Source organism: Bradyrhizobium sp. S3.2.6 (genome assembly GCF_040546885.1).
Taxonomy (GTDB): Bacteria; Pseudomonadota; Alphaproteobacteria; order Rhizobiales; family Xanthobacteraceae; genus Bradyrhizobium; species Bradyrhizobium cytisi.
Map to the genome: position 1 here is coordinate 1 of NZ_JBEPOS010000007.1, position 52530 is coordinate 52530.

64 protein-coding genes (1 of these 64 only partly in view) are annotated in these 52530 nt (G+C 64.2%); 37 read left to right on the plus strand and 27 right to left on the minus strand.

Annotated features, from left to right (window positions below; all coding sequences use genetic code 11):
• Positions 1-796: flagellin (locus ABID58_RS15100; RefSeq protein ID WP_354033219.1), on the plus strand; the 796-nt coding region annotated here is incomplete at its 5' end.
• A gap of 261 nt (positions 797-1057) precedes the next feature.
• Here the strand turns inward: ABID58_RS15100 and ABID58_RS15105 are convergent.
• Positions 1058-2314, minus strand: a complete 1257-nt coding sequence (locus tag ABID58_RS15105) for a flagellin N-terminal helical domain-containing protein (RefSeq protein WP_354033220.1) — start codon at positions 2312-2314, stop codon at positions 1058-1060.
• Positions 2315-2706: 392 nt separating this feature from the next.
• Between ABID58_RS15105 and flaF the strand changes: the two genes are divergently transcribed.
• From flaF to flbT, 3 genes are all read left to right on the plus strand, one after another.
• Positions 2707-3075, plus strand: coding sequence for a flagellar biosynthesis regulator FlaF (flaF, locus tag ABID58_RS15110; RefSeq protein WP_354033221.1), 369 nt, complete (start codon positions 2707-2709; stop codon positions 3073-3075).
• A gap of 31 nt (positions 3076-3106) precedes the next feature.
• Positions 3107-3472 carry a hypothetical protein gene (locus ABID58_RS15115; protein ID WP_148751345.1) on the plus strand — a complete coding sequence of 122 codons (366 nt, stop codon included), beginning with the start codon at positions 3107-3109 and terminating at the stop codon, positions 3470-3472.
• Between the two features lie 278 nt (positions 3473-3750).
• Entirely contained in the window at positions 3751-4137 is a 387-nt protein-coding gene (gene flbT, locus ABID58_RS15120; RefSeq protein WP_148751346.1) for a flagellar biosynthesis repressor FlbT, read from the plus strand.
• A 24-nt stretch (positions 4138-4161) separates the two neighbouring features.
• Here the strand turns inward: flbT and ABID58_RS15125 are convergent, their stop codons facing one another.
• The 4 genes from ABID58_RS15125 to ABID58_RS15140 all read right to left on the minus strand — a co-directional run bounded on the left by ABID58_RS15125 (position 4162) and on the right by ABID58_RS15140 (position 6698).
• Complete coding sequence (locus tag ABID58_RS15125) at positions 4162-4521, minus strand: hypothetical protein (RefSeq protein ID WP_148751347.1); 360 nt, start codon at positions 4519-4521, stop codon at positions 4162-4164.
• Between the two features lie 160 nt (positions 4522-4681).
• Complete coding sequence (locus ABID58_RS15130; protein ID WP_354033222.1) at positions 4682-5179, minus strand: hypothetical protein; 498 nt, start codon at positions 5177-5179, stop codon at positions 4682-4684.
• An 11-nt stretch (positions 5180-5190) separates the two neighbouring features.
• On the minus strand, positions 5191-5574 hold the full coding sequence (flgJ, locus tag ABID58_RS15135) for a flagellar assembly peptidoglycan hydrolase FlgJ (protein ID WP_354033223.1): 384 nt from the start codon (positions 5572-5574) through the stop codon (positions 5191-5193).
• Positions 5574-6698, minus strand: a complete 1125-nt coding sequence (locus tag ABID58_RS15140) for a flagellar basal body P-ring protein FlgI (RefSeq protein WP_148751350.1) — start codon at positions 6696-6698, stop codon at positions 5574-5576. Before ABID58_RS15140 ends, flgJ begins: the two co-directional genes overlap by 1 nt.
• A gap of 269 nt (positions 6699-6967) precedes the next feature.
• On the opposite strand from ABID58_RS15140, the gene ABID58_RS15145 reads away from it, so the two are divergent.
• On the plus strand, positions 6968-7381 hold the full coding sequence (locus ABID58_RS15145; RefSeq protein ID WP_354033224.1) for a flagellar assembly protein FliX: 414 nt from the start codon (positions 6968-6970) through the stop codon (positions 7379-7381).
• 38 nt (positions 7382-7419) lie between these two features.
• On the opposite strand, the gene ABID58_RS15150 is transcribed toward ABID58_RS15145, so the two are convergent.
• Positions 7420-7791, minus strand: a complete 372-nt coding sequence (locus tag ABID58_RS15150) for a winged helix-turn-helix transcriptional regulator (RefSeq protein ID WP_148751352.1) — start codon at positions 7789-7791, stop codon at positions 7420-7422.
• Between the two features lie 156 nt (positions 7792-7947).
• On the opposite strand from ABID58_RS15150, the gene ABID58_RS15155 reads away from it, so the two are divergent.
• The 3 genes from ABID58_RS15155 (at position 7948) to ABID58_RS15165 (ending at position 10550) form a co-directional block, all read left to right on the plus strand.
• Positions 7948-8559, plus strand: a complete 612-nt coding sequence (locus ABID58_RS15155) for an NAD(P)-dependent oxidoreductase (RefSeq protein WP_354033225.1) — start codon at positions 7948-7950, stop codon at positions 8557-8559.
• 219 nt (positions 8560-8778) lie between these two features.
• On the plus strand, positions 8779-9144 hold the full coding sequence (gene dksA / locus ABID58_RS15160) for an RNA polymerase-binding protein DksA (protein WP_008142458.1): 366 nt from the start codon (positions 8779-8781) through the stop codon (positions 9142-9144).
• Positions 9145-9770: 626 nt separating this feature from the next.
• Entirely contained in the window at positions 9771-10550 is a 780-nt protein-coding gene (locus ABID58_RS15165) for a 2-keto-4-pentenoate hydratase (protein WP_354033226.1), read from the plus strand.
• Between the two features lie 234 nt (positions 10551-10784).
• Here the strand turns inward: ABID58_RS15165 and flgH are convergent, their stop codons facing one another.
• The 4 genes from flgH to flgF are packed head-to-tail and all read right to left on the minus strand — an operon-like array spanning position 10785 to position 14287.
• On the minus strand, positions 10785-11552 hold the full coding sequence (flgH, locus tag ABID58_RS15170; protein WP_148751392.1) for a flagellar basal body L-ring protein FlgH: 768 nt from the start codon (positions 11550-11552) through the stop codon (positions 10785-10787).
• A 3-nt stretch (positions 11553-11555) separates the two neighbouring features.
• Positions 11556-12710 carry a flagellar basal body P-ring formation chaperone FlgA gene (gene flgA / locus ABID58_RS15175; RefSeq protein ID WP_354033227.1) on the minus strand — a complete coding sequence of 385 codons (1155 nt, stop codon included), beginning with the start codon at positions 12708-12710 and terminating at the stop codon, positions 11556-11558.
• 10 nt (positions 12711-12720) lie between these two features.
• Positions 12721-13509: a flagellar basal-body rod protein FlgG gene (gene flgG / locus ABID58_RS15180; RefSeq protein ID WP_148751394.1), complete on the minus strand. Its 789-nt coding sequence runs from the start codon at positions 13507-13509 to the stop codon at positions 12721-12723.
• A 16-nt stretch (positions 13510-13525) separates the two neighbouring features.
• Positions 13526-14287, minus strand: a complete 762-nt coding sequence (gene flgF / locus ABID58_RS15185; protein WP_148751395.1) for a flagellar basal-body rod protein FlgF — start codon at positions 14285-14287, stop codon at positions 13526-13528.
• 385 nt (positions 14288-14672) lie between these two features.
• Between flgF and fliL the strand changes: the two genes are divergently transcribed.
• The 6 genes from fliL to ABID58_RS15215 all read left to right on the plus strand — a co-directional run bounded on the left by fliL (position 14673) and on the right by ABID58_RS15215 (position 22390).
• The gene (gene fliL, locus ABID58_RS15190) at positions 14673-15173 is read left to right on the plus strand and encodes a flagellar basal body-associated protein FliL (protein ID WP_354033228.1); all 501 of its coding nucleotides are present in this window, start codon (positions 14673-14675) and stop codon (positions 15171-15173) included.
• Positions 15174-15203: 30 nt separating this feature from the next.
• Positions 15204-16406: a flagellar motor switch protein FliM gene (fliM, locus tag ABID58_RS15195; RefSeq protein ID WP_148751397.1), complete on the plus strand. Its 1203-nt coding sequence runs from the start codon at positions 15204-15206 to the stop codon at positions 16404-16406.
• Entirely contained in the window at positions 16403-16864 is a 462-nt protein-coding gene (locus ABID58_RS15200; RefSeq protein ID WP_148751398.1) for a DUF6468 domain-containing protein, read from the plus strand. The genes fliM and ABID58_RS15200 overlap by 4 nt, the downstream gene beginning before the upstream one ends.
• A 9-nt stretch (positions 16865-16873) precedes the next feature.
• A complete protein-coding gene (locus ABID58_RS15205) occupies positions 16874-17632 on the plus strand; it encodes a MotE family protein (RefSeq protein WP_148751399.1) in 759 nt (252 codons plus the stop codon).
• Positions 17633-18189: 557 nt separating this feature from the next.
• A complete protein-coding gene (locus ABID58_RS15210; protein WP_354033229.1) occupies positions 18190-18390 on the plus strand; it encodes a hypothetical protein in 201 nt (66 codons plus the stop codon).
• A 220-nt stretch (positions 18391-18610) separates the two neighbouring features.
• Positions 18611-22390 carry a tetratricopeptide repeat protein gene (locus tag ABID58_RS15215; protein ID WP_354033230.1) on the plus strand — a complete coding sequence of 1260 codons (3780 nt, stop codon included), beginning with the start codon at positions 18611-18613 and terminating at the stop codon, positions 22388-22390.
• Positions 22391-22577: 187 nt separating this feature from the next.
• On the opposite strand, the gene fliP is transcribed toward ABID58_RS15215, so the two are convergent.
• Together fliP and ABID58_RS15225 are read right to left on the minus strand one after the other, a co-directional pair.
• On the minus strand, positions 22578-23333 hold the full coding sequence (fliP, locus tag ABID58_RS15220; RefSeq protein WP_354033231.1) for a flagellar type III secretion system pore protein FliP: 756 nt from the start codon (positions 23331-23333) through the stop codon (positions 22578-22580).
• A complete protein-coding gene (locus ABID58_RS15225; protein WP_354033232.1) occupies positions 23330-24304 on the minus strand; it encodes a flagellar biosynthetic protein FliO in 975 nt (324 codons plus the stop codon). The genes fliP and ABID58_RS15225 overlap by 4 nt, the downstream gene beginning before the upstream one ends.
• Positions 24305-24655: 351 nt before the next feature.
• Here ABID58_RS15225 and flgB point away from each other — a divergent pair, with 351 nt between their 5' ends.
• The 10 genes from flgB to ABID58_RS15275 all read left to right on the plus strand — a co-directional run bounded on the left by flgB (position 24656) and on the right by ABID58_RS15275 (position 33807).
• Positions 24656-25060 (plus strand): flagellar basal body rod protein FlgB, encoded by a 405-nt coding sequence (gene flgB, locus ABID58_RS15230; RefSeq protein ID WP_148751404.1) that lies wholly within the window; start codon positions 24656-24658, stop codon positions 25058-25060.
• Positions 25061-25078: 18 nt separating this feature from the next.
• A complete protein-coding gene (flgC, locus tag ABID58_RS15235; protein ID WP_148751405.1) occupies positions 25079-25504 on the plus strand; it encodes a flagellar basal body rod protein FlgC in 426 nt (141 codons plus the stop codon).
• Between the two features lie 17 nt (positions 25505-25521).
• Complete coding sequence (fliE, locus tag ABID58_RS15240; RefSeq protein WP_148751406.1) at positions 25522-25830, plus strand: flagellar hook-basal body complex protein FliE; 309 nt, start codon at positions 25522-25524, stop codon at positions 25828-25830.
• Positions 25831-25986: 156 nt separating this feature from the next.
• Positions 25987-26250, plus strand: coding sequence for a flagellar biosynthesis protein FliQ (gene fliQ, locus ABID58_RS15245; RefSeq protein ID WP_027534765.1), 264 nt, complete (start codon positions 25987-25989; stop codon positions 26248-26250).
• A gap of 17 nt (positions 26251-26267) precedes the next feature.
• Complete coding sequence (fliR, locus tag ABID58_RS15250; RefSeq protein WP_354033233.1) at positions 26268-27038, plus strand: flagellar biosynthetic protein FliR; 771 nt, start codon at positions 26268-26270, stop codon at positions 27036-27038.
• 17 nt (positions 27039-27055) lie between these two features.
• Complete coding sequence (gene flhB / locus ABID58_RS15255) at positions 27056-28135, plus strand: flagellar biosynthesis protein FlhB (RefSeq protein WP_354033234.1); 1080 nt, start codon at positions 27056-27058, stop codon at positions 28133-28135.
• A gap of 153 nt (positions 28136-28288) precedes the next feature.
• Positions 28289-30862, plus strand: a complete 2574-nt coding sequence (gene cckA / locus ABID58_RS15260; RefSeq protein WP_354033235.1) for a cell cycle histidine kinase CckA — start codon at positions 28289-28291, stop codon at positions 30860-30862.
• Positions 30863-31065: 203 nt separating this feature from the next.
• Positions 31066-32070, plus strand: coding sequence for a Tim44 domain-containing protein (locus ABID58_RS15265; protein WP_354033236.1), 1005 nt, complete (start codon positions 31066-31068; stop codon positions 32068-32070).
• Between the two features lie 146 nt (positions 32071-32216).
• The gene (locus tag ABID58_RS15270; protein WP_354033237.1) at positions 32217-32897 is read left to right on the plus strand and encodes a lectin; all 681 of its coding nucleotides are present in this window, start codon (positions 32217-32219) and stop codon (positions 32895-32897) included.
• Between the two features lie 202 nt (positions 32898-33099).
• Positions 33100-33807, plus strand: coding sequence for a glutathione S-transferase (locus tag ABID58_RS15275; protein WP_354033238.1), 708 nt, complete (start codon positions 33100-33102; stop codon positions 33805-33807).
• A gap of 1 nt (position 33808) precedes the next feature.
• Here ABID58_RS15275 and ABID58_RS15280 read toward each other — a convergent pair whose 3' ends face one another.
• The 3 genes from ABID58_RS15280 to ABID58_RS15290 form a co-directional block, all read right to left on the minus strand.
• Positions 33809-34483, minus strand: a complete 675-nt coding sequence (locus tag ABID58_RS15280) for a methyltransferase family protein (protein WP_148751413.1) — start codon at positions 34481-34483, stop codon at positions 33809-33811.
• A 210-nt stretch (positions 34484-34693) separates the two neighbouring features.
• On the minus strand, positions 34694-34867 hold the full coding sequence (locus ABID58_RS15285) for a hypothetical protein (RefSeq protein WP_354033239.1): 174 nt from the start codon (positions 34865-34867) through the stop codon (positions 34694-34696).
• 256 nt (positions 34868-35123) lie between these two features.
• Positions 35124-35603, minus strand: a complete 480-nt coding sequence (locus ABID58_RS15290) for a hypothetical protein (protein WP_148751414.1) — start codon at positions 35601-35603, stop codon at positions 35124-35126.
• 248 nt (positions 35604-35851) lie between these two features.
• On the opposite strand from ABID58_RS15290, the gene ABID58_RS15295 reads away from it, so the two are divergent.
• Complete coding sequence (locus ABID58_RS15295; RefSeq protein WP_148751415.1) at positions 35852-37507, plus strand: fumarate hydratase; 1656 nt, start codon at positions 35852-35854, stop codon at positions 37505-37507.
• Between the two features lie 132 nt (positions 37508-37639).
• Here ABID58_RS15295 and ABID58_RS15300 read toward each other — a convergent pair whose 3' ends face one another.
• From ABID58_RS15300 to ABID58_RS15320, 5 genes are all read right to left on the minus strand, one after another.
• A complete protein-coding gene (locus tag ABID58_RS15300; protein ID WP_354033240.1) occupies positions 37640-37936 on the minus strand; it encodes a hypothetical protein in 297 nt (98 codons plus the stop codon).
• 119 nt (positions 37937-38055) lie between these two features.
• On the minus strand, positions 38056-38610 hold the full coding sequence (locus ABID58_RS15305) for an inner membrane-spanning protein YciB (protein ID WP_148751417.1): 555 nt from the start codon (positions 38608-38610) through the stop codon (positions 38056-38058).
• 13 nt (positions 38611-38623) lie between these two features.
• Positions 38624-39199 (minus strand): hypothetical protein, encoded by a 576-nt coding sequence (locus tag ABID58_RS15310; RefSeq protein WP_354033241.1) that lies wholly within the window; start codon positions 39197-39199, stop codon positions 38624-38626.
• A gap of 75 nt (positions 39200-39274) precedes the next feature.
• Positions 39275-39757: an MAPEG family protein gene (locus ABID58_RS15315; RefSeq protein ID WP_354033242.1), complete on the minus strand. Its 483-nt coding sequence runs from the start codon at positions 39755-39757 to the stop codon at positions 39275-39277.
• 75 nt (positions 39758-39832) lie between these two features.
• The gene (locus ABID58_RS15320; protein WP_354033243.1) at positions 39833-41233 is read right to left on the minus strand and encodes a carotenoid oxygenase family protein; all 1401 of its coding nucleotides are present in this window, start codon (positions 41231-41233) and stop codon (positions 39833-39835) included.
• A 106-nt stretch (positions 41234-41339) separates the two neighbouring features.
• Between ABID58_RS15320 and ABID58_RS15325 the strand changes: the two genes are divergently transcribed.
• The 3 genes from ABID58_RS15325 (at position 41340) to ABID58_RS15335 (ending at position 43368) form a co-directional block, all read left to right on the plus strand.
• Positions 41340-42077 carry a TetR/AcrR family transcriptional regulator gene (locus tag ABID58_RS15325; protein WP_148751421.1) on the plus strand — a complete coding sequence of 246 codons (738 nt, stop codon included), beginning with the start codon at positions 41340-41342 and terminating at the stop codon, positions 42075-42077.
• 271 nt (positions 42078-42348) lie between these two features.
• A complete protein-coding gene (locus ABID58_RS15330) occupies positions 42349-42915 on the plus strand; it encodes an SET domain-containing protein (RefSeq protein ID WP_354033244.1) in 567 nt (188 codons plus the stop codon).
• Positions 42916-43167: 252 nt separating this feature from the next.
• Positions 43168-43368 carry a hypothetical protein gene (locus tag ABID58_RS15335; RefSeq protein ID WP_148751423.1) on the plus strand — a complete coding sequence of 67 codons (201 nt, stop codon included), beginning with the start codon at positions 43168-43170 and terminating at the stop codon, positions 43366-43368.
• Between the two features lie 120 nt (positions 43369-43488).
• Here ABID58_RS15335 and ABID58_RS15340 read toward each other — a convergent pair whose 3' ends face one another.
• Together ABID58_RS15340 and ABID58_RS15345 are read right to left on the minus strand one after the other, a co-directional pair.
• On the minus strand, positions 43489-43890 hold the full coding sequence (locus ABID58_RS15340) for a hypothetical protein (RefSeq protein WP_354033245.1): 402 nt from the start codon (positions 43888-43890) through the stop codon (positions 43489-43491).
• Between the two features lie 36 nt (positions 43891-43926).
• Positions 43927-44157: a hypothetical protein gene (locus ABID58_RS15345; protein ID WP_354033246.1), complete on the minus strand. Its 231-nt coding sequence runs from the start codon at positions 44155-44157 to the stop codon at positions 43927-43929.
• Between the two features lie 100 nt (positions 44158-44257).
• Between ABID58_RS15345 and ABID58_RS15350 the strand changes: the two genes are divergently transcribed.
• Together ABID58_RS15350 and ABID58_RS15355 are read left to right on the plus strand one after the other, a co-directional pair.
• Positions 44258-45079, plus strand: coding sequence for a helix-turn-helix domain-containing protein (locus tag ABID58_RS15350; RefSeq protein ID WP_354033247.1), 822 nt, complete (start codon positions 44258-44260; stop codon positions 45077-45079).
• A 66-nt stretch (positions 45080-45145) separates the two neighbouring features.
• Positions 45146-45811: a DsbA family oxidoreductase gene (locus ABID58_RS15355; protein WP_148751427.1), complete on the plus strand. Its 666-nt coding sequence runs from the start codon at positions 45146-45148 to the stop codon at positions 45809-45811.
• 7 nt (positions 45812-45818) lie between these two features.
• On the opposite strand, the gene ABID58_RS15360 is transcribed toward ABID58_RS15355, so the two are convergent.
• Positions 45819-46982 carry a GNAT family N-acetyltransferase gene (locus tag ABID58_RS15360; protein ID WP_354033248.1) on the minus strand — a complete coding sequence of 388 codons (1164 nt, stop codon included), beginning with the start codon at positions 46980-46982 and terminating at the stop codon, positions 45819-45821.
• A gap of 172 nt (positions 46983-47154) precedes the next feature.
• Here ABID58_RS15360 and ABID58_RS15365 point away from each other — a divergent pair, with 172 nt between their 5' ends.
• Together ABID58_RS15365 and ABID58_RS15370 are read left to right on the plus strand one after the other, a co-directional pair.
• Positions 47155-47583: a YeeE/YedE family protein gene (locus ABID58_RS15365; protein ID WP_354033249.1), complete on the plus strand. Its 429-nt coding sequence runs from the start codon at positions 47155-47157 to the stop codon at positions 47581-47583.
• A 5-nt stretch (positions 47584-47588) separates the two neighbouring features.
• Positions 47589-48056, plus strand: coding sequence for a DUF6691 family protein (locus tag ABID58_RS15370; RefSeq protein ID WP_354033250.1), 468 nt, complete (start codon positions 47589-47591; stop codon positions 48054-48056).
• A 36-nt stretch (positions 48057-48092) separates the two neighbouring features.
• Here the strand turns inward: ABID58_RS15370 and ABID58_RS15375 are convergent, their stop codons facing one another.
• Positions 48093-48497: a hypothetical protein gene (locus tag ABID58_RS15375; protein WP_354033251.1), complete on the minus strand. Its 405-nt coding sequence runs from the start codon at positions 48495-48497 to the stop codon at positions 48093-48095.
• Positions 48498-48649: 152 nt separating this feature from the next.
• Here ABID58_RS15375 and ABID58_RS15380 point away from each other — a divergent pair, with 152 nt between their 5' ends.
• The 3 genes from ABID58_RS15380 (at position 48650) to ABID58_RS15390 (ending at position 49722) form a co-directional block, all read left to right on the plus strand.
• On the plus strand, positions 48650-48883 hold the full coding sequence (locus tag ABID58_RS15380; RefSeq protein WP_354033252.1) for a hypothetical protein: 234 nt from the start codon (positions 48650-48652) through the stop codon (positions 48881-48883).
• A 13-nt stretch (positions 48884-48896) separates the two neighbouring features.
• A complete protein-coding gene (locus ABID58_RS15385; RefSeq protein WP_148751433.1) occupies positions 48897-49172 on the plus strand; it encodes a hypothetical protein in 276 nt (91 codons plus the stop codon).
• 256 nt (positions 49173-49428) lie between these two features.
• A complete protein-coding gene (locus ABID58_RS15390; RefSeq protein ID WP_187434860.1) occupies positions 49429-49722 on the plus strand; it encodes an HdeA/HdeB family chaperone in 294 nt (97 codons plus the stop codon).
• Positions 49723-49844: 122 nt separating this feature from the next.
• Here ABID58_RS15390 and ABID58_RS15395 read toward each other — a convergent pair whose 3' ends face one another.
• Positions 49845-50309 carry a PaaI family thioesterase gene (locus ABID58_RS15395; RefSeq protein ID WP_354033253.1) on the minus strand — a complete coding sequence of 155 codons (465 nt, stop codon included), beginning with the start codon at positions 50307-50309 and terminating at the stop codon, positions 49845-49847.
• Positions 50310-50639: 330 nt separating this feature from the next.
• Between ABID58_RS15395 and ABID58_RS15400 the strand changes: the two genes are divergently transcribed.
• Both ABID58_RS15400 and ABID58_RS15405 read left to right on the plus strand, forming a co-directional pair.
• Positions 50640-50936: a hypothetical protein gene (locus tag ABID58_RS15400; protein WP_354033254.1), complete on the plus strand. Its 297-nt coding sequence runs from the start codon at positions 50640-50642 to the stop codon at positions 50934-50936.
• A 149-nt stretch (positions 50937-51085) separates the two neighbouring features.
• The gene (locus tag ABID58_RS15405; protein ID WP_354033255.1) at positions 51086-51340 is read left to right on the plus strand and encodes a hypothetical protein; all 255 of its coding nucleotides are present in this window, start codon (positions 51086-51088) and stop codon (positions 51338-51340) included.
• 42 nt (positions 51341-51382) lie between these two features.
• On the opposite strand, the gene ABID58_RS15410 is transcribed toward ABID58_RS15405, so the two are convergent.
• Both ABID58_RS15410 and ABID58_RS15415 read right to left on the minus strand, forming a co-directional pair.
• Positions 51383-51571 (minus strand): hypothetical protein, encoded by a 189-nt coding sequence (locus ABID58_RS15410; protein ID WP_148751438.1) that lies wholly within the window; start codon positions 51569-51571, stop codon positions 51383-51385.
• A gap of 722 nt (positions 51572-52293) precedes the next feature.
• Positions 52294-52530 carry the 3' portion of a hypothetical protein gene (locus ABID58_RS15415; protein WP_354033396.1) on the minus strand. It continues 138 nt past the right edge of the window, so only the last 237 of its 375 coding nucleotides appear in the window; its start codon lies beyond the right edge, outside the window; it ends in the stop codon at positions 52294-52296.

Below are 52530 nucleotides of genomic sequence, written 5' to 3' on the forward strand. Positions count from 1 at the left end.
GGGCACCACCACGATCACGCTCGGCACCGCCGCGAACCAGGTCAACACGATCACCGGCCTCAACAGCGCGCTTTCGGCGGCGGGTATTCAGCTGATCGCAAGCGTCAATACCAACGGCTCGCTGACCTTCACCTCGTCCAATGATGCCGCATCCCAGGTCATCACCAACGGTGCTGCCTATGTCGCCCCGCCCGCCACGGCGTCGAGCTCGGTAAACATCGACACCACCAGCGGTGCAGCATTCACCGCCGGAACGATTGTCGCCGCGGTTGCCGACCCGGTGTCGCAGGCCACGCGCTCGTCGCTGGTCACCCAGTACAACCAGATCATCACGCAGATCACCACCACGGCGCAGGACGCTTCGTTCAACGGCATCAACCTGCTGAATGGCGACTCGCTGAAGCTGGTGTTCGACGAAACCGGAAAATCGACCGTGACGATTGCGGGCGTGACCTTCAATCCGAACGGTCTCGGCCTGAAGTCGCTCACCGCGGGCAGCGACTTCATCGACAACAGTGCAACCAACACCGTTCTGACGGCGCTCAACACCGCCAGCGTCACCCTGCGGTCGCAGGCGTCGGCCTTCGGTGCCAATCTGTCGATCGTGCAGATCCGCCAGGACTTCAACAAGAACATCATCAACGTGCTTCAGACCGGTTCGTCCGCCCTGACGCTGGCCGACTCCAACGAGGAAGCGGCCAACAGTCAGGCGCTGTCGACCCGCCAGTCGATTGCGACGTCCGCGCTGTCGCTCGCCAACACGTCGCAGCAGGGCGTTCTGCAGCTGCTGCGCTGAGTTCGACAAAAGTCTTGCTACGGAATTGCGGCGGGGCCTCGGCCCCGCCGTTTTGTTGGCTGCATGAGAGTCGTCTTGGAAACCGTGCGCCACTGCCTCGCGTCGGCCGCTGTACGAGTTTCTCGTTTAGCCTGTCAGGGCGGTCGAGTTGTCGTCGTGCCCACAGGTTTTTGTGACGAGAACGAGAACAAAAACAAGAAGCGGCGAAGCCAAGCCTCGCCGCCCCAATTTTATCGCCCGCAGAGAGGCCGGACTCAGCCGTCAACGCAAGAGCTGTAGCACACTCTGCTGCGACTGGTTGGCGAGCGAGAGCGCGGACACCCCGATCGACTGGCGGGTCGACAGCGCCTGGCTGTTGGCCGCTTCCTCGTTGGTGTCGGCGAGCGTCAGGGCGGACGAACCGGTCTGCAGCACGTTGATGATCTGCTTCGAGAAATCCTGGCGGATCTGCACGATCGACAGGTTGGCGCCGAAGGCGGAGGCCTGCGACCGCAGCGTGGTGCTGGCGGCATTGAGCGAGGTCAGAACCTTGCCGGTCAGGACGTTGTCCGTGAAATCCACGCCGGCGGTCAACTGGCTCAGGCCGAGACCGTTCGGATTGAATGTCACGCCCGCGATCGTCAGCGTCGACTTGCCAGTCTCGTCGAAGATCATTTTCAGAGAGTTGCCATCGAGCAGGTTGACGCCGTTGAAAGAGGCGTCCTGCGCTGTGGTGGTAATCTGCTGAAGGATCTGGTTGTACTGGCTGACGAGGGTCGCCCTGGCTTGCTGCGAGATCTGGTCGGGCACCGCCGCAACGACGGCACCACCTGCGCCACCGCCCGCGGCATTGCCGCTGATATTGATGGCGTCCAGCGTGACGGGAGCAGCGGGAGCGGCGGTACCCGTGATCACCTGTCCCGCACCGTCATTGGTCGACGTAAGAGTCAGACTGTCAGGGCCGGTGATTGAGCCCGCGAGGTTGACGCCCGCATCCGCCAGTGCCTGATTGAGCTGTGCCAGCGACTGGACCTGTGCGGTCTTGGTCACCGGATTGAAGCTTGACGGGGCAGTGCCGATGGTGATCGTGGCAGCAGTGCCGGCGGAATTGGTAAACGTGTAAACGCCGCCGTTGAGCTTACTTGTCGTGAGGTCCGCGGAAGTGGCTCCGCCCGTCCCGGTGGGAGCGCCCGTGCCGGTGAACTGGATGTTTGATTTGGTGCTGTAGCCCGTGGGCTGCTGCAGCACCTGGTTGGCGATCGACTTCGCGGTATCGACCAGCTTCGACAGCGAGGTGATGCCGGTGTTGGCAGCCTGTAGGACCTGCACGCCGTTGCCGATGCTGTCGAGCAAATTGCTGATGTCGCTGGCGCGGGCATCGAGACCGGCGGCGGTGAAGAAGTTGGTCGGATTGTCGAGCGCGCTGTTGACCTTCTTGCCGGTGGCGAGACGGCCCTGCGTGGTCGCGAGCAGATCAGCGGTGCCCTGCAGCGAGAGCAGATTCTGACGGACTGCCGCGGTAAGGACGACGTCGGACATTTGAATGACTTCCCTTGTGTGCACCGCCGGCGTCCTAGTCCGGGTCAATGCGCTTTGTGGTTTCAGCCTCCGCAAGAGTGAACAAAAGCTTTTAAAATATGATTAACCACTGCTTACGAAATGTGGTTAACGATACGTTCCGATCGGCGACGGCTGGGGCAGTGCTGGACAACGCCGCGGTTCTGGCCGGGGAAATCCTGCTTCGGCCGAAACAGACCGGTCAGCGATGATCTCGAAAGCCGCGCTCGGTTCGAGCCCGAAACTCCCCTGCGTCAAATCTGATGACGCGAATTCGGGCAGCGAGTAAGTTAATCTTAATTGGCCGCCTTTAGGGGTTACAACGAGGAAGTCCGGAAACTTGTCAGACGGAACAAGGTTTGCTGAGGTGACGAATGTCTAGTGCTGCCGCTCAAGCCTACGCGCGCGTCGCGAGTACCACCTCATCCCCGCGCGATATTGAAGCCCAGACATTGTTGAAAGCGGCGAACAAGCTGCAAGCCGTCGTATCCGACCCCGATGCGAGCTATGTGCAGATGTCCGAGGCGTTGATCTATAACCGCAAACTCTGGACAATCTTTCTCAGCGAAGCTCAGCGCGATGGGAACCCGCAGCCAATGGATGTTCGGCAGAACATCGCCAACATCAGCATCTTCGTGCTGTCCCAGACAGCGGCGCTGCAGATCAGCCCCCAGCGGGAGCACTTCAAGTCGTTGATCGAGATAAACCGCAACATTGCAGCCGGATTGAGCGGGCGCGTCTGAGAGGACGTGCCGATTGAGGTGAATTCAAGCGATGGCGGACATCCTTAGCATTCTGAGCAACAGCTATAAGACAGCGCCAACGGCTTCGTCATCGAATGTGAAGTATGTTCCGGTCGATTCCACCCTTTATACCGGAACCTGGAAGGGGACGTATTCCACAGGCGAGAAGTTTTCGTTCTCAATCTCTGACGTTCAAGGATTTCGCGCCAAGGTCAAATACCAGAGCGGCACGGGCCCAGTTCAGTACCAGGACGTGCTGATCAAGGAAAATTCCTTCCGAATCGGCGACTCCAAGTTCCTGCTGAAGAAGATCGGTCACGCGCAGATCAAGACGGTCGTCACCAATCCTGCGACCGGAGCGAACGTGCTCAATACGGCGTACGCCGACCTGGTCTAATCGCGGCATCGCGAAGCGTCCTGGTCACCGATCCGCGTTGTCGCGCCGCGCGCCGCGGTAGTTAATGTCTCGTTAACCAAACCCATTTACCGTTTGGCAACGGAAATCCGCGCTACGGCCGGCAAGCCGACCGTTCGAAAGTAGCTCAGCCGGCCCGTGCGCAGCCGGCGGTGGGGTTCCCTCCGATGAACCTGGTCAGCTCGCTGGAGCAGGAGTCTTTCATCTCTCGCTTCGTCGCAGACGGCTTGTTTTTGGTATGAGCGCAGGAGGTAACAGCGATGGCGCTGAAAGTTGAACTGAAGCCCTTCGAGCGAATCATCATCGGCCAAAGCCTCATCACCAACTCAGATGCGCGAACCAGGCTATTGATCTCGGGAGAGGCGCCGATTATGCGGGAGAAGGATCTCCTGACCGCGGAGACCGCCGACACGCCGGTGAAGCGGCTCTATCTTTGCGTTCAGATGATGTACCTCGAGAACGACATCCCGAAATACCAGGAGCTCTATGTGAGCTTCGTCAAGGATCTGCTCGAGGCGGTGCCAAGCTTCAGAACGTCGATCGAGGCTGCAAGCAAGCTGATCCTGAGCGGCTCTCTGTACAATTCATTGAAGGAGATCCAGAAACTCGTCAAACGGGAGGACGAGTTGCTGAAGCAGAGCGTTTAGCTCTGCTGATCAGCCTCCACGACTTCAGGCGCTGCGGTCGGTCGACAGCGGGCGTTCTGCGTCGGCCTTGCTGAGGTCGAGCGCGTGAAAATAGGCGCGGCGGCGCAGCATCGCTTCGTCCGGAAATTGCTCCACGACCTGGTCGGTCTTCTCGTTGACGACCTGGAAAACGAAGGATGCGGCGGCCTGGTTGAACACGACCTGGCGCGAAACGTTCTGACTGTACAGATCATTGCGCGCGGCGGCGCCAGCGTCGCTCGCGCTGACGGTCTGGCTCGCGGGCAAATCGGTCCGCACGGCGTCGTTGGCCGCCGCGCTCGACGTCGCTATGGGTAGCGCGGCGACCGGTATCCCCACCGGCCTGATGCTGAAATCTGTACTCATGGCAGCCTCCTGGTTGCCTCGTGTGAGTCAAATCCCAACCCCTCTCAATACGCAACCATGGAACACCAGGATTGAATACCGGGTAAGCAAACGTGACTAACCGCGCGACGCTTTCGCCGCACGGTTTTTCGTAAAATTGGATGGAGTTCCTTGTCTGCGCTCAGAGCGTGCGGCTGACCGCGAGCGGCGTGATGTGACGCGGGCCAGGCGTGGCGCGGCGGCCCGCCGCCGTATAGGTGTTCGGCACGTTGCGCTTCTGGATCTCGGCATTGACGCCGCGCACGACGCTCTCGGAGACCGCATGGGCGGTCGCGAGCACGGTAAGATTGACCTGAAGCATGGCGCGGAAGGCGTCGTGGTGGCGGTGCAGCGTCGAGAGCAGCTCGGGCGCGGATTTCGAAAGCTGGGCCTGGTTCGCCTTCAACTGGCTGACGGCGCCGACGTAGCGCCGCGACAGTTCCTGCTTCTGGCTTTCCATCATCATCGCTTCGCGAACCTTGCCGGCACGGACGAGCTCGGTCTCGCGCTCGATCAGGCCGAGCAGGGCGCTCATCGCGTCCATCAGGTCCTCTGCGAGCTTGCGCGCAGCGGTGCTCTCGGGCGTATTGTTCGGGCGCTGCGCTGGCATCGGCCGACGTGACGCGTTGAAGTGGTTCATCTCGTTTGACCTTATGCCGTACGAAGAGTGGTTTTGGCCTGCTGCATGATCAGGGTACGGTAGACGTCGCGGGCTACACCGACGCCGCCGGCATTGGCGAAGTTCTTGGAATATTGCTCGGTCAGCATCGAGCGCCAGACGCCGGTGCCCGGCGTATCGCCGAACGGGCCTTCGCCCTTCAGCCCCGAAGTCATCTGCGCGAACATGCTGTTGAGGAACATGCCCTCGAAGTCAGTGGCGGTCTTCTGCGTCTTGGCCTGCTGCTGCGGCGAGACCTTTTGCAACGCTGCGGCGAGCTCGAAATCGGGACGGCCGTTGCGGCTTTCCACGGAGAACGCTGGGTTCGAGAGTGCGGCGGTGACGACGTGCGCGGTGTTGATCATGCCGGTCTGCATCACATCACCTCTATGTCGGCTTCGATCGCACCCGCGGCCTTGATCGCCTGGAGGATGCTGATGAGGTCGCGCGGGCCGATGCCGAGGCCGTTGAGGCCGTCGACGAGCTGCTGCAGCGAGACGCCGTCCTTGACGACGGCGAACTTCTTGCCGTCCTCGGTGACGCCGACGCTGGAGCGCGGCGTGACCACGGTGCGACCCCGCGACAGCGGGTTGGGTTGGCTCACTTGCGGGCTCTCGGAGATCGTGACCGTGAGATTGCCCTGCGCGACCGCGACGGTGGCGACGCGGACGTCGCGGCCCATCACGATGATGCCCGAGCGCTCGTCGATGACGATCTTGGCGGCGAGATCCGGATCGACCTGAAGCTGCTCGATCTCCGTCAGGAAGGCGACCACGTTGCCCTTGAACTCCGGCGGGATCGTCAGCTGCACTGTCGAGGGATCGATCGGCTCGGCGCTCTTGACGCCGAGATAGTCGTTGATCGCCGCTGCAATGCGCTTGGCGGTGGTGAAATCGGCGTTGCGCAGCGCGAGCCGCACGTTCGGCAGCCGGTTCAGCGCGAACTCGATCTCGCGCTCGATGATGGCGCCGTTGGCGATGCGTCCTACGGTCGGAACGCCGCGTACGATTTTGGCCGCTTCACCCTCGGCCTGAAAGCCGGAGATCGCGAGCGAGCCCTGTGCCACTGCATAGACGTTGCCGTCGGCGCCGAGGAGCGGGGTGACGAGCAGGGTGCCGCCGCGCAAATCCTTGGCATCGCCGAGCGCGGAGACGGTGACGTCCATGCGGGTGCCTTGCGTCGCGAATGCCGGCAGATTGCCGGTCACCATGACGGCGGCGACGTTGCCGGTGCGGATGGTGGCGCCGCGGATGTTGACGCCCATGCGCTCGAGCATCGCTTGCAGCGACTGCTTGGTGAAGGGGATGTTGTTGAGGGTGTCGCCGGTGCCGTTGAGGCCGACGACGAGGCCGTAGCCGATGAGCTGGTTCTGCCGCACGCCTTCGATATTGGCGAGATCCTTGATGCGCGAGGTCGCACGCGCAGGCGCGACCGAGAGCGCCAGCGCTGACAGCGCGGCGCAGGCCACCCCAACAATCCTCACCCAACGAACGCCTGGCATCCTCTGCTCCCCGAGGCTCCTCACATCTCGGACCATCTGCGACACTCCCATGACGAGCTGGTCCGACGCTTTCCTTGCGAGCGCTGTGCCAACACGGGGCAGATGGGATAGTCGATTGAATAGGTTGAATAAATCTCTTCGGATCGGTGCCAGCCGGCATTCGCCCTAAGGAGCGAAACTGCCGCCTGTCGGCAGATTTTGCCGGGCCGTTTACGCCCCGTTAACCATAAAGCGGCGAATGTGGCGCATCGATCACCCGGATTGCTCCGATGCGCATCTACGGACCGAATGGCACCACGCTTGGAACGCCGGCCAGCCAGGCCAGGCGAACGAGCTCCGGCACCTTCGTGCTGCCCGACACGAATTCGGCGCAGGAGACCCGCGCTGCGACCGCACCCAAGGCCTCCGCCAACATCGATGCGCTGCTCGCGCTGCAAGGCATCGAGGAAGATCCGGTCGAGCGCCGCAAGCGCTCAGTCGTCCGCGGCAAGACCGCGCTCGACGTGCTCGACGATCTCAAGATGGGACTCTTGTCCGGCAATCTCGATACATCGACCGTGATGCGGCTGCGCGATGCGGCTGCGAACCTGAAATCGTCCTCCGGCGATCCCGGTCTCGATTCCGTGCTGTCCGAGATCGAGCTGCGCGTCGAGGTCGAGCTGGCCAAGGCCGGGCAGGCGTAGTCGTCCAGCGGATCATTTGAGGCGCTTACGGAACGGCTTTACGCCGCTTCGTCTTTCTGCTGCGAATCGTAGCGGCGCTGGGCGGCGAGCACGTCTTTCAGATTTTCCTCGGCCCAATCGCGCAACGGATCGACCGCGGCGGCGAGCGTCACACCGAGCTGCGTGATCGAATATTCAACCGTCACCGGCACGGTCGCGATGGCGCGGCGCTTGATCAAGCCGTCGCGCTCGAGCGACTTGAGAACCTGGCTCAGCATCTTCTGCGAGATGCCTTCAATCGTGCGGCGTAACTGATTGAAGCGCATCGGCTCCTCGCGCAGCAACAACAGGATCAGCACGGCCCATTTGTCGCCGACGCGATCGAGGATCTGGCGCGTTGGACAATCGGCTGCATAGACGTTGGGTTTCATCTCATTCCTCGCACTTGCCTCGCACTTGCCTCGCACTTGCTTTCGGCTTGCCGGTTACTCCTGCGTAATCAGGTAAGCACAAAGTGCTCTCTTAACACCAGCGTTCCTTACGATATCTAGTCACCATTGGTTACTACAGAAGCGAAGGAGCCTTCCATGAAAATCGCAGTTGCCGGCGCCTCGGGCCGAGCCGGTTCGGAGATCACCAAGGAACTGTCCCGGCGCGGCCACGGCGTCACCGCCATCGCACGGAACCCGGAGAAGATTGCAATCCTGCCGAACGTCACGCCGACCAAGGGCGACGTGCTCGACCAGGCCGGCCTGTCCAAGCTCTGGGCCGGGCACGATGTGGCCATCAGTTCCGTCCACTTCCTGGCGAGCGACCCGCACAAGCTGATCGGCGCGGCCAAGGACTCCAAGGTCGGGCGCTATCTGGTTGTCGGCGGCGCCGGCAGTTTGGAGGTCGCGCCCGGCGTCAAACTGGTCACAACCCCCGGTTTTCCGGCGCAATACAAGGCCGAGGCGGAGGCGGGTGGGGCCTTTCTCGACCTGCTGCGCCAGGAAAAGGAGCTGAACTGGACCTTCATCTCGCCCTCGGCGCTGTTCATCGAGGGGGAACGGACCACCAAGTTCCGGCTCGGGACCGATCAGCTTCTCGCAGATGCGAACGGCAAGAGCTGGATCAGCTTCGCCGACTACGCCATCGCGCTCGCCGATGAGATCGAGAAGCCGGCCCATTTGAGGCAGCGTTTCACGGTCGGCTACTAGCTCGGCTTTTGGCCGCCCCCGGGCCCTCCCGGATAAACCTTCCTGTGCAAGGGCTTGGGGGCGCTAACTGCGCTATTAAGGAAATATTGTCTGTCACATGGGGTAGCTATATAAGCCCCGGCTCAACGGACCCCGTTCCGTTCATGAGTCGTTGCTTGAGAAGATAGGCCGCCCTTGGAAAAGTTGAAAAACTACCGACCGACCGAAAAAGAGCCTTTCATGAACGACCGGCAGAAGGAGTACTTCCGTATGAAGCTCCTCGCCTGGAAGGATGAGATCCTCAAAGAGTCCAAGCTCACGCTGCAGGCTCTGCAGGAGGAGAACGTGAACCACCCCGATCTCGCCGATCGGGCATCGTCCGAAACCGACCGCGCCATCGAACTCCGCGCCCGCGACCGCCAGCGCAAGTTGATCGCCAAGATCGACGCCGCGCTCCAGCGTATCGAGGACAACACCTACGGCTATTGCGAGGATACCGGCGAGCCGATCTCTTTGAAGCGGCTCGAGGCCCGGCCCATCGCAACGCTCTCGGTGGAAGCGCAGGAGCGCCACGAGAAACGCGAGAAGGTCTATCGCGACGAATAGAGTCCGGGCCGCGGCGATGCGGCTCTTTGTTTTTGGGCTCACGGCGCCGTTTCGCGCCGCAATCGATATTTTTGCCTGACGTTTGCCGCCGCGCGCTTCGACGCGCGAGTGCAATCGCGAAAAGTGAATCGCGATCAAGGAGGTAGAGTCGATTGCTGCAAGCTCACGTGAGTTCACATCAGAAACAGCCTTCACTTCAGGTGCGGGAGGTTTTGCGAGTCGCATCAACGAGATCGTCTCGGATGCTGAGACACTGATCCAGCGGCTTCACTGCAATCAGGCTTCATGCGACGCTATAAGGCGTGCATCTCCATAAGCCCTGGACCAGCTCAATATTTCCTTAACCGGCGGCAGCAGGCCGCAAGCCGCATCCTGCGGCGGGAACTGGGACCGCGGGCGCGGCGGGTTCCGCGGCTCCAGGCGCGGACTGGCCGGTGCGGCGCGCCGCGAGCCGGATTCCCTTGCAGGCGGTCGTGCCGATGCTCGGCCGCGTCAGGCATTCCAGCAGCGTCAAGATCCGGCTCGGCCTGGTCAAGGCGTGATGCCACAAGCCGCCCGCGCTTGTCAGGCCCGGGCGGGGATGCTCCACTGCCGCCCTCGATTGGGTAGCGTGGGAGCCGGCGCCGATGGACAAAATTCTCGAAGCCGCAAAGGCGATCGCGCTGGCGCGCCGCAACCATGCGCCGCTCGCAGCGCTCGAGGTTCCGCCTGATGACGAGGCCGAGGGCTACCAGGTCCAGCGCGCGCTGCATGATCTGCTGCTGAAGAATGTCGGGCCGCTGGTCGGCTACAAGATCGGCTGCACCAGCCAGGTGATGCAGGACTATATCGGCATCCCGCACCCCTGCGGCGGCGGCGTGTTCCAGAAGGGCGTGCACGACAGCGGCGTCAAGCTCGCGGCCTCCGACTATGTCCATGTCGGCGTCGAGTGCGAGATCGCTGTGCGCCTGAAGCGCAATCTCGCCGCCGGCGAGGCGCCGTTCACCGCCGAATGGGTCGGCGAAGCCGTCGAGGCCTATCATCCCGCGATCGAGATCGTCGACGACCGCTACGTGAAATGGGAGACGATGGGCGCGCCGACGCTGATTGCGGATGATTTCTTTGCCGCCGGCTGCGTGCTGGGCGCCTCCGTTCCGCGCTCGGCGGTGCCGGACCTGAAGGCGGTCAAGGGCCGCGCCCTCGTCAATGGCGAGGAGGTCAGCCATGGCACCGGCGCCGACGTGCTCGGCCATCCCCACAACGCACTCGCCTGGCTCGCCAACCACCTCGCCGCCGAAGGCAAGGGCCTGCACGCGGGACAGCTCGTGCTGACCGGAAGCCTGGTGAAGACGCTGTGGCTGAAAGCCGGCGACAAGGTGCGGATGGAGCTGGATGGGCTCGGAGTGGTGGAGGCGGAGTTTACGTGAGGCGTTGCGACTCTCTCCGATGTCATTCCCCACAAAGGCGGGAATCCAGTACACCGTGCTGTATCGGTTCAGCAACGAAGGTCTCGGAGTACTGGATCGTCCGCCTTCGCGGACGATGACAGCAACACCTTGCAAAATACATGCGGCCCTCGCCAGGGGAGCTGGCGAGGGCCGCGTCGTACATCGTCGTTCGCGCCTAGGTTCGCGAACACGATGTGGGAGCTCGGGAGAGGGCTAGAAGGGCAGCAGCACGTCCATGACTTGCTGGCCGTAGCGCGGCTGCTGCACGTCCGTGATCTGGCCGCGGCCGCCATAGGCGATGCGGGCCTGCGCGATCTTGCTGGAATCGATGGTGTTGTCGCTCTGGATGTCTTCGGGGCGGACGATGCCGGCGACCACGAGCTCGCGGATCTCGAAGTTGACCCGGATCTCCTGCTTGCCTTCGACCACGAGGTTGCCGTTCGGCAGCACCTGGGTCACGACCGCCGCGACGTTGGTCTGCAAGGCTTCCGTGCGCTGCACGCTGCCCTTGCCGTCGCTGGAGGCGGTGGAGTCGGCGGTGAGGATGCGGCCGGGCAGCACCTTCTGCGCCTGGACGCCGAGCGTCTTCGAACCGATGAAATCGGTGATGCCCGAATCTTCCGAATTGGTGCGGCTGCGCTGGGTCTCGTTGGAGAGATTGGCCTTGTCGGTGATATTGACGGTCACGGTCAGGAGGTCGCCGACATGGGTCGCGCGCTGATCCTTGAAGAAGGCCCGGCTGCCGTTCCGCCACAGCGAGTTCGGATTGTAGGAGGCGACTTCCGGCTTCGGCATCGGCATCTGCACCGGCTTGTAGCCGGGCTGCGTCGTCGGATTGTCGATCGCCGACAGCTTCGGTTGCTCGCCGATCTGCGACAGACGGTCAATCGAGGAGCAGCCGCTTGCGAGCGCGCAAGTGGCGAGCAGCAGGGCAGAGATCGCGATACGACGAAGACGGGAAGCCGAACTGAACGAGGACATGACTTACTCTGACTTGGCTGGAGCTTGCTTGGCTGGAGCTTGCGAGACGCGAACTTGCGGGATCTGGGCTTGTGCGATCTGCGCCGGTGACGCGGGGGCCTGGACCAGGTTCCGGACGAGGGCTGCAGTGTCGACAGGAGCGGGCGCTTCGTCACGCCTAAGCGAGGAGGTCTGCTCGACCGCAGTCTCCATCGGTGCGGACTGGCTGGCGCCCAGCACGGTCACCTGGCCGCGGCCGGTGACGACGCCGGTCAGCGTACGCTTGGTCTGCAAATTGAGGACGCTCACGGTGTCGCCCTCGGCGCCACTCTCGATCGCCTTGCCGCGGGTGGTGAGGTAGATTCCGGGGACCTGGTAGATGACGGTGACGCTCTGGTCGCGCGACACGAATTCGGGCTTGGCGATGTCGGCGGCGCGGATCGCCGTGCCCGCGCGCATCGGCCGGCGAAGCTGCATACCGACCGCGCGGTCGCGCAGCGCAGGTTCGCCCGTCACTTCGGCCTTTGGCCGTCGCTCCTGCGCGACGTCGGAAGATTTCAGCGTCTCGGTGCGTTCGATGTCGCGGGTCAGGACGGCGACCTCCACGGTCTCGATCGCGGTGCCGGTGAAGCGCAGCTTGGTCGGCGCCGGGTTGCTGTCGTTGTTGATCTCGAAGGCGATGTCGAAGCGGCCGCTGCGGGCATCGTAGCGCGTCGCAACCGGCTGCAGCGCGCCGGTGTTGGAGGCATCGAGCCGCATGTCGGAAATGCCGCGGTCGAAGGTCACGGTGATGTTGGCGGCGTCGCCAAGCCCGAAGCGGCGCTCGAGCGCGGAGCCGACCGCGTTTTCGAGATCCTTGTTGGCAAAGGTGCGGGCAAGCCGCGTGACCTGGACTTCCCTGATGTCGCCGGTCATCACGCCGATCACCTGCTTGGAGCGGAGCACGCTCAGGACCTGGGCAACAGGCAATGCGCCGGTGGTGCCGAGATCGGGCGAGCGATAGACCGCAATCAGCGCGGCCGAGCCGGCGTTCTCGATGAGGTCGCCGACCCGCACCACGTCGGACGTGACGGTGATGCTGGCGCGCAGCGTCGGCGCGGCGATGCCGTCGTCGGCGGCCTGCGCCGGCAGCGCCAGCACGAGCAGGGCGGAGAGGGTGGCAAGCGTCGCGCGGATCATGGTCATCACCTCAGCGGAACAGCGCCGTGGTCGATTGCATCATCTGGTCGGCGGCGCTGATCACCTTGGCGTTCATCTCGTAGGCGCGCTGCGCGGCGATCAGGTCGCTCATCTCCGAGACGACGTCGACATTGGCCTGTTCGAGGCTTCCTTGCGTGATCTTGCCGTAGCCCTCGGAGTTCGCGGTGCCGTCCTGCGGCGCGCCCGACGACGTCGTCTCGGTAAACTGGTTGCTGCCGACGGGCTGCAGGCCGGCCTTGTTGATGAAACGGGTCACGCCGATCTGGCCGAGGATGGTGTTGCTCGACGAGCCCGGCAGCGTCACCGACACCTGGCCCTGCTCGTTGACGGTGATGCCCGAGGCGTTGTTCGGGATCGTGATGGTCGGCTGCACCGGGTTGCCCTGCGCAGTGACGACGCGGCCCTGGTTGTCCATCTGGAACGTGCCGTCGCGGGTGTACTGGTAGGTGCCGTCAGGCATCAGGATCTTGAAAAAGCCTTCGCCGGACATCGCGAGATCGAGGTCGTTGCCGGTCTGCGACAGCGTGCCCTGCGTCATGCTGCGCGGGGTGCCGACGGTCTTGACGCCGCCGCCGATGTCAACGCCGACCGGCAGAATGGTGCCCTGGTCCGAGGCCTGCGCGCCGACGCGGCGGATGTGTTCGTAGATCAGGTCCTGGAACGCTGCGGTCTGCTTCTTGAAGCCGGTGGTGCGCAGGTTGGCGATGTTGTTGGAGATCACCTGAACGTTCAGTTCCTGTGCCGCCATTCCGGTCGCAGCGGTGTGGAGCGCTTGCATGTCAGTGGTCCCCTAATCAGGCCGGAACGTCGGCGAGCTTTTCGATCGCCGATTTGTGGAGGTCGCTCTGCTGCTGGAGCAGGTTGGCGATCGCGGTGTAGCTGCGCATGACCTCGACCATGCGGCTCATCTCGCCGACCGAATTCACGTTCGACTTCTCGATGTAGCCCTGCTGCAGGGTGGATTTGGCGTCGGTCTGCTGGTTGGCGGAGCCGGCGCCGTAGAGATTGGCGCCGAGCTTGGTCAGCTTGGCCGGATCGTCGAACGTCACCATGCGGATCTTGCCGCGGATCGAGTCGGTCTTGGCCGTGCCTTCGAGCACAGTGACGGTGCCGTCGGGGGAGACGTTGATGTCGTGGTCGGTCGGCTGGAAGACGATCGGGCCGCCGGTGCCGAGCACGAGATTGCCGTCGGAGGTCATGAGCTGGCCGGTGCTGCTGAGCGCGAACTTGCCGTCGCGGGTGTAACGCTCGGCGCCATTGGCCTGCACGGCGAAAAAGGCGTTGCCGCTGATCGCCATGTCGAGCGGGTTGTTGGTCGCCTCCATTGGCCCCTGGCCGACGTCGCGGTAGGTGCCGCGGTCCTGCACATAGGAGACGCGGCGGTCGGAGCCGACGAAATTGTCCTCATGCGCGTTCGAGTTGAGGTACTCCTCGAACAGCGAATGGTCGGCCTTGAAGCCGTTGGTATTGGCATTGGCGACGTTGTTGGCGATGACATCCATCTGCCGTTCCAACGTCATCTGCCGTGACAAGCCGATCAGAAGCGCATTCTGCATCGGTCAATCTCCCCTGCGTGAGATCCGCCATTTCGCTCTCCCAAGCGCCTTGGCCGATCCCGTGAACGAGACCGTCGGGTTCTCCCAAACCGTTCAGTCTCGCCCCTCTCTCAGCGAAAGCCGTGCCAACTTGAAATGAGATGCAATTACAATGAGTTGGATATTTTTCAGCGGCGTGGGCGGGGGGCAGAAAGGTTCTGTTAGCCATGTTTGCCCGGCAGATTTTTCCTAGTTGAGGCCCGATCGAAAGGTTCCGTTAACCATTATTACCGTAGCGTTTGCAGGTAAGAGGAGCGCTTTGCGCTGGGGCATTTGTATCGCGTCACTGTCTGCCAGGAGGCTTCGCTCTTTCGGCCCTTTTTGAGATGAGCGAGCCCGGACGATCATGGCAGAGAATGGAGCGGAAGGCGGTGCGGCCGCCGAAGGCGCGGAAGCCGCTGCCCCCAAAAGCAAGTTCAAGCTGATCCTGATCGTCGTCGGCGCGCTGGTCGTGCTCGGCGGCGGTGCCGCGACCTGGTTCCTGTTCTTCCGCCATGGCGAAGACGAGCACCATGCCGAGGTCGCACCCCCGCCGAAGCCGCCGGTATTCGTCGAGGTGCCCGACATGATGGTCAACCTCGCCGGCGCGCCCGGCGAACGCGTGCAATATCTGAAGCTCAAAATCGTGCTCGAGCTGAAGGAAGAGAAGCAGGTCGAGGCGATCAAGCCGACGATGCCGCGCGTCACCGACATCTTCCAGACCTATGTGCGCGAGCTGCGCTCCTCCGACCTCAACGGCTCCGCCGGCATCTTCCGTCTCAAGGAAGAGCTGACCAAGCGCGTCAACGCCGCGGTCGCGCCGGTGCAGGTCAGCGCGGTGCTGTTCAAGGAAGTCGTCCTCCAGTGACGATGCTGCGGAAGGGTACGGGCTAGCGTCATGGCCGGCAACGAGCAGATGGACCAGGATGCGATTGCCGCCCAATGGGAGGCGTCGCTCGATTCCGAGGATCCCGCGGAGGCCGCGAAGGCTGCTGCCGAAAACGAGCTGTCTGAGACCATGGCCCTGCAATGGGCGGCCATGGTCGAGGACGGCAGTCGCGATCTCGGCACCGGCAAGAACTCCGGCGAGCGGGTGCTGTCGCAGGAGGAGATCGACAATCTCCTCGGCTTCACCGTCGGCGACGTCACGCTCGACGACCATTCCGGCATCCGCGCCATCATCGATTCGGCGATGGTCTCCTACGAGCGTCTGCCGATGCTCGAAATCGTCTTCGACCGCCTGGTGCGGTTGCTGACGACATCCTTGCGCAATTTCACCTCCGATAACGTCGAAGTCTCGCTCGACCGCATCACCTCGGTGCGGTTCGGCGATTACATGAACTCGATCCCGCTGCCTGCCGTGCTCTCGGTCTTCAAGGCCGAGGAGTGGGACAATTTCGGCATGGCGACGGTCGATTCCAACCTGATCTACTCGATGATCGACGTGCTGCTCGGCGGCCGCCGCGGCTCGAGCCAGCTCCGCATCGAGGGCCGGCCCTACACCACGATCGAGACCGAGCTGGTCAAGCGGCTGGTCGAGGTGGTGCTGACCGATGCCGAGCAGGCGTTCCGGCCGCTGTCGCCGGTGACCTTCACGATCGACCGGCTCGAGACCAATCCGCGCTTCGCCGCGATCAGCCGTCCCGCCAACGCCGCGATCCTGGTGCGCCTGCGCATCGACATGGAAGATCGCGGCGGCAACATCGAACTGCTGCTGCCTTACGCGACCATCGAACCGATCCGGGCCGTTTTGCTCCAGATGTTCATGGGCGAAAAGTTCGGCCGCGACCAGATCTGGGAGGGTCATTTCGCCACCGAGATCGTCCAGGCCGAGATTTCCGTCGACGCCGTGCTCTACGAGGCCGACATTCCGCTCAAGCAGCTGATGCGGCTGAAGGTCGGAGACACGCTGCCGCTGGACATGCGCGCCGATGCCAACGTCACCGTGCGGTGCGGCGACGTCACGATCACCGAAGGACGCATGGGCCGGGTCGGAGAGCGCGTTGCGATTCGCGTGACGAAACCCTTGCGCAAGCCAAGTACGACACTTGCGATGTTCGAGAAGGTGGACGAGCAGAACAAGCTGATGGAGGCCCCATGAACCACTCCCTAGGAATGGCGATCGAGACACTGGTGGCCATCCTGCTGATGCTCACGATCGGCTACTGTATCCTGCTCAACAAGCGGCTGACGCGGCTGAAGGCGGACGAGCATTCGCTGAAGGCTGTCATCGGCGAGCTGATCACCGCGACCGAGATCGCCGAGCGCGCGATCGGCGGGCTCAAGCTCGCGGTGCGCGACGTCAACGAGAATCTCGGCAGCCAGCTTGCCGCCGCCACGCAGATGTCCGGCCAGTTGCACAAACAGCTCGGCGAAGCCGACAACGTGGTGCGCCGCCTCTCCAAGATCGCGATCGCGGCGCGCCCCGTCACGAATCCGGAAGCCGCAGCCGCCCCCGTCGCCAAGCCGTCGGCGGCGAAAGCGGTGGCCGCTGCCGCCGAAGCCTTCTCGGAGCGCCGAAGGTCCAACGGTCTTGGGTCCAACGGTCTTGCCGCATAAAGTCAGGGTATGAAGTCCTTTCGTAACATCCGCGTCATTCCGGTCGTCCTGGTTGCGGTCGCAGGTCTCGCCACGCTGAAAGTGGCGGGCCTCGTGATCAATGGCGGCTATGTCTTCGACTACCAGCCGAACCATGTGAAGAAGTCCTGGGCGCAGGAGAATTTGAATTTTCCCGGGGGCGAAGACCCTGACATCACCGGCTCGACGCACGGAGCGCCGAAGGAAGCTCCGAAGCCGGCCGCCCCCGAGACCAAGCTCGAGGGCACCCCGGTCAAGATGGACGAGGCCCAGTCGCAGGTCTCGGCCTCGGAGCGCGCGATCCTTGAGCGGTTGCAGGCGCGCCGCCAGGAGATCGAGTCCCGCCAGCGCGAGATCGATATTCGCGAGAGCCTCTTGAAGTCGGCCGAGAAGCGCATCGAGAACAAGGTCGAGGAGATGAAGGCGGTGGAGTCCCGCATCACCGCGACCCAGGCCGAGCAGAAAGCCGCGGAGGCCCAGCGCTTGAAGGGCCTCGTGACCATGTATGAGGGCATGAAGCCCAAGGACGCCGCGCGGGTGTTCGACCGGCTGGAAATGGGCGTGCTGATCGAGATCGCCTCGGCGATCGCCCCGCGAAAGATGTCCGATATCCTGGGCCTGATGTCGTCGGAAGCCGCCGAGCGGCTGACGGTCGAGATGGCCCGCCGCGCCAATGGGGGCGGGGATCAGGCTGCCTCCGCCGGCGATCTCCCCAAGATCGACGGCAAGCCGACGCAAAAGCCGAATTGAGGGCTCAAGAGGCGCGGCGCGCGGCGGCAACCTGCGTGCACGCGGCGGACGCGTTGCGTGTCTAATTCGCGACCCGCTGTTGACCTTTGCGACCAGTCGAGCTCAGCGGATTCTCGACGGGAAGGAGGGACTCGCAGTGTTGCTTGATCAGCGCTGCGTTCTCAATGCGAGTCACGAGATGCAGGGTGCTGTGGCAGCAGGGGCATTCATATACCTTTAGGGCATAGCCCCGCGCGATTGGAAAGACGGCTACGACCGCTCTGGCCCTGCTACACACAATGCAGTTGGCTTCTCCGCTCATTGATTGCCCCCCAAAGCTGACCAATCGAATTCGAATCGCCGTGATCACATCTGATTCAGAGTCGTTGATGGACCGCAACGTCTCGGGGGTTGTACGTGCGCAGCACGTCTACTCGCGTTTCGGATGCAGCGAGAACAAGCGGCATCTTCTGGGGCTGCGATGAGTTGACGCGCACAAATGTGAAGTGGAGTACAGTGGGGCTGAAGAGTTCGTCCTAGGCTTCGGCCATTCGCAATCGGCAGCGCGGGAGGAAGCCATGAACTACTCGTCCGCAGCAGAACGCGCAATCGAAGCCGCCAATCGGCTGCTCATCGCGGCGATGACGTTTGCCTGGACGTCCGCGCTGAGCCACCAGCATATATTGCCGCCGCAAGAGGAAGATGGCGACACCGACGATGATGCTTGTCTCGAGCGGGAGAGCTCCTCTGCGCCGGATGGCGCGGAAAAGCAACATTGAAGCTGCGGTCGGCTTGCAGGCGTCAACTCCTCCTTAACCACTTGCTCGCCAGATTCTGGGCGCGAACGTCTCGGTCCACGAACAAGGCGTCGCGACACATTGTGCCGGATCAAGTCGTCATTACAGCATTAACAAGTCCTTAATTGGCAAAACCTACAGTCGACGGCACGGGCCGGCGCCAGTGCCGGCATGGACCGCCGAACCGGAAGAAGTGCCGCCAATGGCGCGAGAGGCTGCCGCTGGATTGATGTCGCGAGCCCGCGCTTTGGCGCTGGGGCTGTCGCGTCATGTCCGCAAGGCTGTCTTGTTGGCGGCCTGTCTGCTGATCGGCCTTGACAATGGTGCCCGAGCTGCCGATGCGGTCCGGGGCGAGGCGAGCTTTTCGGCTGGCGGCGGCTTTGCCCGTCTTGTGATCAAGCTCGGCGAGGACGTTCCCTCCGAGGTCACGACCGCCGGCTCCATCCTCATCATCCGCTTTGACCGTCCCGTCGACGTTCCCGTCGACCGCGTGCCGGAAGGCGCACCCGAATACGTCAACTCCGCCCGCCGAGACCCCGACGGCAGCGCGATCCGGCTGTCGCTGGCGCGGCGCGTCACCGTCAACACCATGAATGCCGGCGAGCGTACTTTTATCGATCTGATGCCGGAAGGCTGGAAAGGGCCGCCACCGAGCCTGCCCCAGGAGGTGGTCAAGGAACTCGCCGAACGCGCGCGCGCTGCCGAGCGCGCGCTGCGCGCCCAGCGCGCTGCGGCCGAGAGCAAGAAGCGGCCACCGATCCGCGTGCGCGCCTCGGTGCAGCCGACCTTCGTGCGCTTCGTGTTCGAGATGCCCGAGGGCGTCGGCGTCTCCTCCGTGCTCAACGAGCAGAAGCTGACGCTCGCCTTCAACGCCAATCTCAGCTTCGACCTCGCCGATGCCGTCGTCGCCGCGCCGCCGAATGTCGCGTCGATCAAGCAGAAGTCCGACATCGACCAGACCAGCGTCGAGATCGCGCTGATCGGCGATTCCGACGTGCACTCCTTCCGCGACGACAAGAACTACGTCGTCGACATCGCGTTCCAGCCCGACAAGGGCAAGGCGGCGGCGACGCCTGAAGCCACGATCGCAAAGGCCGAATCCGGCGGTCACGGACCGGCGCCGGCAGCTGAAAAGCCGGCGGTCGCAAAGCCGAAGGACGCCCATGGCGAGATCAAGCCGCCGACCTCGGAGGCGATCGCGCGCGAAGCCAGGATTGAGGTGAAGCCCGAGGTGAAATCGGAGGCGAAGCCGGAAGCATCCGCTGCGATGCCGTCCGCCGAGGCGCCAAAGCCGGCACCGGCAATAACCTCGACCGAAGCTCCGCACGTCACGGAAGCGCCCAAGACCGCGCCGCCCGCAATGGAAGCCGCCGCGCCTGCTGCTCCTGCCAAGCCGGTAGTAACCGAAGCGCCCAACGAGGTGGTGAAGGAAGCTGCGAAGGAGCCGGTCAAGGAAGAGCCTAAGGAAGCGATCAAGGAAGCTCCGAAGGAAGGGCCCAAGCCTGCGCCCGCTGAGGCTCAGGCCGCGCCGCCGCCTCCTGTTGCCAGCGTCGATGCGCGCCGCGACAGCGATGGCCTGCGCGTGACATTCCCGATTCCTGTCGCAACGCCGGCGGCCGCGTTCCGCCGCGGCGACACGGTATGGCTGGTGTTCGATTCGCCAAAGCCGATCGACATCGAGGCGATCCGCACACGGGGTGGTGCGATGATCGGCGAGGTCAGCCGCATGCCGCTCGAGAAGGGGCAGGCGATACGCATCCGTCTCACCCGGCCGCTGGTCTATTCGCTGACCAGCGAGGAGGTCGGCAAGGAGACCAACTGGCTGCTGACGCTCGCCGACAAGATCCAGGCAACGCCGCTGCCGCTGCTGATCTCGCGCAACATCACCGATCCCGCGCTCGCCAACATCGCCATCCCCTTTGCCAATCCGGGCCTGCTGCACAAGCTCACCGACCCTGATGCCGGCGACATGCTCTACGTCGTCACCGCGCAACGGCCGGTCCGCGGCTTCATCAAGCGGCAGGATCTCGTCGATCTCTCGCTGCTGGAATCCGCGCATGGCATCGCGATCCGGCCGAACTCCGACGAAGTCGGCATCGAGGTCGGATCGGACAAGGTCATCCTCGGCAAGAAGGGCGGCCTGACGCTGTCGCCGGTCGACGTTTCGGCCGAGCGGGCACCGACTGCGGTGCGGCCGATCTTCAATCCCGAGGGCTGGCGCAAGGGCCAAGCGGAAGATTTCTGGACCCGCCAAAGCGATCTGATCACGGCGATCTCGGCCGTCGAGCCGGCGCAGCGTTCGCTGCCGCGGCTCGATCTCGCCCAGTTCTACATGTCGCGCGCGATGTATCACGAAGCCAAGTCCGTGACCGAATTGATGCTGAGCGATCCTCTCAACAAGGAGGAGAGCAGCGCGCTGATCATGCATGCGATCGCCAGCATTCTGATCGGCCGGCCGGCGCTGGGCCTGAAGGATCTCGCCAATCCCGTGATCGGCAACAGCCACGATTCCCAGCTCTGGAAGGCACTCGCCTATGCGCGCCAGGGCAAATGGGCGGACGCCCGCGAAAAATTCAAGAATGTCGAATTCGCCATCGCCTCGCTGCCGCTCGACATCCAGCGCATCGTGACGATGGATGCGATGCGCGCCTCGCTCGAGGTGAAGGACTATGCCGGTGCCTCGAAGCGCCGCAGCGAGATGGAGGTTGTCGGCGTCTCGCCGGAGGCCGGGCCCGGCTTTGCCGTGCTGCGCGGCCGGCTCGCCGAGGCGCTCGGCCACGACAGGGATGCGCTCGACGATTACAAATTCGCGGTCGCCTCGAATGACCGGCCGGCCGCCGCCGAAGCCAAGCAGCTCGAAATCGCGCTGCGGCAGAAGCGTGAAGAGATCAGCAAGGAAGACGCGCTGAAAGAGCTCGAGACGCTATCGATGACGTGGCGCGGCGACGCGATCGAGGTCAAGACGCTGCAGATGCTGTCGCAGCTTTATTCCGAGAACGGACGCTATCGCGATGCGCTCACGGCGGCGCGTACCGCGACCAAGCTGCAGCCGAACGCGGAAGCCTCGCGCCAGGCGCAGGATCTGGCGTCGGATCTGTTTACGCAGATCTTCCTGGGGCCGAAGGGCGACGAACTGCCGCCGGTCGAGGCGCTCGGGATGTTCTACGAGTTCCGCGAGCTGACGCCGATCGGCCGCCGCGGTGACGAGCTGATCCGCCGCCTGGCCGATCGTCTCGCCTCGATCGATCTGCTCGACCAGGCCGCCGAGCTCTTGCAATACCAGGTCGACCACCGTCTCGAAGGCGCCGCGCGCGCGCAGGTCGCCGCGCGCCTTGCGATGATCTATCTCGCCAACCGCAAGCCCGACATGGCGATCACCGCGCTGCGCGCCAGCCGCATCAGCGATCTCTCCGGCGAGTTGCGGCAGCAGCGCCTGCTCTTGGAAGCGCGCGCGCAGAGCGACGTCGGCCGCCATGATCTCGCGCTCGACATCGTCTCCAACGTCAGTGGGCGTGAGGTGCTGCGGCTGCGGTCCGACATCTTCTGGGCGGGGCGACGCTGGCGCGAGTCCGCCGAGCAGATCGAGCTCTATTACGGCGACCGCTTCCGCGACTTCAAGCCGCTCAATGCGGTGGAGAAGAGCGACATCATCCGCGCCGCGGTCGGCTATGCGCTCGCCGACGACTCGATCGGGCTGTCGCGCTTCCGCGAGAAATATGCCCCCCTGATGAGCGAGAGCGCCGACCGGCTCGCCTTCGACATCGCCAGCAAGCCGGCGGGCGCCTCCAGCGCCGAATTCGCCGACATTGCAAAGCTCGCTGCAAGCGTCGACACGCTCGACGGCTTCCTCCGCGAAATGAAGCAGCGTTTCCCCGACGCCACCGCGCGCGCCCCCGCCGCCCCGCAGGCCAAGGACGAGACCGATCATACCGGCTCGCTGCCGACGATCCCCGTCGTGCGGCAGATCAAGATGACGCGGTAGGACCCCTGCTTCCGCGCGAAGCGCGGGGACAGCGCCGCATCCTCCGTCATTGCGAGCGCAGCGAAGCAATCCAGAATCTTTCCGCGGTGGGATTCTGGATTGCTTCGTCGCAAGGGCTCCTCGCAATGACGGGGAGAGGGCGGAGGCTATCTATCGTCGGGGCAGAGGGGATGCGCCGCTGGCGTCATCACCCCCCGTAACTCTGCACCAGGCTTCCCGCCACCAGCGACCAGCCGTCGACCAGCACGAAGAAGATCAGCTTGAACGGCAGCGAGATCGTCGCGGGCGGCAGCATCATCATGCCCATCGACATCAGCACCGAGGCGACGACGAGGTCGATGATCAGGAAAGGGAGGAACAGGAGGAAGCCGATCTCGAAGGCACGCTTCAGCTCGGAGATCATGAAGGCGGGGACGAGGATGCGCAGGGCGAGCTCGTCGGGCGTCGCCGGCGGTGGCTCGCCGGAGAGATCGAGAAACAGCTTCAGGTCCTTCTCGCGCACGTTCTTCTGCATGAAGCCGCGCAACGGGACGGAGGCGCGCTGGAGCGCGTCCTCGACGCCGATCTGGTTGGCGACGAGCGGACGGATGCCGTCGTCGTAGGATTTTTGCAGCACCGGCCCCATCACGAAGAAGGTGAGGAACATCGCCAGCGCCAGGATCACCGAGTTGGGCGGCGCGGTCGCCGTGCCCATCGCGGTGCGCAGCAGCGACAGCACGACCACGATGCGCGTGAACGACGTCATCATGATCAGGATCGACGGCGCGATCGACAGCACCGTGAGCAGCGCGATCAGCTGGATCGCGCGCTCGGTGACGCCACCGCCGCCCTGGCCACCGAGATTGATGCTGATGTCCTGCGCATGCGCAGGGGTGGCGAGCAAGGCCGCGGCGATCAGAACAGAGGGGACAAGAACTCTACGCGGAAAGGACGGCAGCCTCACGAAGACGGCTTCGGACGGCCGAGCAGCGAGGCCATCTCGTCTTCGAGATTTTCAAAGCTGGTCTTTTCCGGAGCCGGCCTGGCCGGCGGCGCCGGAGGGGCCGGCGGATCGACCCGTGCGGCGCGCGGCGGCGCGGCGGGCGGATCCGGCGCAACCGGTGGGGCGATGGTCTCGCCGGCCGGACGACGGAGCGCCGCCTCGAGGCGCTGGGCCATCTCGGCGAGATTTTGCTCGGCACTCGACGGCGCGGCAACTGCGGCCGGCGGCGGAACGGGCGGTGCCTGCGGCACGGGCGGAGGAGGCGGCGGCGCGGCCGCGCGCTCGGCACGCACCGGCGGCACCTTCACCGGCTCGTTCTGGCGCGGCGGGCGCGGCATCAGCGGCGGTTCGCTGCGCGCAACGCGCGGCGGCATCGGCTCGGGGCGGGGCTCACGCTCGAGACGCGGCGGCATCGGTTCGGGCGAAAAGCCGCCGAGCGCCGGTTCGCCACGGCGTTCGGCCAGAGCGGGCGCCGGCCGGCGGACTTCGTCGGCAAAGGACGGACGTGCGGGCCGCGGCGGCGGCTCGGGCATTTGCGGCTCGGGATGGTCGAGCACCTCGGGTCGCGGCGCTTCGTCGGCCCAGCTGCCGGCATCGGGCATCGGGGCGAGGCGCGGCGGCTCGGCCGCGCTGGGACGCTGCGGAATCTGGTCGCGGCCGGCTGCGGCGCGCACGATATTCGGTTCGACGACGATGTCGGTCGGGCCGCCGATCATCAGGAGATGTTCGACATTGTCACGGCGCACCAGCACCAGGCGCCGGCGGCCATCGACCGCAGCCGCGTCGATCACCGCAAGCCGGGGCATCCTGCCGCGCTGGGTGTTGGCGCCGAGCCGGGTGGTCGCGAATCGGCGGACCAGCCACGCCGCGACGCCGATCAACGCCAGAACGACGATGAACGCGACGATGAAGGTGATAGGGCTACCGTTCATACCTGTCCCCGGTAAATGGCGCTTCTCTCGTGCCTATGGTCGGATGCGCCGACCACCGGCGTGCGATGCCCCAAAACTGTGATCTCTTAACGTCCCACGGCAAGCCTTGCCGTCCCCAAGTCTTAATAACCTATGAATCGCCCGATCCAAAACGACTTCTTGGCCTGCGCAGGGCCGCCAGGCAGTTGGGTTAATGCGGCTTTTGGAATGGGTAGAATCACGGGGGACCGTTGCATGTCTCAATCAGAAACATGCATCCGCCACGCCTTAACCACCTGTTAACCATACACGCGGCAAATTCTGCCTAGCTTCGGACCTCAGGGTCTGCAAGAGGCGCAAGGAGCCGCAACGATGTCCATCAACGATCTTCCGGTGCTGTCGGCGCTTCGCACCAAGATGCAGTGGCACCAGGAACGCCAGCGCGTCCTGTCCGAGAACGTCTCCAATTCCGATACCCCCAATTTCCGGCCGCGCGAGCTGGTCGAGCCGAAATTCGACAAGACCGGCGCCCCGGCGGGCTCGATCGGGCCGCTCGCCATGGCCGTCACCAGCGCCTCGCACATGACGTCATCGGGCTCGGCCTCGAGCTTCGACCAGAACAAGAATGCGGGCTTCGAGACCCGTCCTGCGGGCAATGCCGTCAATCTCGAAGAGGAGATGATGAAGTCCGCCAACAACCAGATGGATTATGCGGCGGTCACCTCGCTCTATTCGAAGAGCCTGCATCTTCTGAAGACCGCGATCGGCAAGGGCTAGAGCTAGGAGAGGCGCAACATGGCGAATGACAGCAGCGACTTTGCCCGCTCGATGGCGATCGCGACCTCCGGGTTGCGGGCGCAGGCCGGGCGAATGCGGGTGATCTCGGAAAACATCGCGAATGCGGACTCGACCGCGCCGACCGCAGGCGGCGATCCCTATCGGCGCAAGGTGCCGACATTCTCCGCGGCGCTCGACCGCACGCTCGACGCGCAGGTCGTCACGCTCGGCAAGATCAAGCCCGACCAGTCCAACTTCCGCGTCAAATACGAGCCGAGCAATCCGGCGGCGGATGCCACCGGCAACGTCAAATATCCCAACGTGAATTCGGTGGTCGAGATGACCGACATGCGCGATGCGCAGCGGTCCTACGAGGCCAATGTCAACATCATCAGTGCAACGCGCCGGATGATCCAGCGCACGCTCGACATCCTCAAGAGCTGAACAGGAAACCCCAGGCCATGGCAACACCGACAATCGCGGCCAATGCTTATGCCAACCTTGCCCGCGTGCTGGAGAACAGCGGCGCCGGCAAGGGCAGCGAGGCGAGCGGGCAGTCCTTTGCCTCGCTGCTGAAAGACGCGGTTGGCAGCGTCATGGAATCCGGCCGCAAATCGGACGCGCAGACCGTGGCGATGGCCTCCGGCAAGGCCAATGTGATGGACGTGGTGACGGCGGTCGCCGACACCGATGTTGCGGTGTCCACGCTGGTCTCGGTCCGCGACCGCGTGATCGCGGCGTATGAAGACATCATGAAGATGCCGATCTGATTTCGGCCTCCGCGGTCATTGCGAGCGAAGCGAAGCAATCCAGAATCTTTCCGCAGGCACCAGTCTGGATTGCTTCGCTGCGCTCGCAATGACGGGGAGGGGTGTGTGGTTCTCGTCGGTGCGGCGGGGATGAAGCTTGAATAAGGGAATTCTGAAATGACCGGACCCGAGACCCTCGACGTCGCCCGCGATGCGATCTGGACCATCGTCATCGTGTCCTCGCCGCTGATGGTGGTCGGGCTCGTGGTCGGCGTGATCGTGTCGCTGTTCCAGGCGCTGACGCAGATTCAGGAGCAGACGCTGGTCTACGTGCCGAAGATTCTGGCCATCTTTGCCACGATGCTGCTGGCGCTACCGTTCATGGCCGACGCGCTTCATTCCCACATGCTGCGGATCTCGTCGCGAATCATCGGCGGCTGAGGCACTATGCGCCCACCATGCGCATCGACGTCTCGTTGCTGCCGGCGCTTGCCGCGGCCTTCATGCTCGCCTTCGCCCGGGTCGGCGCGATGGTGATGCTGCTGCCGGGGCTCGGCGAGACCAACATCCCGACGCGGGTGAAGCTGTCGATCGCGCTTCTGCTGACGCTGATCATCCTGCCGCTGCATCGCAATGCCTATCAGGTCGACATGGGCTCGCTCGCGCCGATGCTGGTGCTGATGCTGCATGAGATCGTGATCGGCATCGTGCTCGGCGCAACCGCGCGCGTGACGCTGTCGGCGCTGCAGGTCGCAGGCGCCGTGATCGCGCAGCAGATGGGACTTGGCTTCGTCACCTCGGTCGATCCGACGCAAGGGCAGCAGGGCGTTCTGGTCGGCAATTTCCTCACCATGCTGGGTGTCACGCTGCTGTTCGCCACCGACAGCCATCACCTGGTGATCGCGGCGCTGAACGACAGCTACGCGATCTTCGCGCCGGGCGAGACCGTATCGAGCGGCGACGTCGCTTCGCTCGCCACGCGGGCCTTCTCCGCCGCGTTCCTGCTCGGCCTGCAGCTTTCCGGCCCGTTCCTGGTGTTCGGCCTCGTCTTCAATATCGGGCTCGGCGTGCTGGCGCGGCTGATGCCGCAGATGCAGGTCTATTTCGTCGGCGTGCCGCTATCGATCTTCGCGGGCTTCATGGTGCTGGCCGTAGTGCTCACGGCGATGATGGGCACCTATCTCGACTACTTCATCGGTGTCATGCACCAGATGATGCCGCTCAAGTAACTGGTAACGGGTGATCGATGGCGGAAGACAACGATCCAGAGAGCCAAACAGAAGACCCGACCCAAAAACGTCTCGAAGAGGCGCTCGAACGCGGCGACGTCGCCAAGAGCCAGGAGATCAACACCTGGTTCATGATCGCGGGCGGCACGCTCGTGGTCTCGACCTTCTCCGGCTCGGTCGGCAGCGGGCTGCTGACGCCGATGCGCAATCTGCTCGCCAATTCCTGGATGATCAAAACCGACCCCGGGAACCTGCTCGTGCTGATGCAGCAGGTCGAAGTCGCGGTGTTCGCGGCGGTCGGCGTGCCCCTGCTGATGCTGGTGCTGGCTGCGATTGCCGGCAATATGCTCCAGCACCGGCTGGTGTGGTCGGCCGAATCTCTCACGCCGAAATTCAGCAAGCTCTCACCCGCTGCCGGCTTCAAGCGCATCTTCGGCAAGCAGGCGGGAGCCAATTTTCTCAAGGGCATCGGCAAGCTCGTCGTGCTCGGGGTGGTCATGACCACGATCCTGTGGCCGGAACGGCACCGCATGGAGGCGATGGTCAAGCTCGATCCGATGGCCATGCTGGGCGCCACCACCGGCCTGACCGTCCAGCTGCTCGGCGCAGTGGTCGCCGCGCTCGCGATCATCGCCATTGGCGACTATTTCTTCCAGTATCGCAGCTGGTTCCAGCGGCAGAAGATGTCGCTCCAGGAGATCAAGGAGGAGTTCAAGCAGTCCGAAGGCGACCCGCATATCAAGGGCAAGCTCAGGCAATTGCGCCAGCAGCGCTCCAAGAAGCGCATGATGGCGGCGGTTCCCAAGGCCTCCGTGATCATCACCAACCCGACCCACTATTCGGTGGCGCTGTCCTACGAGCGCGGCATGTCGGCGCCGATCTGCGTCGCCAAGGGCGTCGACAACCTCGCCTTCAAGATCCGGGAGATCGCGCGCGAGCACGACATCCCGATCGTCGAGAACGTGCCGCTGGCCCGCGCGCTGTACGCCACCGCCGAAATCGACAAGGAAATTCCTGTCGAGCACTACCATGCAGTCGCCGAAGTCATCGGCTACGTCATCCGGCTGAAGCGCGGTTTCAGCGCCGCGCGGCAATAAAACCCCGAAAAGTACCGGAAATGGCTGTAAACTGGGAATCAGCGTACGTTTCGCCGCTGCCGCCCTTGCGTCCGCGGGTCCGATTCAGGCAGGGAGGACCCCACGTGCCCCGTGGCGCGTTGATTCTCTGTCGACAGGCCATGCCAGCGTGAAATGACTGCCGAGACCGACCACGACCTGTCACGCGAGCCCGTTGCGGCGCATGAGCCGTCGCCGCGCTCGGGCAGCATTGCGCTGGTGCTCCTGGTGGCCACCGGCCTCGTCGCGGTCGCCATCGGGCTGATGACGCTCGGGCGCGCGCAGGCGCAGCCCTATATCCTCGGGATCCTCGCCGTGCTGGCGATGATCGGCCTGTTCAATCTGTTCGCCTTCGCCGCCGGCATCATCCGCTTCGTCGACCGCAATCTCGACGATCCCGTGATGGGGCGTATCGCCGATCACGCCTTCGACGGCCTCGCGGTGACCGATCCGCGTGGCCATGTGGTCTATTCCAACGCGGCCTATCTGACGCTGACCGGCGCCTCCGGTCCGCAGGATGTGCGCCCCGTGGAGCGCGTCTTCATCGGCAACCCGGACGTTTCGGAAGCCGTGTTCCGCCTGCTCAAGGCCGCGCGCGAAGGCAAGCGCCAGCAGGAAGAGGTGCGCATCTCCGGCCACGACGGTAGCCAGGGCCGCTGGCTGCGCATGCGGGTGCGCCCGCTCGGCACGGGCAAGCGCGAAGCCAAATATGCGGTGTGGTCGATCGCCGACATCACCCGCGACCGCGAGCGCCAGGAGGACGTGTTCCAGGAGCTCCAGCACGCGATCGAATATCTCGATCACGCGCCGTGCGGCTTCTTCTCGGTCAATCCCGCCAGCGAGCTCGCTTACGTCAATGCGACGCTGGCGAACTGGCTCGACTATGATCTCGCCGAGATCGGCTCCGGCGGGCTGAAGCTCGCCGACATCGTCTCCGGCGACGGCGCTTCGCTGCTGAGCTCGATCGTGGCGGTGCCGGGCGAGGTGAAGACCGAAGTCTTCGACATCGATCTGCGGATGCGCACCGGCAAGACCATGCCGGTGCGGCTCTACCACAAGCTCGCGTTCGGCGCCGACGGCGCGCCGGGGCCCTCGCGCACGCTCGTCATCAGCCGTGCCCGCGACGAGCGCAGCGATCCGGACCGCGCCGCCGAAGTGCGCTTCATGCGCTTCTTCGATCACACGCCGATGGCGATCGCCACCGTGGACCGCGGCGGCAACGTGGTGCGGGCCAATGCGCGCTACGCCAAGCTCGCGCAGGCCCTCGGGCTCGACAGCGCCAGCAAGTCGATCTTCCGCGCGATCAATGCGCGCGATCGCCACCTTTTGATTGCAGCCATCAACCAGGCCGCCGAAAACCAGGCCGACATCGCGCCGGTCGAGGTGGCGCTGGAAGGGACCAAGGAGCGCTGGGGCCAGTTCTTCGTCACGCCGGTCGATGCGGCCGAGAACGACGCCGAAGCCGCGATCGTGCACATGCTCGAGACCACCGAGCGGCGCGCGCTGGAGAACCAGATCAACCAGTCGCAGAAGATGGAGACGGTCGGCCAGCTCGCCGGTGGCATCGCGCACGACTTCAACAACGTGCTCTCCGCCATCATGATGGCGAACGACTTCCTGCTGAACGCGCACAAGCCGACCGATCCGTCGTTCCAGGACATCATGCAGATCAAGCAGAACGCCACGCGTGCTGCGACGCTGGTGCGGCAGCTGCTCGCGTTCTCGCGGCGGCAGACGCTACGGCCGCAGGTGCTCGATCTCGGCGATGCGTTGTCCGATCTCACCATGCTGCTGCGCCGGCTGATCGGCGAGAAGGTCAAGCTCGACCTGATCCACGGCCGCGATCTCTGGCCGGTCAAGGTCGATGTCTCCCAGTTCGAGCAGGTTATCGTCAATCTCGCGGTGAACGCGCGCGACGCCATGCCCGACGGCGGCAAGCTGATCATCCGCACCGCCAATGTCGCGACCGACGAGGCGGGCAAGCTCGCCTACAAGGGCATGCCGGCGGCGGACTACGTACGGATCGAGGTCGCCGACACCGGCACCGGCATCCCCGCCGACATCCGCGACAAGATTTTTGAGCCGTTCTTCTCGACCAAGGAAGTCGGCAAGGGCACCGGCCTCGGGCTGTCCACCGTCTACGGTATCGTCAAGCAGACCGGCGGCTTCATCTACGTCGATTCCCAGCCGGGGCAGGGCACCTCGTTCCACATCTTCCTGCCGCGCCATCACGCCGAGCCCGAGGTGCAGGTCGAACAGCCGGCCGCGACGAATGGCGGTGCGAAGGACGCCGCGCCTGCGGCCGCGGAGACGAAGCCCCGTACCGATCTCACCGGGCAGGGCACCATCCTGCTGGTCGAGGACGAAGAGGGCCTGCGCGCATTGAACGCCCGCGGCCTGCGCTCGCGCGGCTACACCGTGATCGAGGCCGAGAACGGCGTCGAGGCGATGGAGATGCTGGAGGAGCAGAGCGGCGGCATCGATCTCGTCGTCTCCGACGTCGTGATGCCGGAGATGGACGGGCCGACGCTGCTCAAGGCGATGCGCGAGAAGAACCCCGATATCCGCTTCATCTTCGTCTCCGGCTACGCCGAGGATGCCTTCGAGAAGAGTCTGCCCGAGGGGCAGCAGTTCGACTTCCTGCCAAAACCGTTCACGCTCAGCCAGCTCGTGGCGGCGGTGAAGGAGACGATGACGAAGCAGGGGTGAGGGCGACACGCTCGCAATGGAGAGAGCGGAATTCTCGTCGCAATAGCCGCCGGTACCCCGCGACCACAGTTCCTGGCCACATCCGGCCAAACCCCCGGCGAATATGGGCTTTTGCTACATCCCCGCGACTGAGGGCCGCAGTCGGGGGTTCCGAAACCGGCTTCCCTTTTGCTAAAGGGTGCCCATCTTACTGGCACGTCCCCATGCCGGGGATTTGGGAAACGAACATGAATTTCTCGCAATGGTCCCGCACTCTCGTGAAGACGATTGCCGTCGTTCTGGCGCTCGCGCTGCCGACGGCGCTTGCGATCTCCTCCGCTGACGCCCGCGTCGGCGGTGGCCTCTCGTCGGGCTCGCGCGGTTCGCGGACCTTCTCGGCTCCGCCGTCGACCACGACCGCGCCGGGCTCCACCTCACAGTTCAACCGCACCTACAGCCAGCCCGGCGCCGGCATGAACACGGCAGCGCCCGCGCGCGGCGGCCTGTTCGGCCGCGGCGGTGGGTTCCTGGGTGGTCTTGCGGCCGGCTTCCTCGGCGCAGGCCTTCTGGGCATGCTGTTCGGCGGCGGCCTGTTCGGCGGCCTCGGCGGGCTGTCATCGATTCTTGGCCTGATCATCCAGATCGTGCTCGTCGTGTTCGTGGTGCGGCTGGCGATGTCCTGGTGGCAGCGCCGCAACGCGCCGCAGGCGGCCTATGCCGGCGCTGACACCGGCCCGGGACCGCAGAAGAGCTATCGCAGCGGTCTTGGCGGCGGTCTTGGTTCGGGTCTCGGCGGCGGCTTCGGCTTCGGCGCCAACAATGCGCCGCTCGAGATCAAGCCGGACGACTACGAAGCATTTGAGCGTCTGCTCGGCGACGTCCAGGCCGCCTGGTCGAACGAGGACGTTGCAAAACTGCATACGCTGGCGACGCCGGAGATGGTCTCCTATTTCGAGCGGGATCTCGCCGAGAACCGCGCGCGCAACGCCGTGAACAAGGTGACCAACGTCAAGCTGCTGCAGGGCGACCTCGCGGAAGCCTGGCGCGAAGGCGAGACCGAGTACGCGACCGTGGCGTTGCGCTTTGCGCTCACCGACAAGACGGTCGACCGCAACACCGGCGCGCTCGTCGCCGGCAGCGAGCAGCCGGGCGAAGTCACCGAAGTCTGGACCTTTGCTCGCCGCCCCGGCAGCGCCTGGGAATTGTCGGCGATCCAGCAGACCAACTGATCGCGCGCGCAACATGAGAAACCAGGGCGCCGTGCTTCTTGCACGGCGCCTTTTTCTTTGGACGTCTCGCATCGCGGCAGCGGAATAAGCGGGCGCGCGTCGGGTTGACATCAGGCGGCCAAATACAACACAACCGGGAGGACAGGATGATCCGCACCGCAAGATCCGTGACAATGTCAGGCCTTGCGCTCGCTGCAGCCTTGCTTGCGGCGCCATCGGTACAAGCGCAGTCGCCCTACATGACGTTCTTCGTGACCTCCATCGGTCCCGGCAAGGGCGCCGATCTGGGCGGCCTTGATGGCGCAGATGCGCAGTGCCAGAAGCTGGCGCAGGTTGGCGGTGCCGCTGCAAAAACTTGGCGCGCCTATCTCTCGACACAAGCCGCCGACGGCAAGCCGGCTGTCAATGCCAAAGACCGCATCGGCAAGGGACCGTGGCAGAACGCCAAAGGCGTGGTGATTGCCAAGGACGTGGCCGACCTCCACAGCGCGGCCAACAATCTCACCAAGCAGACCGCGCTCAGCGAGAAGGGCGAGGTCATCAACGGCCGCGGCGACACGCCGAACCGGCATGACATCCTCACGGGATCGCAAGCCGACGGCACCGCCTTTGCCGCGGGCGACGACAAGACCTGCAAGAACTGGACGTCGAGCACGCAAGGCGCGGCGATCGTTGGTCATGCCGATCGCCAAGGCCTGCGCGACGACGAGCCCTCAAAGTCCTGGAATAGCTCTCACCTCTCGCGTGGCCCCGATGGAGGCTGCTCGCAGGCCGATCTGAAGAGCACCGGCGGCGATGGCCTGCTGTATTGTTTCGCGGCGAATTGAGGCCTCCGTCATTGTGAGGAGCTCGCGACAAAATTGCGAAGCAATTTTGCGCTGATGCGACGAAGCAATCCAGCGTCCCTCCGCGATGATTGTCTGGATTTGCTTTGCGGGTGTGTGGTGCGAGCGTCTCGTCCCTCTCTGACGGAACCTTCGGCTGCGTGTTACATTGGTTCCGTCGCTTCCACGCTCACGGACCCTTCTCATGAAGTACGAGCTCTACTACTGGCCCGAGATCCAGGGCCGCGGTGAATATGTGCGGCTGGCGCTGGAGGAAGCGGGCGCGGCTTACGACGACGTCGCACGCGGCCCCCGCGGCAGCGGCGCAATGATGAAGATGATGGGGGCCCACAAGGGCACGCCGCCCTTTGCGCCGCCGTTCCTGAAAGCGGGCAAGCTCGTCATCGGGCAGACCGCCAACATCCTGCTCTATCTCGGCGCCCGTCACGCCCTCGCGCCGAAGACCGATGCCGGAAAACTCTGGGTGCACCAGCTTCAATTGACCATCACCGATCTCGTGGTCGAAATCCACGACACCCATCATCCGCTCGGGCCCTCGATGTACTACGAAGACCAGAAACCGCCGGCGAAGAAGCGCACCGCCGAGTTCTGGGACGAGCGCGTGCCGAAGTATCTCGGTTATTTCGCGCAGCTGCTCGACGACAATGGCGGCGCCTATGTCACCGGTCGGCGCCTGACTTACGTCGATCTCTCGCTGTTCCAGATCGTCGATGGCCTGCGCTATGCCTTCCCGAAGCGGATGAAGGCGTTCGAGAAAGACATTCCTGGCCTCGTCGGCCTGCACGACCGTGTCGCGGCGCGGCCGAATATCAAGGCCTATCTTGCAAGCGAACGCCGCATTCCCTTCAACGAGCAGGGCATCTTCCGCCGTTACAAGGAGCTGGATGCGTGAATCACCACAGTCCGGGCAGCAGGCGGTAGCGCACCCGTGCCGCATAGTCGGCATAGCCGGGCAGGCCCGCGATGAGCGTGCGCTCCTCGATGCGGATGCGGACCGCAAGCAGCACCAGGAAGAGCGGCGCAATCGCCATTCCCCACCACGAGCCGAGGATCAGCGGCACGCTGGCGAAGAACAGGATCATGCCGCTGTACATGGGATGGCGGACATGGGCGTAGGGCCCGGTCGAGATCACGCGCTGCGCGCGCTCGGCCTGCAGCTTCACCACGGGTGCTGCGAACGAATTCTCGCGAAATACCCACAGCGTGAACAGTGTCGAGGCGAGGAACAGCATGAAGCCGAGTGCCTGCCATGCGATGGTCATGTGGGACGCAAGATGACGCCGGTCGAGTCCCATCGCGACGAGCCAGCCCAGCATCGCCACGACGAACACGACCATGAATATCTTGTCCGCGGCCGGCTGATCTCTCTGCAAAACAGGCCGCAGTCGTTCGGCCAGAAGCGCCGGGTCGATCCGGTAGAGCCACCAGCCGCAGAGCGGGCCGAGCAGGACGGAGGTGAGGAGAAACACCCACGCGCCAGGCCAATGCAGCGTGCCGGCGGCGGCAAACAGCAGCGCGCCCATTCCGGCGGTGAGAACGGTGTTCTGCAACAGCAGGCGTGCGATCATGTTCGATCTGGCTCCCTCACGCGACCGAGCCATTGATAGCATTGTTTCGGCCAGCATGCGGCCGGCGGCAATCGCATGATACAATAGGAGGCGTGCGATCAAGCGCGGTTCCCCGCCGTCCCCGCACGAATCTGGCCGCGCTATCCCGCAAGCCGGACGCGCGAAAAGCCCGGTCAACCGGACCGGGCGATCCATCGCAGGCAAGCCGGATCAGGCGAGCTGATCGATCCGCGTGCCCTGGCCCGGCTGCAGCGGCGCAGGCGGCGTCGGCTGATAGGTCGGATCGTTGTCCTTGGTCTTGGTCTGGTCGTCCGCCTGCTTGGTCGTGTCGTAGCTCGGGACCACGACCGTCACAGGCGGCGGCGCAACGCTGGAAACGCTCATCCACAAATCCTCACAGATTGAAACAATTGATCCTGCTCCGGAGGGGACGAAAGCTCCGTCAAGCCAATCGTTAAAATGCGAGGGAAAGACGCACTGTTTTCGTGCCTGACATTGTTCTGTGTCAGGGAGAGCTCCGATCTCTCCTCGTCATTGCGAGCGCAGCGAAGCAATCCAGAATCCCTCCGAGGAAAGACTCTGGATTGCTTCGCTGCGCTCGCAATGACGGAGTGTGTGGCGGCAGCTCGACCTACTCGACCTACTCGTCCTTAGGCCGCGTGATCGCGATCGTCGCATCCGTCTTGGTGCGCGTGCATTCCATGTTGAGACGCTTGTAGCGCATCGTCACCTTGTCGCCGCGCAACAGGCCCATGCGCTTGAGGCAGCGCGTCGCACCGGTCGTGGTGTCATCCTTCGTTACCGTGAAGATGATCGCGGCCGTGGAAGCGACCAGATCATAGAACGGCGGCGTCGGCTTGCGGTCGCCCTTGGCGTAGAGCTCGTTGGAATAGGTCTGTCCCTGGGCACGGCAGCCGAGCGACAGTTCCTTCGCCGCCGGATGGGTCAGGTAGATGATGTTGGCGGCCTTGAAGTTGACCTTCAGCCCGTCAACCCCACCGGCGAGCTGCTTGGCGATATCGTCGCACTGGTCCGCGCGCGCAGGCACAGCGAGGGTCACCAGGCCGATGATTGCGGCGGCGAGGACAATCGCGCCGCGGAGGTGCAGTTTGAAAATCATGATGAAAAGCCCCTTGAGGGCGCGCATTCAACCGTCGCCGCGCGCGAAGTGCAAGGGGTGCAACCCGGCTTGATTGGGCACAACCGTGACCACCCGATGATCGAACGAGGGGATCGCAAAATGGCCGCCATGGCACCGAATCGGGATGCCCCGGCCGCGCCAGAACGCCTTCCCTTTGCGGCAAAAAAGCTTAGAACGCTTCTATGCTTAGAGGCCCGCGAGGGCTCCAAAACCCCGAGATTGCCCCCATGAACGCTCCCACCGCCTTCCCCGACGCCTCAAAACCCGTCCCGCCCTACAAGCACACCCCGCTGTTCCCGCTGGGCAAGGACGAGACGCCCTACAAGAAGATCACGTCAGAGGGTGTCCGGGTCGAGAAGGTCTTGGGGAAGGACATGCTGGTGGTGTCGCGCGAGGCGCTGCGGGCGCTGTCGGAGGCGGCTTTCGGCGACATCAACCATTACCTGCGCCCCGGCCATCTGAAGCAGCTCCGCGCGATCCTGGAGGATGGCGAGGCGAGCCCGAACGACAAGTTCGTGGCGCTGGATTTCCTCAAGAACGCCAACATCGCGGCCGGCGGCGTGCTACCGATGTGCCAGGACACCGGCACCGCGATCATCATGGGCAAGAAGGGTTGCAACGTCATCACCGACGGTGACGACGAGGCCGCGCTGTCGGAAGGCGCGCGCGATGCCTACCTGCGCCGTAATCTGCGCTACTCGCAGGTGGCGCCGCTCTCGATGTACGAGGAGAAGAACACCGCCAACAACATGCCGGCGCAGTGCGAGATCTACGCCGAAGGTGATGACGCCTACAAGTTCATGTTCATGGCCAAAGGCGGCGGCTCCGCCAACAAGAGCTTTCTGTTCCAGGCCACGCCTTCGGTGCTGACCAAGGACCGGCTGCTTGCCTTCCTGAAAGAGAAGATCCTCACTCTCGGCACCGCGGCGTGCCCGCCTTATCACCTTGCGATCGTGATCGGCGGCACCTCGGCCGAGCTCTGCATGAAGACGGTGAAGCTGGCGTCGGCCCGCTATCTCGATGCGCTGCCGGCCCACGGCTCGCCTGACGGCAACGCCTTCCGCGACGTCGAGATGGAGAAGGAAATCCACAAGATGACGCAAAGCCTGGGCGTAGGCGCTCAGTTCGGCGGAAAATATTTCTGCCACGACGTCCGCGTGATCCGCATGCCGCGCCATGGCGCCTCGCTGCCGATCGGGCTTGGCGTGTCCTGTTCAGCCGACCGCCAGGTGCTCGGCAAGATTACCAAGGACGGCGTCTATCTCGAGGAGCTCGAGCACAACCCGGCGCAGTATCTGCCGCAGGTGGAGGAGTCGCTCGGCGGCGAGGTCGTCAAGATCGACCTCAACCAGCCGATGAAGGACATTTTGGCGACGTTCTCGAAGAACCCGATCAAGACGCGGGTCTCGATGACCGGCACCATGATCGTCGCGCGCGATAGCGCGCATGCCAAGCTGCGCGAGCGGCTGGAGAAGGGCGAGCCGCTGCCGGATTATTTCAAGAACCATCCGGTTTATTACGCGGGACCTGCCAAGACGCCCGAAGGCTACGCTTCCGGTGCATTCGGTCCGACTACTGCGGGCCGCATGGACTCCTTCGTCGACCAGTTCCAGGCCGCCGGCGGCTCGATGGTGATGGTGGCGAAGGGCAATCGCGCGCCAGCGGTGCGCGAGGCCTGCAAGAAATATGGCGGCTTCTATCTCGGCTCGATCGGCGGCGCCGCGGCAAACCTCGCCGAGCACTGCATCAAGAAGGTCGAGGTGCTCGAATATCCCGAGCTCGGCATGGAAGCGATCTGGCGAATCGAAGTCGTCGACTTCCCGGCGTTCATCATCATCGATGACAAGGGGAATGATTTCTTCAAGGAATTGAATCTGGGCTAGCTCCACTTTCCCCGGATGCTGCGCAGCGCGAAGCGGTGCGCTGCTGATCCGGGGTCCATGTGGCGGCATGGGTCCCGGCTCTGCGGAGCAGCGTTACACGCTGCACCGCGTCCGGGACACGAGAGGATAAGCTTACGCCTTCGCGCCAGTGAACGGAAAACTGCCCATCGGGCCGATGCCCATTTCGCCGCTCATGCTGTTGCCGGAGACCGTTCCGATGAACTCGAGCGTTAACGGCATCGGGTTGGTGATGGAGACCTTCCAGTTGACGGCGTCACCGCTGACGGTGCCGTCAAAAATCTCGGCAGTATTGCCTTCCGCACCTTGCGTGCCCGTGAGCGTGCCGCCCGCTTCCTTCAGGCTCAGCGTCGCCTGGCGTTCGCCCATCGGCGTCGTCATGGTCAGATTCCAGTTTCCGTCCACGGCCATTCGCGTCTCCCAAACAATGTCCCGGCAGGCTGCGATGATCCGCAACCCGTCCTGGGCCGAGCCTATAGCGCAACTTGAAGCCGCTGCCTAACGCCTGCCTAATGCCGCTTGGGCGGCATTCAGGCGCGGGCGGCGGCGCGCCGGCGGCTGGTGACGACGAGCCTGAACACCACGTATTGCACGGCAAAGGCGAGGGCCTTGGCGCCGCCCGCGACCGCAGAGATATAGAACGCCCACAGCTTCAGATCGCCGGTGGATGCGACCGCGATCGTGCCGGCGCCGAGGACGAACATCAGCGCGGCCCAGGCATAGCCCGCAGCGGTGACATATTCCGGCGCGGTCCCGACAACGATCGGCGGCATGTAGCGCAGCATCCAGCCGCGCTTGAGCATGATCGCGCCGATCGCGAAATGCGCGATCGCAGGCTTGGCCAGCATGAAGCGGGGATCGTTGGTCAGCAGCGTGACCGTGCCAAGCACGATGACGAGTGCGACGCTGGCATAGGTCATGTAGCCGAGCTCACGCCCCTTGACGCGCGCATAGATCACCTGCGCGATCGCGCCGGCAATCGCCACCGACGTCGCCAGGATGACGTTGTCGGTGACGAGATAGATCACCAGGAAGACGATGGCCGACAGGAAATCGGAGGCGAGGCGGGCGAATACGTCCTTCATTGTCGGTCCTGTCTCACTGGGCTTCGGGCAACGCGCCGGCGGGCGCACCATACTTGATCTGGCGATATTCGGGATACCACTTGGTGAAATAGATCGCGCTGTTGCGGGCTGCGAAGGCAACCGCGAGACCGAGCCACACCGGCAAGCCCGGGAAGTAGAGCAGCACGATGTTGGCGGCCATCATCAAGAGCGCGGCCGCGGTCCATGCGGCGGTGATGACGTAGTTGGCGGTGAGGAAGCCGGGCATCGCCGCGGTCTCGGCCGGCACGGATTCAACCGCGTATTGCAGTGTGAAGGGCCGGCGCGCCAGCATCGAGCCGAGCGAGATGACAAAGATGCCGATATCGACCGAAAGCCTGACGCCGAGCGTGCTGAGCGAGGGGGCGCGCAGCGCGAGGGTGAGGCCGATGCCTGCGAACAGGATCGCCGAGCCCGCGGCCAAAATCTTCACCGAGCGGCCGCAGGCCACGTCGATCGCGATGGTGGCGAGGCAGATCGCGGAGGCCACGAACACGCTGGTCGTGGCCGACGTCACCATCATCAGGACGGTGTAGACGCCATAGGGAGCAAGGATCAGGAAGATCGTCATGGTCGCCTCGGTCGAACCAATCTTTACGATGTCAAGATTGATAGTTCAGGCCCGACGTCGGGTCAAGCGAAATCTTTACAGTGTCAAAATGACGTGAACAACATGTAAAAACTCAATTGTTGCAATGGCTTGATCCGATATCTCGTCGGCGACGGCCGCCCAGGGCAGGCGCGACAGAATGGTCAGTGCACAAGAGACCAGCAGACCGATGGTCAGGAAGATGCTGCCGCTGCGGCAGATCATGAATTTGGGCGAGCCCGGCGTCGCGGACATGCCGAGCGGATGCAAGAGCCGCGACAGCACGAGCGCCCCCATCAGCAGGTGAATGCGCAAGGGCGATGCGCCGGACATTTCGAGAAACGCCACCATCAGCGCGATGATCGGAACGTATTCCATGAAATTGCCATGGGCGCGGATCGCGCTGCGCAAGCCTTCATTGCCGCCGTCGTTGAACGGGGCAGCGTTGCTCCGCCGCAGCCGGATGACCTGCAGCGCGAGCGCGGCGTAGATCAGCGCGAGGATCGCGAGATAGTTCGCCGTGATGGCGGGGACGTGCATGCGAAGTCTCCTCGATCCGTCATTCCGGGCTCGCGCCACGCAAGTGGCGCAAGCCGGAATGACAGGGGGAGGGAGCTACTGCGCTCCCACCCAATTGCCGTGAAAGCCGTCGGGCACGCGATGGCCGAGTTGCACCAGCGCGGCTGGACCGGCCTCGATGTCGGTGGCGTTGAACACCGCGAGGTCGCTGCGGTTCTCCCGCGCGCGCCAGACCACAGCGAGCAGCCAGCCGTCGCCTTCCGCAGCATCTTTCGACCGCTCGACGAAAACAGGCTCCGAGATGGTGTCGCCGGCCGGCAGCAGATAATGGCCGAGCCGCTTTCCATTGCCGTCGACATGGACGATGCCGGACAGTGCACCGAACATCGGCAGCCGAAGATTGGCGCAGGCGTACCAGCCGTGATGGCTTTTCAAGCCGGCGCGGCGATCGTCGATGCGCGGGAATTCGCCGGTGAGGTCGTCGAGATAGGTCTGCTGGAAGCGGTCTGTATTGCCCGCGAGATCGAAGGTCCAGCGGCAATGGCGCGCGAAGGATTTCTCGGGATTCGTCGGCCGGCCGTCGGGATGCGGAAACAGCGGCGCCTCCTCGAACTGCATGACGTCGGCGACGATGCAGTCACCGTCCTCCCACGCGTTCATGACGTGGAAGACGTAGCAGGCTTCCGCGCGGAACCAGACGATGTCCTTGCTCGCCCCCTTGCGTTTCATCACGCCGACATAGGCGCCTTTCTCCGGCTCCCAGGCGTAAGGCGGCCGGCCCGCCATCGCGCGCTCCACGCTGCCGGTGAGCGGCAGGATCGGAAACAGCAAATGGTTCTCGGTGACGATGAAGTCGTGCACCATGCTGGCATAGGGCGCCTCGAACCGCTCGAAGCGCGTCGCTTTGCCTGATGCATCGATCGATCCGAATGAGAGCGCGGGCGTGAGTGGCCCCGACGCGTTGTAGCCGAAGAACACCAGTTCGCCGGTGACAGGATCGATCTTCGGATGCGCCGTGAACGTACCGGCGACGCGGCCTTGGTAGTTGCAATAGCCGCGCGTCTGAAGCGTGCCCGGCTCGATCTCGGTTGGCAGATGCGCCTCTTCCAGCGCGAGCAGCTTGCCGGCGTGGAAGATGATGTTGGTGTTGGCGACGCCGCCGTCAGTCACATGGGCAGGTGCGTCCGGCAATTTGCGGCCGAAGCCGTTGCCGAAGAACGCGCGGCCGGCATCGTGCTCGGCAAGCCATTTCGGCGTGCGGACCCAGCGGTTGCGGTAACTGGCGCGGCCGTTTTCCAGGTGGAAAGCATGCAGCATGCCGTCACCGACGAACCAGTGCGCGCCGGGCGTGTCGAACTGCGGATTGGGGCCGTTGCGGTAGAGCGTGCCGTTCAGCTCGCGCGGCAATTTGCCGACGATCCTGAGGAAAGGCGCGTCCGCCTCGAACGGAATCGGCGCGATATTGTTACGGCGCTCAGGTGTGGCGTCCTGCTGCACGGCGTATCCCTCCCTATCTTTACATCGTAAAGATGGAATAGGACCAAGCGCGGCGTCCGTCAAGCGAAATCTTTACACTGTCAATATTGCGTCATATAGCTTGTAAATGGCCAAGAGCAGCACCACCGCCGACACCAAGAGCGAAACGGCGCACCTCGCGCGCGCCCCGAAAAAGACATCGCCGGCATCTCGGCCGGCGCGCCGCCGGGCGAGCGCGAAGGCCGAGACGCCCTATCATCATGGCGCCTTGCGCGAGGCGCTGCTGCAGGCGGCCGAACGGGTGCTGGAGCGCGACGGGCTCGGCGGCCTGACGCTGCGCGCGGTGGCGCGCGAGGCGGGGGTCTCGCATGCCGCGCCGACGCATCATTTCGGCGATCTCACCGGCCTCGTCAGCGAGCTCGCCGCAATCGGCTTCCGCCAGTTCAATGCGGCGATGGCGTCTGCCTGCGACGCGGCCACCTCGCCGCTGGAACGGGCGCTGGCGCGGCCCAAAGCCTACGTCGCCTATGCCCAGGCCCATCCCGGCATGTACGGTCTGATGTTCCGCACCGAGCGGCTCGACTATTCCAGGCCTTCGCTGCACGAGGCCGCGGAATCCTCGTTTGCCGGACTTGCCAATGCGATCGGCGCGATGCGGCAGGAGCCGATCAGCGGCGACAAGTTGACCATCGAGCAGGGCGCTGCGATCGCGCGGGCCTGGTCGATGGTGCACGGCTTCACCATGCTGCTGCTCGACGGTCGGCTCGAGGACATTTTGGAGCGGCTGCCCGATGGCACGACGGCCGAGCAGCTTCTGGAAGCGATCCTGAAGTCGACGGTGGCGGGAAAGCTGCCAAGCACCTGATCGAACGGAACGTCGGCAATTCCTGTCATGCATGCTCGCGCGACCGCGCGAGCCGTCGCGCCCAGGGATTGAGCAGAAAGCATTGGGCATTGGCGGAAGATCGAGGCCTGCGCAGGCGAGCGATGATGCGGAACTCGCGGCTCCCGACACTTTCACTGTGGGCAAGGTCAATCGCGCTTCCGATAGTCCTGACAGGGGCGCGGAATCGTTCTAGAAGAGCGGCTTCGCTTGGGCTCATGCAGCCTCGTTCGCGTCCTCTTTACACTTGATCATGCCAGCCATCTCGTCGAACAAACCTTATCGCGTCGGCCGCTCCAAGACGGGGCTTGGCCTCTTCGCCACCAAACCGATCAGGAAGGGCACCCGGATCATCCGTTATTTCGGGCCGATTCTGGACTGCCGAATCCCTGCGCAGGACGACATCGAGAACAAATATTTGTTCGAGCTCAACGGCCGCTGGACCATCGACGGCTCGGTGCGCAAGAACGTCGCCCGCTACATCAACCATTCCTGCCGGCCCAACGCCGAGTCGGACGTCCGTCCGCGCGAGCGCAAGGTGTTCATCCGCGCCATCAAGAACATCGAGCCGGGCGACGAGATCAACTACGACTACGGCACCGACTATTTCAAAGCCTATCTGAAGCCGATCGGCTGCAAGTGTCCTTCCTGCGAAGCCAAGCGCAAGAAGCAGCGTGCCGAGGAGCGGGCCGAACGCGCCAAGGTGAAGGCGCGCGCCGAGCGCAAGGCGCAGAAGGTGGGCGCGAAAACCACCATGGCGAGAAAGAAGAAGCTGAACGGCAAGCACTTCGCCGGCAAGGTCGGCCGCGCGAAGGCGTAGCTTCCGTCAGCCGCGCGACGTCGTCCTGTGCTTCGCCTCGATTGCGGCGCGGTTTCCGAAGTAGTTCGTTTCTCATAGTCGCCCCACGCTGCCGGTGCGGTCCGTCCTCAACGAAGGTGCGCCTTCGTAGGTACATTGGTGCGGCGCTCTGAATTTTGATGTTCACTTTGGAACAGAACCCGCGCCTTCTGCATATTAATTTCGCTGGAACTCAAACCCCAACGGTTAGGACCCGTCAGACGAGGTTGTACCATGCAGCGCCGACGCCGCTTCAAACAGACCGTTCCCCTTGAAGAACGACTTGCCGAAGAGGCGCAACGCCTCCGGGACAAAGCCAAATCCCTTCCCCCCGGTCCTCAACGCGAGGATGCACTTCGTAGAGCCAGACAGGCCGAGACAGGCTCGCACATGAGCGAGTGGCTGCGAACGCCCGGGCTTCAGCCACCCGAGTAGACCCTAGTGGCGAGCGCTGCTGAGCCGGGGCCTATGTCTCCGAGAGCAACCCGTGCCGCGTGGGTCCCGGCTCCGCGCCGCAACGCCAAAAGCGTTGCAGCGCGTCCGCGACTCGAGATCTTACGCCGCCGCCACCACACTCCCGCTCCTCCGCAGGCCCACATATTGTAGCTCGGCGAACACGCCGGTCGCGATCGCCTGCGCCACGACCATGAGCTCGCCGGCGAGGTTCGGCGACACCGCACCCGAGAACAGCAGCGCGATGCTGCCGACCGTCCAGGCCGCGTTGCCGATCACGACCAGCAGCACGATCGCCTTCGGCACCACTGCGCGGGAGGCGAGCCATCCGACCAGTGCGGTATAGGCGACCAGGAACAGGCCGGTTTCGCGCAACAGCGCTTCGGGCAGATTGAACAGCGTGGCGAACGCGCCGGCGCCAAAAATGAAGCCGAGCGCGGCGACACCGCTGAACACGGCGTCGGCGAGCAGGGCGCGGCGCAGGAAGGTGGATGCGTCAATCATCAGAGGTCTCCATGGTTGGGTTGGCTTGGGGTGAACTCAATTCAGTCCGCGCCACCAGGTGCGGAGCAGGCGAGCGAGGCGGAACGGGCAGAGGCTTCTGCCGACGCTGTGCTCGAAGGCTGTGATGTGCGCGACGACGTAGTCGCCGGTGGAATGCACCAGCGGCTCGGGCATGTTGAGGCTGCGTGCCAGCATCCGGGTCGCGAACGCCATGGCCCAGGGAAGAAGGTTGTCTGCAAGGGTGCGGTAGAGCAGCAGCGCGATCATGGTCATCTCCCGTGCTCAGGAAGATGCGCCGCGGAGCAACCCAATTCGATTACCTCAGGGGTAATGGAAGGGCTGAAATCTGCGTGGTAGGTTTTCGACCATGAACGCACATGCATCCACGGCCCGCGCCGAACCCAGCCAGCCGGTCCATATCGGCGACCATTTGCGCGAATGGCGGCAGCGCCGCCGCATGAGCCAGCTCGATCTCGCGGGCGAAGCGGAGATTTCCGCGCGGCATCTGAGCTTCGTCGAGACCGGCCGCGCCGCGCCCTCGCGCGACATGGTGCTGCGGCTTGCCGAGCGTCTCGACGTGCCCTTGCGCGAACGCAACGTGCTGCTGGTTGCCGCCGGCTACGCGCCGGCGTTTCCGCAGCGCCCACTGGAGGATCCCGCCTTGAAATCAGCCCGGCAGGCGATCGACCTCGTGCTCAGGGCACACGAGCCCAATCCGGCGCTGGCCTATGACCGGCACTGGAATCTGGTCACCGCCAATCGCATGGTGGCGCCGCTGCTCGTGGGCGTTCCGGAGCGGCTGCTCGGCCAGCCCTTCAACGTGCTGCGGCTCGCCTTCCATCCGGAGGGGCTGGCGCCGCGTACCGTCAATCTCGCGGAATGGTGCGCGCATCTGCTCGAGCGCTTGCACCGGCAATGCGAGGCGACGGCCGATCCGGAGCTGATCAAGCTCTATCATGACCTCAAGAGCTATCCGATCCCGGCGCGCTCCGGCCCGCTGTCGAGCGACAATGTCGCAATCCCGTTCAAGCTGCGCCATGACGGCGGGATACTAAGTTTCTTCTCCACCACCATGGTGTTCGGCACGCCGGTCGACATCACCCTGTCGGAGCTGGCGCTGGAGACGTTCTTTCCGGCGGACGAACGCACCGCCGCTTGGCTGAAACAGACGGCCGCAAATCTGGCCTAGCACCCTTGCCCCGGGCGGCGTTCGGCTTATCTTCCGACAAAACCGCACTGCCCGAAGGAGGCGCTCATGAGCACGCTGAAACCGCTCCAGATCGATGTCGTCTCCGACGTGGTGTGCCCGTGGTGCTATATCGGCAAGCACCGGATCGAGAGCGCGCTGGCGCTTGTACCCGACGTTCCCGTCAAGCTGAATTTCCGGCCCTTCTTCCTCAATCCCTGGGTGCCGCGCGACGGCATCAGCCGCGAGGATTATCTCACCACCAAGTTTGGCTCGGTCGAGGCCTATAAGGGCATTGCCGGCCGCGTGGTCGCGGCTGCCAGCGAAGAGGGCCTCCTCTACAAGCCCGAGCTGGTTGCGCGCCAGCCCAACACGACCGACTGTCACCGCCTGATCCTCTGGGCCGAGGCGATCGGCAAGGCGCCCGAGATGAAGCAGCGGCTGATGGAGCTGTATTTCCGCGACGGCGGCGATCTCACTGACGTCAACGTGCTGGTGCAGGCGGCCGCCGATGTCGGCCTCGATGCCGAGGACGTACGCAAGCGCCTTGCCAGCGACGAGGATGTCGCGCGCGTGTCGGCCGACGCGCAGGAGGCTGCCGAGAAGGGCATCTCCGGCGTGCCGACCTACGTGTTCGCGCAGAAATACGCCGTCTCCGGTGCGCAGGATCCGAACTTGCTCGCCCGCGCCATCCGCCAGGTCTCGGCGGAGATCAACGCGCAGGCGGCGGAGTAGCGCAGACCTACTTGCGGAGAAGATGAAGCGCGCGGCGTGCTGCTTCGCGTGCGAAGCCGCGCGCGGTCAGCGACGCGTGGATGAGTGCCACCATCGGATCGTTGCGCCTGAGCGGAATCAGCACGTCGCTGATCGCAAAGCGGCCGCGCCAGATCGGGTTGATCATAGGATGATCGGCGCTCGCAGTGGAATCCGCGCTCGCGATGGACCGATCGGCGCAGAGATGGCGCGTCAGGTTGAGCGTGAGCTGCACGCCCGGCGAATATTTTGCAAAACGCTCGTCGATGCCGAGCTTGAAGAAGAAGGCGCGGTCCTGGTGGCGCAGCACGATGCCGGCGGCAACCGGTGTCGCGCCGGCGCGCAGGGTGACGATCTCGCATTGCGCGGTCTCGGCAAGTGCGGGGACGGCGCGGCGAATGAAGGTCGCATCGCCCGCGTCCTGAATCAATGCAGTGCGGCGCTCGCCCTTCCAGCCGCTGGCTTCGAGTTGCAGGAAGGTTTCGAGCGCGGGCCTGATCTCGTCGGGCTTGCGCGCGACGTCAAAGCTGATCGCGCCGTGCGCCTCAAGGCGATGGCGCTGTCGTCGCAACTCCTTGAGCTTTTTGGCGCCAAGAGCCTCGTACAGCAGCGCCTCGCCATCCTGTGTCGCATCGAGGCTGGCGCGGACATAGGAGCCGAGCACGCGCGGCTTCAGGCAGGCCTGGCCGAGCGCTTCCTTGAGCGATGCCATCGCAGCGCCGTCTAGCGCTACGTCACGCAGGATCAGCGCATGCGCGCCGGCCTCGCGCGCACGTTGCAGCAGGCCTGTCGCGGCGTCGATTGGCCCGTCGCGGTCGATCAGCGGGCTGCACAGCGTGCCATAGGGATGCGCGCTCACCAGCGCGGGCAGGGGAATCTTCCAGGCTCGCCAAAGCGAGACCACCGGCATCAACCCGATCAGCCGCGTCGAGGAACCGCCGTATACGGACAAGGCCGAGGCACCGATACGGCCGCGCGCGGTTGCGCTGACGGCGAGCTCCCAGGCGGGCAGATAATAGCCGTTCGGCTCGATCGCCCGTTGCGCCAGCGCGCGCCATTGGCCAGGCTCGATCGCCCTAAGCGAGACGAGCGCGGGCGCTGCATCCTTCGCCGATGCCGGATTGATCGCAGCCTGGTGCGCGATGTCGACCACGTCTCGTCGTTCCCTGTTCACGCGGGCTTGAGCCGGCGTTACGCGGTCATGCTTAGCGCAAAGATTGGAAAATCCCGTTGGGACGCCGCTTCAATTCGAGTGGTATTGTTAACGTCTCATTGAGCATCCGGCCGGCCCACTGGCGGATGCTGTCTCGATCCGGAGGATCAAAATGGTCGCTACGCCTTTCACGCCGATTGCCTCGCTGCTCGGGGGCGCGCTGATCGGCCTGTCCGCCGTGCTGCTGATGTGGGCGACGGGACGGATCGCCGGCATCAGCGGCATCGCGGCACGGTTGTTTCCGCCTTACGAGGACCGCGAATTTGCCGGCCGGCTCGCCTTCGTCGCCGGCCTCATCGCCGCACCCGTGCTGGTGAGGCTCGTAACCGGAAGCCTGCCGGCGCAGACGATCGCTGCGGGAGCGCCGGTGCTGATTGTCGCAGGGGTGCTCACCGGCTTCGGCACGGCGTGGGGCAGCGGCTGCACGTCAGGCCATGGCGTCTGCGGTCTGTCGCGATTATCGGTACGCTCGCTGGTCGCGACCATCACCTTCATGGCGACGGGCATCGCCACCGTCTTCGTGATCCGGCACTGGAGCTAAGGGCAATGACCATTCTCGTTCAATTTGCGATCGGCTTGCTGTTCGGCCTCGGGCTCGTTGTCTCCGGGATGTCGAATCCGGCAAAGGTGCTGAACTTCCTCGACCTCGGCGGCATCCCGGCGGGGACATGGGACGCGAGCCTTGCCTTCGTGATGGCGGGCGCGGTCGCCGTGACCTTCGTCGGCTTCAGGCATGTCCTGAAGCTTGCACATCCCTTGTTCGCCGAACGCTTCTCCGTGCCGACGCGCAGCGACATCGATCTGAAGATCGTTGTTGGGCCCGCGATCTTCGGCGTCGGTTGGGGCTTGGCCGGCTTCTGTCCAGGACCGGCACTGACTGCGCTTGGCTTTGGCTCGACCTCAGCCGTCATCTTCGTCGCCGCGATGTGCGCCGGCATGGTGCTTGCCCGCTTCATCGCGAAGCTGCAATCATCGACACGGATCGCGGCGCCGGTTCATCCGCTCGAGTCCTGACGCAGACAGGACCGGACAGGCCGGTGCGATCGATTGCTAGATCGGCTCGTAGGCTTCCGACCCGCAGATGTCATCGGCTTCCGCGCGCCGCCTGTCGACGACCTTTCCGCCGTCGATCGTCACGATGTAGGTCTGGGTGCCCAGCGCCGAGCCGGTGGCCGAGGTGAGTTGTGCGCGGACACAGGCCGTCCAGCCCGGTCCGCGGACCTCGTGATGGGGCAGGGCGACTTGCACCTCGCGCGGATAGGAGGTGTTGAGGAAGACCACTTCGATCTGCTCGCGGACCACGCGCTTGATGTCAGGCGGCGGTTCGGGCGGCGGCTGGTCGGCTTCCTTGAGGCGCATGAAATCGGGCACGGGCGCGCGGCTGTCGGCAAAGCCACACGCGCCGAGCGCGAGCGCGCCGGCGAGCAGCGCCACATGAGCAACAATCCGCAACATTCGTGAAGGTCCCCTGCGGGCCAACAGATAGGCGCGAATTCGACCGGACGAAGTCCCGGCCGATCAACATTTGCTGAAGGGGTGGAAACCACCAGATTTGCTATTAGAGGATTGCGGGCTAGTTTGTACCCCGGATGAGGGGGATTGCAGCAATGAGAATTTTGGTCATGGCGGCTGCGGTGCTGGCACTGACGGTTGCGTCCGCGCAGGCGCAGATGGGCGGCGGCCGGCGCCAGCAGCAGGATAGCGGCCAGAAGGCGGACAACAAGCCCAAGGCCGACGAGAAGGCCTACAAGGCCGCGCTCGAGCGCATTCCGGAGTCCAAGGAAAAGTATGACCCGTGGGGCGGGGCGCGTCCGAGCGAGCCCGCCAAGAAGCCGAAATAGCGCGAGGCGCGCGGTGGCGGGCCGGCTGCGATATCTGGTTGGCCTCGTCGTTCTGCTTGTTGCGCGGCCGTGCGTCGCCTGGGAGAGCTGGGGCGGCGATCCCGGCGGTTCACGCTTCTCGCCATTGCGCCAGATCACGTCCGACAATGTCGGCCAGCTTGTCCGCGCTTTCGAATTTCACACCGGCGGGCGATTCTTCGCGGCGTCGTCGGCGATCGCGCTCACGATTGTCGCGCTGGTCATCGCGGGGCTGCGCTGGCGTCGCCGACGTCGTATCAGGTCGACATGATGTTTGCGTGCATGCGATGCGAACGGTCATTCACATCGTACGCGCTGTTGCACGAAGGCAAGGCCGATGCGCTTGTCGTTGCGCCACACCGTACGGCAATTCCGCACGAAATTGTCGCGTGAAATCCACAACAATACTGGCGCTACTTGCACAGCGCTTCAGACTTCGTTTACGACGTTGAAGCGGCGAGTCACTTCCCGCCGAGTTTACCCCGCAAGCCTTTCTTTTATGGCGTTACACGCCGATGGAGATTTCGATGAAGACCACGCTTTCGCTTCTGTTCGCCGCAGCGCTCTCGCTGTCGTCCATGCCCGCCCATGCCACCAAGCTCGATCTTGCCACGATGAGCTGCAAGCAGTTCCTCGAGAGCGGCGACGACACCATCAAGATGGTGCTGACCTGGATGGACGGCTGGTACAAGGGCGACGAGGACAACGCGATCATCGACACCGACGTGTTCGTCGATAACGCCAAGAAGTTCGGCACCTATTGCGGCACCAATCCGAACGTCAGCATCGTCACTGCCGCCGACGAAGTGCTCGGCAAGTAATTTTGGAAGCGTCGCGGCGGGAGCGTGATTGCATCGTGCTTGCGTCCCTTGCGTCGTTATGATCGCCATCGAGAGCCGCGGTGCGTTTGCGCTCACGCGGCTCTCTTCGTTTCGGATCAGGCTCAGCCGGGCAGCATCGCGAATGCGCCCGACACCATCGCCACCTGCTTGTTGTCGGTGGCGGACAGCAGGGTGACGCGGCCAAAGCTCATGGTGCGCCCGAGCCGCACCACGCGCGCATCCGCCAGCACGTCGGACGAGGAGACCGCGCGCATGAAATGCGTGGTCTGGTCCACCGTGGTCATTGGACGATAGCCGCGATTGGCGGCGAGGTTCGCGATCACCATCGCGGTGTCGGCAAGCGCCATCAGCGCCTGGCCGCAGACCACGCCGCCGTTGCGGCACAGCCGCTCCGAGAACGGCATGCGGAGCAGTGCGCCCGGCTGCCAGTCCGGCGCGTCTGCGGGTGGGGTGTGCTCGATGCGCTCGACGGAGAGGTTGAGATCCTGGACCCAGGGGGCAAAGACCTCGGCGAGGATGCGTCTGGCCTCAGTGATGCCGAACTCGGCGTCTGGCTGCGGTGGCATGGCTGTCGTTCCCTCCTGTGTTGCCGGATGTTTCGCTCATTCTGCCCGCTCGGGCGCGGCAAAGTCACCGGGCCGCCGGCTTGAAAATGCCCGACTTCGCCCGATATGATGCCACGCTTGGGAGCGGGTGGACGATGTTGCGTCGATGTGTCCTTGTCATTTGCCTGGCCGCGCTTGGTCTGGCGCTGAACGGTTGCACCAGGTGCGGCCCGATCTGGGACGACTGGCTCCACGGGCCGAAATCGTGCAAATCGGATCGGCTTTAGCGGAGCCGTGAAGAAGGTCAGGGTGCGGCATCCGTCCCCTCTATCGATGATCAAGGAGTGAGTGATGAAGCTTTTCCGTATGGCGGCGGTGTTGGCGCTGGTGGCTGGACCGGCCTTCGCGCAGGAGTCGCCCCATATCAATCTGATGGCGGACGGCCCCTCCAAGACCGAGGACGAGAAGGCCGCAGATGCCGCGCGCGACAAGGCCTACAAGGAGACGTTGAAGAAGATTCCGGACGCCAAGACGTCCAGCGATCCCTGGGGCGGAATGCGCGCCGACCAGCCGAAGCAGCCCGCGCCGAAGGCCTCGGCCGCCACCAGCGCGCCCAAGAAGACCAAGGCCGGTACTGCCGCCAATTGACCAAGGCCTCCGGAGGAGCCAATCGACCACGGCTCCGGAGGAGCCAATCGACCATGGCTCCGGAGGCGGGTGACGCCTCCTTTCGGGACTCCCCTTGGCCTGGCCCTGATCCTACATTCCCTCGTAGTGTTGCGTTGAGGAGGCAGGAGATGGCGGATCGCCCGCGGGACCTCGCCGAGCGGATGGCGCGCCGGCACAAGCCGGCTGCTGGATCGGGCGACAAGGCCGGTGACGGCTATCTGCGCGAGAGTTTTACTCTGCCGCGTGCGGCCGCACGGGCAAGGGCGCAGGCCTTCTTCGCGCGCTATCCCAAGGCCGGCTACATGAGCGAAGTCGAGAGCTGGCGCGAGCTGCCCGGCGGGGACATCGAATTCACCATGCGGCGGCTGCCCAGCGCCGACTAGCCCTGGTCCAGCCTCTCAACCCGCCGGTTCAGGCCGTCTCGTTCAGGCCGTCTTGCGGCCGATCGCCTTCAGCTCCCGATCGATGCGCAGCTGCACGCGACGGATCGCCAGCAGGTCGATCTTCGTCTCGGTCTTGCCTGTCTTGGTCTCGTCGCCGATCCGGAACTGCCATTGCCAGACGCCCGGGATCGCCGTCTTTGCAACCGTGAACTCAACGCCCCTGTGATTCATGGTCACCTCCACGATTCACCTCGCCATGTCGGGTAACATGTTGGCCGTCGCAATATTCCAGCGACAAGCAAAATTTGCCGCCAAGTCGCAGGTGGCTCATCGGAATTCAGCAAGCGCGCGCCGTTCGAAACAAGCGAAATCGGATTCCGAAAATGGAACCGATGGATGCTTTTTCACGCGCGCGGCCACCCGGCCAGGAACTCCGTTCATGGTCGGAGAACCACGGAGGCATACGCGGAGCACGCGCGATGGATCCGTGCTCGCGCAAGAAAAAACCCCGCCAGGGGAGAGCCGGGCGGGGTAGAAGGTTATTGGAGGCTGAGGTGCTGGGCTGCAACACCATAGCCGGACGACCCTAGCCCGTTCAGCTTACGACAGCCTGACAGACCGGGGCTTGCGGCCACGTCGAGAGCCGCTCTCACGTCCCAATTCAGACATCCCCCCGCACAACTTCAGACACATCCGTTGGCGACACTTTGCGGGCACGGCGAAGCCATGGGGGAAACGTGGCGCGCTGCTAGCGGGGTGGCATCATGGACAAGGTAGAGCGGTCATTTGCCGCCGCGACGGCGGCTGGCTTTGTGGTATTGGTCATCGGCATCGTGCTGCTGGCGTTGATGTAGCGGCGGCCTCGGCGGCACGTGCCGCCAAAAGCTGTGAAAACAACCCCATGCACAGTAGGCAACGGCCTGTTTCGGCTGGCGTTTCCTAATGCACCTTTCCTAATGCACCTTGATCTCGTCCAGCGGCAGGCGAAGGTCGGCGGCACGCTCCGCGCGGTCCTTTTTGCGGAACTCGATTTCCTTGCGCTCGAACTTCGCCATCTCCTCGAGCGCCGCCTCGAGCAGAGAATTGCGCCTGACAGCATGGTGCTGCGTGTCTTCCGTCATGATCCAATCCCCCATGGTGGCGGCCCCCTTTTCAAGTCGGCAGCCACGGAAAGGTTCGGTGCCACAAGA

Excerpts from the sequence above, each read along its gene's own strand:
- ABID58_RS15105 (WP_354033220.1), bottom strand. The coding sequence starts at position 2,314 with ATGTCCGACGTCGTCCTTACCGCGGCAGTCCGTCAGAATCTGCTCTCG.
- flaF (WP_354033221.1), top strand. The coding sequence starts at position 2,707 with ATGTCTAGTGCTGCCGCTCAAGCCTACGCGCGCGTCGCGAGTACCACC.
- ABID58_RS15115 (WP_148751345.1), top strand. The coding sequence starts at position 3,107 with ATGGCGGACATCCTTAGCATTCTGAGCAACAGCTATAAGACAGCGCCA.
- flbT (WP_148751346.1), top strand. The coding sequence starts at position 3,751 with ATGGCGCTGAAAGTTGAACTGAAGCCCTTCGAGCGAATCATCATCGGC.
- ABID58_RS15125 (WP_148751347.1), bottom strand. The coding sequence starts at position 4,521 with ATGAGTACAGATTTCAGCATCAGGCCGGTGGGGATACCGGTCGCCGCG.
- ABID58_RS15130 (WP_354033222.1), bottom strand. The coding sequence starts at position 5,179 with ATGAACCACTTCAACGCGTCACGTCGGCCGATGCCAGCGCAGCGCCCG.
- flgJ (WP_354033223.1), bottom strand. The coding sequence starts at position 5,574 with ATGCAGACCGGCATGATCAACACCGCGCACGTCGTCACCGCCGCACTC.
- ABID58_RS15140 (WP_148751350.1), bottom strand. The coding sequence starts at position 6,698 with ATGCCAGGCGTTCGTTGGGTGAGGATTGTTGGGGTGGCCTGCGCCGCG.
- ABID58_RS15145 (WP_354033224.1), top strand. The coding sequence starts at position 6,968 with ATGCGCATCTACGGACCGAATGGCACCACGCTTGGAACGCCGGCCAGC.
- ABID58_RS15150 (WP_148751352.1), bottom strand. The coding sequence starts at position 7,791 with ATGAAACCCAACGTCTATGCAGCCGATTGTCCAACGCGCCAGATCCTC.
- ABID58_RS15155 (WP_354033225.1), top strand. The coding sequence starts at position 7,948 with ATGAAAATCGCAGTTGCCGGCGCCTCGGGCCGAGCCGGTTCGGAGATC.
- dksA (WP_008142458.1), top strand. The coding sequence starts at position 8,779 with ATGAACGACCGGCAGAAGGAGTACTTCCGTATGAAGCTCCTCGCCTGG.
- ABID58_RS15165 (WP_354033226.1), top strand. The coding sequence starts at position 9,771 with ATGGACAAAATTCTCGAAGCCGCAAAGGCGATCGCGCTGGCGCGCCGC.
- flgH (WP_148751392.1), bottom strand. The coding sequence starts at position 11,552 with ATGTCCTCGTTCAGTTCGGCTTCCCGTCTTCGTCGTATCGCGATCTCT.
- flgA (WP_354033227.1), bottom strand. The coding sequence starts at position 12,710 with ATGATCCGCGCGACGCTTGCCACCCTCTCCGCCCTGCTCGTGCTGGCG.
- flgG (WP_148751394.1), bottom strand. The coding sequence starts at position 13,509 with ATGCAAGCGCTCCACACCGCTGCGACCGGAATGGCGGCACAGGAACTG.
- flgF (WP_148751395.1), bottom strand. The coding sequence starts at position 14,287 with ATGCAGAATGCGCTTCTGATCGGCTTGTCACGGCAGATGACGTTGGAA.
- fliL (WP_354033228.1), top strand. The coding sequence starts at position 14,673 with ATGGCAGAGAATGGAGCGGAAGGCGGTGCGGCCGCCGAAGGCGCGGAA.
- fliM (WP_148751397.1), top strand. The coding sequence starts at position 15,204 with ATGGCCGGCAACGAGCAGATGGACCAGGATGCGATTGCCGCCCAATGG.
- ABID58_RS15200 (WP_148751398.1), top strand. The coding sequence starts at position 16,403 with ATGAACCACTCCCTAGGAATGGCGATCGAGACACTGGTGGCCATCCTG.
- ABID58_RS15205 (WP_148751399.1), top strand. The coding sequence starts at position 16,874 with ATGAAGTCCTTTCGTAACATCCGCGTCATTCCGGTCGTCCTGGTTGCG.
- ABID58_RS15210 (WP_354033229.1), top strand. The coding sequence starts at position 18,190 with ATGAACTACTCGTCCGCAGCAGAACGCGCAATCGAAGCCGCCAATCGG.
- ABID58_RS15215 (WP_354033230.1), top strand. The coding sequence starts at position 18,611 with ATGGCGCGAGAGGCTGCCGCTGGATTGATGTCGCGAGCCCGCGCTTTG.
- ABID58_RS15225 (WP_354033232.1), bottom strand. The coding sequence starts at position 24,304 with ATGAACGGTAGCCCTATCACCTTCATCGTCGCGTTCATCGTCGTTCTG.
- flgB (WP_148751404.1), top strand. The coding sequence starts at position 24,656 with ATGTCCATCAACGATCTTCCGGTGCTGTCGGCGCTTCGCACCAAGATG.
- flgC (WP_148751405.1), top strand. The coding sequence starts at position 25,079 with ATGGCGAATGACAGCAGCGACTTTGCCCGCTCGATGGCGATCGCGACC.
- fliE (WP_148751406.1), top strand. The coding sequence starts at position 25,522 with ATGGCAACACCGACAATCGCGGCCAATGCTTATGCCAACCTTGCCCGC.
- fliQ (WP_027534765.1), top strand. The coding sequence starts at position 25,987 with ATGACCGGACCCGAGACCCTCGACGTCGCCCGCGATGCGATCTGGACC.
- fliR (WP_354033233.1), top strand. The coding sequence starts at position 26,268 with ATGCGCATCGACGTCTCGTTGCTGCCGGCGCTTGCCGCGGCCTTCATG.
- flhB (WP_354033234.1), top strand. The coding sequence starts at position 27,056 with ATGGCGGAAGACAACGATCCAGAGAGCCAAACAGAAGACCCGACCCAA.
- cckA (WP_354033235.1), top strand. The coding sequence starts at position 28,289 with ATGACTGCCGAGACCGACCACGACCTGTCACGCGAGCCCGTTGCGGCG.
- ABID58_RS15265 (WP_354033236.1), top strand. The coding sequence starts at position 31,066 with ATGCCGGGGATTTGGGAAACGAACATGAATTTCTCGCAATGGTCCCGC.
- ABID58_RS15270 (WP_354033237.1), top strand. The coding sequence starts at position 32,217 with ATGATCCGCACCGCAAGATCCGTGACAATGTCAGGCCTTGCGCTCGCT.
- ABID58_RS15275 (WP_354033238.1), top strand. The coding sequence starts at position 33,100 with ATGAAGTACGAGCTCTACTACTGGCCCGAGATCCAGGGCCGCGGTGAA.
- ABID58_RS15280 (WP_148751413.1), bottom strand. The coding sequence starts at position 34,483 with ATGATCGCACGCCTGCTGTTGCAGAACACCGTTCTCACCGCCGGAATG.
- ABID58_RS15285 (WP_354033239.1), bottom strand. The coding sequence starts at position 34,867 with ATGAGCGTTTCCAGCGTTGCGCCGCCGCCTGTGACGGTCGTGGTCCCG.
- ABID58_RS15290 (WP_148751414.1), bottom strand. The coding sequence starts at position 35,603 with ATGATTTTCAAACTGCACCTCCGCGGCGCGATTGTCCTCGCCGCCGCA.
- ABID58_RS15295 (WP_148751415.1), top strand. The coding sequence starts at position 35,852 with ATGAACGCTCCCACCGCCTTCCCCGACGCCTCAAAACCCGTCCCGCCC.
- ABID58_RS15300 (WP_354033240.1), bottom strand. The coding sequence starts at position 37,936 with ATGGCCGTGGACGGAAACTGGAATCTGACCATGACGACGCCGATGGGC.
- ABID58_RS15305 (WP_148751417.1), bottom strand. The coding sequence starts at position 38,610 with ATGAAGGACGTATTCGCCCGCCTCGCCTCCGATTTCCTGTCGGCCATC.
- ABID58_RS15310 (WP_354033241.1), bottom strand. The coding sequence starts at position 39,199 with ATGACGATCTTCCTGATCCTTGCTCCCTATGGCGTCTACACCGTCCTG.
- ABID58_RS15315 (WP_354033242.1), bottom strand. The coding sequence starts at position 39,757 with ATGCACGTCCCCGCCATCACGGCGAACTATCTCGCGATCCTCGCGCTG.
- ABID58_RS15325 (WP_148751421.1), top strand. The coding sequence starts at position 41,340 with ATGGCCAAGAGCAGCACCACCGCCGACACCAAGAGCGAAACGGCGCAC.
- ABID58_RS15330 (WP_354033244.1), top strand. The coding sequence starts at position 42,349 with ATGCCAGCCATCTCGTCGAACAAACCTTATCGCGTCGGCCGCTCCAAG.
- ABID58_RS15335 (WP_148751423.1), top strand. The coding sequence starts at position 43,168 with ATGCAGCGCCGACGCCGCTTCAAACAGACCGTTCCCCTTGAAGAACGA.
- ABID58_RS15340 (WP_354033245.1), bottom strand. The coding sequence starts at position 43,890 with ATGATTGACGCATCCACCTTCCTGCGCCGCGCCCTGCTCGCCGACGCC.
- ABID58_RS15345 (WP_354033246.1), bottom strand. The coding sequence starts at position 44,157 with ATGATCGCGCTGCTGCTCTACCGCACCCTTGCAGACAACCTTCTTCCC.
- ABID58_RS15350 (WP_354033247.1), top strand. The coding sequence starts at position 44,258 with ATGAACGCACATGCATCCACGGCCCGCGCCGAACCCAGCCAGCCGGTC.
- ABID58_RS15355 (WP_148751427.1), top strand. The coding sequence starts at position 45,146 with ATGAGCACGCTGAAACCGCTCCAGATCGATGTCGTCTCCGACGTGGTG.
- ABID58_RS15365 (WP_354033249.1), top strand. The coding sequence starts at position 47,155 with ATGGTCGCTACGCCTTTCACGCCGATTGCCTCGCTGCTCGGGGGCGCG.
- ABID58_RS15370 (WP_354033250.1), top strand. The coding sequence starts at position 47,589 with ATGACCATTCTCGTTCAATTTGCGATCGGCTTGCTGTTCGGCCTCGGG.
- ABID58_RS15375 (WP_354033251.1), bottom strand. The coding sequence starts at position 48,497 with ATGTTGCGGATTGTTGCTCATGTGGCGCTGCTCGCCGGCGCGCTCGCG.
- ABID58_RS15380 (WP_354033252.1), top strand. The coding sequence starts at position 48,650 with ATGAGAATTTTGGTCATGGCGGCTGCGGTGCTGGCACTGACGGTTGCG.
- ABID58_RS15390 (WP_187434860.1), top strand. The coding sequence starts at position 49,429 with ATGAAGACCACGCTTTCGCTTCTGTTCGCCGCAGCGCTCTCGCTGTCG.
- ABID58_RS15395 (WP_354033253.1), bottom strand. The coding sequence starts at position 50,309 with ATGCCACCGCAGCCAGACGCCGAGTTCGGCATCACTGAGGCCAGACGC.
- ABID58_RS15400 (WP_354033254.1), top strand. The coding sequence starts at position 50,640 with ATGAAGCTTTTCCGTATGGCGGCGGTGTTGGCGCTGGTGGCTGGACCG.
- ABID58_RS15405 (WP_354033255.1), top strand. The coding sequence starts at position 51,086 with ATGGCGGATCGCCCGCGGGACCTCGCCGAGCGGATGGCGCGCCGGCAC.
- ABID58_RS15410 (WP_148751438.1), bottom strand. The coding sequence starts at position 51,571 with ATGAATCACAGGGGCGTTGAGTTCACGGTTGCAAAGACGGCGATCCCG.